We start from the raw sequence: 55,015 nt of genomic DNA on the forward strand, positions 1-55,015 counted from the left end.
AGTAAGTCCGGGTTAACCCGCGTGCCGCGCGCCCCCTGGCTCACCAGATACCCTTCGCCCGTCAGAATGGCATACGCCGTTTCGACGGTTTTACGCGCCACCTTCAGCTCTTCGGCTAGCACGCGGATGGCAGGCACCTTATCGCCCGGCTTCAGCACGCCGCGCATGATGTTATCGCGATAGCGGGAATAAATCTCGTGATAGCCTGGCTTCATGTCCTACCTCATTTCACGCTTTTTGTATCTTTTTACTATGTCATGAACGGCGTAGATTTGCCTCATCGCATGACACATGCCGCACAAAAAGAGGAAAGACAATGAGCAATCGCGTTAACCACCATAAAGTTACACCTGCCCTCGCCAACGCGCTGTCTGCCCTGAGCATGGAGGTGGCAAAAACCTCCATCGACCCGGCGCTGAAGCACCTGATTGACATTCGCGTGTCGCAGCTGAACGGCTGTACGTTCTGTCTGGATATGCATTCAAAAGAGGCCAAAATCGCCGGCGAGCGCGAGCTGCGCCTGTACCATCTGGCGGCCTGGCGCGAGTCCCCGCTGTTCAGCGCCCGCGAGAAAGCGGCGCTGGCGTTCACCGAAGCGCTGACCCAGATTAGCGTTCACGGCGTAAGCGATGCGCTGTACCGCAGCGTGGCGGAGCACTTCTCGGATGTCGAGATTTCAGAGCTGAACTTCGCCATCGTGGCGATCAACGCCTGGAACCGTCTGGGGATCACCTCCCGCATGGCGCCCGGCGCGCTGGACGCGGCGTACGGGCTGAACAAGGCTAACCTGGAATAATTCCGCGCTCGCGGATCATCGCCACCAGCGCCCGCAGTCCCGGCGGGACGTGGCGATGGCCGGGGTAGTACAGGCGCAGCCCGGCAAACGGCTGCGCCCAGTCGTTTAAGACGCTCACCAGTTCCCCGCTTTTCAGCTCGTCCCGAATATAGAGTTCCGGCAAAAATCCCACCCCTAATCCTGCTTTCACGGCGCGGATCGAGGCAAAAAGATCGGACGTCGCAAAGCGCGGCGGCACGGCAAGGGCGTACGTTTCCCCCCGACGCGCCAGCTCCCAGCGGTAGATCCCGCCGTGGGCCATGCGCATGCCGATCCCCTGATGTGAAAGCAGATCGTCCGGCGTTTCGGGTATGCCGTGACGGGCGAAATAGGCCGGCGTGGCGGTGACGAGCTGGCGGATCTCACCGGTCAGCGGTACGGCGATCATGTCCTGCGGGATGGACTCTTCGAGGCGGATCCCCGCATCATAGCCTTCCGCGACGATGTCGATCATTCGCGCTTCGCTGACGGTCTCTACGCGCATCTTCGGGTAGCGGATCATGAAGTCGATCAGCAGCTGGTCCAGAAAAAGCGTGCCGATATGGTTCGGCACGTTCAGCCGTAGCGTTCCGGCGGGTTCTCCTGTTTCGCTGTGGATCTCCTCCCCGGCGAGACGGATCTCCTGCAGGGCAGGGCCGATACGCGCCACGTACCGTTGCCCGGCGTCGGTGAGGGCCACGCTGCGGGTGGTGCGGTTGAAAAGTCGCGTCTCAAGGCGGCTCTCCAGCCCGGCGACGGCATTACTTACCGCCGTGGCGGACATCCCCAGCTCCTGCGCCGCACCGCGAAAACTGCCGCGCCGCACCACCGCCATCACTACTTCCAGCTCTGTCAGACCTGAACGATGCATAGATTATCCTGAAAATCGAAACAACCCTTGCAGCATAGCGTGGATTATCGCAACGGAGAAGGCGTGACAGACTGGACTCACACAGCCTGAGGAGGTTTATATGCACACCATCGAACAGATCTTTATTAACGGCGAGTTTGTTACCCCGCACGGTACCGAACGTTTTAACTTGTACAACCCGGCGACGGCGCAGGTTATGGGGCAGGTTCGTCTGGCGGATGAGATTGACGCTGAGCGCGCCATTGCGGCGGCAAAAGCGGCGTTTCCGGCGTGGTCGCAAACCACAAAGCAGGAACGCATCGCAGCCCTAAAACGTATGCACACCGCCGTGGCCGCTCGCCACGACGATCTGCTGGAAGCGGTCATTGAAGAGTACGGCGCGCCCGCCTCGCGATCGGCGTGGATGGCCAGCTATCCGGCGGAGGTGATTGCTCAGGCCATCGAGGCGCTGGAGGCGTTTGAGTTTGTCACCCCCGCAGGTGCAGCGACGGTGCAGATGACGCCGCTTGGGGTGGCCGGGCTTATCACGCCGTGGAACAGCGACGCGGGCTTTATCTGCGGCAAGCTGGCGGCCGCGCTGGCTGCGGGCTGCACGGCGGTGATCAAGCCGAGCGAAATGAGCGCCCTGCAAACGCAGATTGTCACTGAAGCGCTGCGCGATGCTGAATTACCGCCAGGGGTATTTAATATCGTCACCGGACGCGGCGAGACGGTGGGCGAAACCCTCAGCCGCCATCCGGACGTCGCGAAAATCTCGTTTACCGGCTCCACGAATACCGGCAAGGCGATCCTGCGTAACGCGGCGGAAAGCTTTAAGCGCGTGACGCTGGAGTTAGGCGGTAAATCGCCGACGATCCTGCTGGATGATGTGGATCTCGCGCAGGCGATCCCGCTGGTGATCCAGGCCGGGTTTATGAACAGCGGGCAGGCGTGCGTGGCCGGAACGCGCATTCTGGTGCCGCAGGCGCGTAAGGCGGAGATTGAAACCGCGCTGGCGCAGGCCGTGGCGGCGGTGAAATCCGGCGACCCGCGCGACAGCGCGACGGACGTTGGCCCCATGGTCAGCGAAAAGCAGTGGCTGCGGGTGCAGGGCTATATCCGGAAAGGTATCGAAGAGGGGGCACGCCTGCTGGCGGGCGGTGAAGGGCGACCGGAAGGCAAGCGGGACGGCTGGTTCGTGCGTCCGACGCTGTTTGCCGACGTGAACAACCGGATGACGATTGCCCGTGACGAGATTTTCGGTCCGGTGCTGTGCGTGATCCCCTATCGTGACGAGGCGGAGGCGATCGCCATTGCCAACGACACCGACTACGGCCTGAGCGCGATGGTGCTGGGTGGTGATGTAAACCGCGCGCGACGCGTGGCGCAGCAGATTGTTTCCGGTCGCGTGCTGGTGAACACCCTGGCTCATGAACCGAAAGCACCATTCGGTGGCTTCAAGCACTCCGGTTTGGGGCGCGAGATGGGCGAGTGGGGAATTCGGGCGTTTATGGAGCCGAGGTCGATTGTGGGCTAAAACTTCGCTCTTTACCGAAGCATTGTGCTTTTCCATCCCGCATGCTCTCCTCAACATCACCACGGAGAGACCCTCATGATCGCAGTCATTTTTGAAGCTAAAGCCGCGCCTGCCCATCAGGCGCGCTATCTTCAGCTTGCCGCAGAGCTTAAGCCGCTGCTGGCGGACATCGACGGCTTTATTGATATCGAACGTTTTCAGAGCCTGACCACCGACGGCAAAATTCTGTCCCTTTCCTGGTGGCGGGATGAAGAGGCCGTCCGCCGCTGGAAGCAGAACGTCTTTCATCAGGCGGCGCAGGCCGAAGGGCGGGAGTCGATTTTTGCGTACTACCGCATCCGGGTGGCGCAGCTGGTGCGGGAATACAGTTCCGAAACCGGAGGGCATGCCGATGTATGACGTTCATGTCATTTTTCGCGATACCCCCGGTGAACTGGCGCGGTTTGGACAGCTGCTGGGCCGCAACGGCGTGGGGCTGGAGGGCGGTGGCGTATTTGGTACACATGCCCATTTCTTGGTGGAAGACGGGGAAAAAGCGCGACGCGTGTTGCTCGACGCCGGGTTTACCGTACAGGCGGTGCGACAGCCGGTGATCAGAAAGCTTAAGCAGGAACGCCCTGGTGAGCTGGGCGAGATCGCAGCGGCGCTGGCGGCACGCGGCGTGTCTATCCTGACTCAGTACAGCGACCATGCGAATCACCTTATTCTGCTGACGGATGATGATAAGCTGGCCGCAGAGATCACCGAACCCTGGGCGGCCCATGCTTAAGACGAGTTTACTCCCTGATAACAGCGCGATGCTGGAAAAGGCGATTGCCGCTGTAGCGGCTGCAATGGCCGATCCGTCGCGCGTGAAGATGCTCTGTGCGCTAATGGACGGACGGGCGTGGACCGCTACCGAACTGAGCGCCGCGGCAGACGTCGCCCCGTCGACCGCCAGCGGGCATCTTGCCCGGCTGGTTGAAGGGCAGCTAATAATCTGCCTGTCGCAAGGGCGGCATCGCTATTATCGTCTTGCCGGGCACGACGTGGCGGCGCTGGTGGAGCAGATGATGGGGCTTTCGTGGAGCCGCATTACCCCGCCGGAAACCAGCGCGCCGAAAGCCATGCGTGAAGCCCGGACCTGCTACGACCATCTCGCAGGCGCCGTGGCGGTGCAGATTTATGATTTCATGCAGGCGGAAGGCTGGCTGGAGGCTGACGGTTCCGCATTGACCCTCTATGGCCGGGAGCAGTTCCTGGCGCTCGGTATTCCGTTAAGCGCGCATCCCCGCCGGAAGGCCTGCTGCGCCTGCCTGGACTGGAGCGAGCGGCGGTTTCACCTGGGCGGTGAGGCGGGCGCTGCGCTGCTCATCCACATGGAAAGCAAAGGCTGGATCCAGCGGGTGGCGGGGTATCGGGAGGTGGTGGTGACGGCGTCGGGGAAGGCCGCTGTAAAAAGACTTTTTAGCCGCTAAAAATGCCCGGTGGCGCTGCGCTTACCGGGCCTACGTGTACATTGCCTCCAGTAATACCTTTCGCAATTCCTGCGCTTTAACTTCTCGTTTCTTGATGCTTATCCTGATAACTATTATCTTGACCGCGTGTGACGAGAGGTTTCCCCATGAGTGAAGAAGAACTGTTCTGCCGCAGGCCGATGGGCATGCGGATGGCGATGATCGTGCGCCAGTGGCGTGCCGTCATCGACGACGCCATTCTCGATACCGGGTTAACCCAGTCGAGCTGGACGGTGATGATGCAGCTTCATCAGCTCGGGGATAACGTCTCAATGAGTGAGCTTGCGGAGGTGCAGGGCATTGAACTGCCGCCGCTGATGCGCACCCTGACACAGCTGGAAAAACAGGGTTACCTGCTGCGCACCACATCGCCTTATGACAAGCGCATCCGGCTTCTGACGCTGACGCCTGAGGGAAAAGCCATATTAAAAAGGCTCACTCAGGTGATTGAGACGTATCAGGCGCGCGTATCGCAAAACATCGCGCCGGAACATCTCGACATTTTCAGCGCCACGTTGAATCAAATCGCCTGCAATTTGCGGACAATCCGCGAAGAAGATAACAAGACCGAAAAATAATGACCCCTGAACAAAAGTTTGCCCGCTGGGTAAGGGTGAGTATTGCCTCTTTCCTGCTGATGTTTGTCTACTTTATCGTCGCGGATATCTGGATCCCGCTGACGCCGGACTCCACCGTAATGCGCGTGGTGACGCCGGTGTCTCCGCGCGTCTCCGGCTACGTGGCGGCGGTACATGTCCACAACAACAGCCAGGTGAAGAAAGGCGATCTGCTGTTTGAGCTCGACGACACGCCGTTTCGCAATAAGGTGGAAGCGGCGCAAATCGCGCTCGAGCAGGCACGCCTGTCCAATGAACAGCTGGACGCGCAGATCGCCGCCGCGCAGGCCAGCCTGAAAACCGCCGTGCTGACCGCGCGTAACGACAAAGTGACCTTCGACCGCTACCAGAAGCTGAGCACGCTGCAGAACGTCTCGCAGGCGGATCTGGATAAGGTTCGCACGACCTGGCAGAGCAGCGAGCAGTCCGTCAGCACGATTCAGGCCAACATCCGGAACCTGCGCATCCAGCGTGGTGAGCGCGAAGAACACCGCAACGTGACGCTGCAAAAATACCGCAACGCGCTGGATGAAGCTGAGCTGAACCTCGGCTGGACGAAGGTCTATGCCCTGGCGGACGGCACGGTCAGTAATTTGCAGCTGAGCCCCGGCTTCTACGCTTCATCCGGTTCCGCCGCGCTGGCGCTGGTGAACAACCAGACCGATATCGTGGCCGATTTCCGTGAAAAAAGCCTGCGCCATACCCATCAGGGCACCGATGCGGCCGTGGTGTTTGACGCCTTCCCGGGACACGTTTTCCGCGCCCACGTCACCAGCAGCGACGCGGGGATCCTGGCGGGGCAGGAGGCCGTTAACGGCCAGCTTTCCGAGCCGGAAACCTCCAACCGCTGGGTGCGCGACGCCCAGCGCATGCGCATTCACGTGACGCTGGACGAGCCGCTGCCGAAGCATCTGCCGACCGGCGCCCGAGCGACCGTGCAGCTCTACAATAGCGAAGGGCCGTTTGCGCGCTTTTTCTCCGGGATGCAGATCCACCTGGTGAGCCTGCTTCACTATGTCTATTAGTACCCTGGCGCGGGTATTTACCCCGCACGGCAATATCGTTTATACGGCAAACGATTTCCGGCAGACACTGCGCATCGTTTTTGCCGGGATGATTGCGCTCAGCATCTCCAGCTTTTACAACACCAGCTACGGCGTGTTTTTCGTGGTCTATCCGATCATGCTGCTGTCGCTGGTACCGGTGTTTAATCGCCACGTGGCAAAGCAGTTTATCTTCAGCGCATCGCTCAACTGCGTCGAAATGATCTTCATCATCGGCTATCTGTCGCAATGGCCGGTCATCATGACGCTGGTGGTCTTTGCCCTGTACGTGATGCGTTTTCGCTTTATGAGCAAGGGGCCGCTGTTCCTGTTTGGCTCAATGGGCGTGGTGTGCCAGAGCGTGATGCTCAACTTTATGAGCTACCCCACCACCAACTGGCACACGCTTTTGTTCTCCAACATCGAAGCCAGCGTGATGGCGGTGTGCCTGAGCGCGCTGATGAACTATCTGCTGCCGGACGTGGAGCCCCGCAAGCCGCCGCCGCTGATTGAGAAAGACGACGCCCGCGTGCGCCACGAGTCGCTGCTCTCCGGTACCGTCGCGACGCTGATTTTTGTGGTTTTTCAGATTAGCGACTTAAGCGATTCGCTTTCGGCGCTGATGGCGGGGATTTTGATCCTGTTCCCGATGCACTACCGAGGTTCGGTAATGAGCTCGATCTGGCGCGTGGTCGGCGTGGTGCTGGGCTGTCTCTACATTCTGGTGGTGCAGCTAATACTCTACGATCACAGCAGCCATATGCTGCTGATGATGCCGCTGATTGGCCTCGGCCTGGCGTTTGGCGCGCGACTCCACGTGATGGAAAAGGTGGGGGCGGGCGTGGGCTTTTCCAGCATCACCACCATCGGCATTATGTTCGGGCAGAACATGCACCCCGACACTGACCTGGTGTTCAGCGATCTGTACCGCATCACCTCTGTCACCTTTTCGCTGGTGGCGACGCTGACGATGGTCTTTCTGGTGCACCTGATCCTGAACCGCTTCGAGGCGACCCGCTACGTCATCGCGCCGCCAAAAACGGATTAATGCCCCAGCACGGCAGGCAGCTGCGAGAGTAAAAACAGGATCAGGCCAATCGTCCCGCCCACCAGGGTTCCGTTGACGCGGATAAACTGCAGATCCTTGCCAATGTTCAGCTCAATCTGGCGTGACATGTCTTTGGCGTCCCAGCTTTTCACCGTGTCGCTGATGTGGCGGGTCAGAAACGCCGCGAAGTCCGGCGCGAGGCGGTGCGCGGCCTGCTCCAGATGCTCGTTCAGCGATGCCCGCAGGCTCGCGTCGTTAGACAGCGTTTCGCCAAACCACAGCCCGGCGTTGGCGATGCGCTGCTTCACGCGCGAATCTTCACTCTGCATATCTGCCTTCAGCCACTGGCGCAGATCGGCCCACATCTCGCCCAGATAGCGGTTAAACGCCTCGTCGTTTTTCAGGTAGTGCTTGATGTTGTCGGCTTTTGCCGCCATCTCCGGATCGTTTTTCAGGTTGTCGATAAGCTTCAGCGTGGCGCGGTCGAACGCCTGACGGATCTGGTGCGTGCGGTCGTGGCTGATATCGTCCAGCAGCGTGTTCACCGCGTTCGACACCATCTCCGCGCTCTGATCGCCCAGCCACTCGGTGGGTAGCACCATCGCCTTTCGCGGGTGCTCGGTCTTCAGCCAGTGGACTATCTGGTCAGAGATAAACTCCCGCGTGCTCTCCCGCTGAATCAGGGTAATCAGGCGATTGATGATGGCGTCGAGCAGCACCTGATGGCGGTTGTTTTTGGTCATGCTCTCCAGCATCACGGCGCTGGTTTCAGTGAAATCGACCTTATCAATGGCCTTATGCACAGCGCGTTTGAGCAGGCGCTGAATGCGCCCGTCGTCGGTCAGTTCGAGAAAACCGCTCATCACCTGCATCAAGTGCAGCCCGACGCGCTGAGCGTTGTCGGGCTTGCTGAACCAGGCGCCGATCATCTGCGCAGGTTCATAGCGACGGATCAACGCCACCAACGACTGGGTATCCAGAAACTTCTCCTGCACAAACTGGCCGAGATTGTCGCCGATCCGGTCTTTATTGCGCGGGATAATCGCCGTATGGCGCGAGATAAACGGAATGGGCACCCGGCGGAACAGCGCAACCACCGCAAACCAGTCAGCCAGCGCGCCGACCATTGCCGCCTCGGCAATGGCCTTGACGCCGCGCACCCAGAAGGTCTGCGGTAGGAACAGGGTGGTGATAAAGGCCGCGGCGGCAACCAGCAGCAGCGACAGCGCCAGCAGCTTGGCGCGTTTGAGTTCAGCTATTTTTTCCATGGGTTAAGGATAGAGGTAAGCGGGGGGAAAGTGCAAAAACCGCCACAGCACCCACCCGCCAAACCCCATCAGCACTGCCCCCGCCGTGCGCTCAATCCACCACAGAGAACGGCTAAGCTTCTGCTGAATCGCCGATAGCCCCATCAGCGACACCAGCGCCAGATCCCACGCCAGCACCACCATTACCATCCAGATGCCGCAGGTCGCCTGCTGAAGCAGCGTGACGTCCGGCCCCAGTAGCGCCGTCATCAGGGCCAGATAGAACAGCGCGTTCTTCGGATTAAGCAGCGCCGAGCCGAGCCCCAGCAGGATCTGCTTGCGCAGCGAGGGGCGATGCTGACGGGTTTCATTCAATGCAAGCGCCTGCGGTTGGCTGCGCACCAGATGCCAACCTATCCACAGCAGGTACAGCGCCCCGCAAAGCTCGATAAGCGTAAACAGCCAGGCAAACTGGCGCAGCGCGCTCCAGCCGATAATCACCAGTAAGATATACAGCCCGTTGCCCGCGGCGATGCCGACGCACACTCCGGCGCTGCCGCGAAGCCGGTAGCGCGCGGCGTAGCCCACCAGCAGGAAGAAATCCGGGCCCGGGCTTAGCAGGGCGACAAAGTGCGCCAGCGCCAGGGCGAGAAAAGCGGAAGGGAAGAACAGTTCCATAGCAACCTCAGTTTAAAAATCTGCGGTCAGACTACGGCGCTGCAAACGCTATTTATTGTCGGATATTGATCGGCCCGTAGCGTACTGGCGCGGCGTGGCGGCGGTATAGCTGACGAAGATCTTATGAAAATGGCTCTGATCGGCAAAGCCGCTCTGGTAGCCAACGTCGGCGATGTCGTCCCCGGCACGTAGCCGCGCTTTGGCGAACTCCACGCGGGAGATGTTGAGGAAGCTGCCCGGCGTCAGGCCGGTATCCTGCCGGAAGGTGCGGATCAGCGTCTCCTTGCGCAGCGAGAATCGCTGGGCAAGTTCATCGAGGGAAGGCGGTGCGGCCAGGTCGGCAAGAAACGCCAGCCGCACGTGCTGGCTGGTTGAGCGAAGCGCATCTGCGTTTTCCTCGCATCGGGGAAGGGCTGAAAGCAGCGTATCCACGGATGCAGGCGACATCGTCTCAACAATATCAAGGTAGCGCTTAATGAGCGTAGGGTCGCGAATCACCTGGAGCGCCAGAGGAAGATCGGTGTCGATATAGAGCATATGGTAGCTGCGCGGTTGCCCGGCGACGGGGTTGCAGCTGTGCGGCGCAGAGGCCGGGATCACAATGAGGTCCCCGGGGTTAAGGATGTATTCTCTGTCATGGCACACGCAGCAGGTCTGGCCTTCCATAATCGCGCCGATAGAGAGCTGAGGGTGACTATGGCGTTTATACGCCTGCGTGCTCCGCCACGTGCTGCGCAGCTCAAGGCCTGAGGCGCGGTGAAAAGTCTGCCGGATGTGTCGGGTATCGGTCATAAGTACTCCTTCTGGACATTTTTTATACCACGTCAGCGAACCGTCTGGCAGCGCTTCATTAAGAACCTTCCGGATATACCCAACTTTACGCCCACGGCCAGTCATGTTGACTACCCTTAATACCCTAAGCGGTAAAACAAGGAGATTCGACATGGCTTATCAGACAGTAAACCCTGCCACTAACCAGCTCATCAAAGAATACCCCTCGCATACCGACGCGGATATCGAAGCGGCGCTGAAGGCGGCCGATGCGCTTTATCATTCGGACTGGGCGAAAGGCGACATCAGCCAGCGCCTGCCGGTGCTGCATAAGCTTGCCGACCTGATCGACGAGCGTACCGAGGAACTGGCGAAAATCGCCAGCCAGGAGATGGGTAAGCTCATCGAACAGAGCCGCGGCGAGGTGAAGCTGTGCGCGCAGATCGCCCGCTACTACGCCGACAACGCGAAGCAGTTTCTGGCCCCGGTGAAGTATCAATCCGAACTCGGGGAAGCATGGGTGGAGCATCATCCCATCGGCGTGCTGATGGCCGTTGAGCCGTGGAACTTCCCGTATTACCAGCTGATGCGCGTTCTGGCGCCAAACCTGGCGGCGGGTAACCCCGTCATCGCCAAACATGCCAGCATTGTGCCGCACTGCGCCGAAGCCTTTGCCCATCTGGTTCGCGAGGCGGGCGCGCCGGAAGGCGCATGGACTAACCTGTTTATTTCGTCCGAGCAGGTGGCGAACATCATTGCCGACGATCGCGTGCAGGGCGCCGCATTAACCGGCTCTGAAAAAGCCGGCAGTGTGGTGGCCGCGCAGGCGGCGAAGCACATCAAGAAATCCACGCTTGAGCTGGGCGGTAACGACGTATTCGTGGTGCTGGACGATGCGGACCTGGACAAAGCCGTCAAGACTGGCGTGAATGCGCGGCTCAACAACGCCGGGCAGGTCTGTACCGCGGCGAAGCGCTTTATCCTGCATGAAAAGATCGCCGACGCCTTCCTGAGCAAATTCACCGAGGCGTTTAAGCAGGTGAAGATTGGCGATCCGCTGGACGAAAGCACCACGCTGGGGCCGCTGTCGTCGAAAGATGCTCTGGAAACGTTGACCAAACAGGTTAACGAGGCGGTGAAAAACGGCGCGACGCTGCACTATGGCGGCAAGCCGGTGCAGCGCGACGGGAGCTTCTTCGAGCCGACTATCCTGACGAATATCTCGCGCGACAACCCGGCGTATTTCGAAGAGTTCTTCGGCCCGGTAGCGCAGATGTACGTGGTGAAAAACGACGACGAGGCGGTCGCGCTGGCGAACGACTCCCACTACGGCCTGGGCGGGGCGGTATTCAGCCAGGATATCGAGCGCGCGAAGAAGATGGCGTCGCGGATCGAGACCGGGATGGTGTACATCAACTGGCTTACCGATACCGCGCCAGAGCTGCCATTCGGCGGCGTGAAGCGCTCCGGCTACGGACGCGAGCTGTCGGATCTGGGGATCAAAGAGTTTGTGAACCAGAAGCTGGTGGTGGTGCGTCAGTAAGAGGTAATAAAAAACCTGCCAGCCGGCAGGTTTTTTTAAGGGGATTATTGCACTTCGATCTTGTCCCAGCCGCTTTTAAACATGCAGCTGTCAACCAGCGTATCCCGGCGATATTCATTCGCGTCTTCAACCGTGTAGCTCGTGGAAATATCCTTTTTCTTGTTCTTTTTGTCCGTTTTTTCCGAGCTCGAACCGGTCACGACGTTATCCGGGGGCAGATCGATCAGCGCCTGCGCTTCGCATTCCGTGAGCTTTTTATTCATTTCCGTATCGCTGACGCCCGGTTTCACCCATTTGTACTGGACGCAACCGGTGAGCATCAGCGTTAGGCTCAGAACGCAAAGCGCGGTCATGCGGTGTTTCATCAGAAGGTGACTCCACCGCCTACATATGCGCCGTCAATCAGCGTGTGGTTCGGACGACCGTCTTTGCCGTCCACGCTCACGTGGCGATAGCCCACTTTCAGCGTCACTGGCGCGATCGGCGTCCAGCTTACGCCGCCGTTGGCTTCGACGTAGTTTTTCACGCTGTTGTTCAGCCCTTCAGGCGCCACATAGCCTTCACCGTACACGTGGATGCTGTCGGTCAGGGCAACGTTTACGCCGCCGCCAATCGGGAACGCCACGCCGTTATCGCCTTTTTTCGGGCCGAGGTAGATGGCTTTTGCGCCCGCGTTCAGCATGACCGGGCCAAGATCCAGGTTGTAGCCTGCGCCCACGCCGCCGGTCTGGGTACCGTCATCGGTGTTTTTCAGCCAGTTACTTTCCAGATAAACACCGGATGAGGATTTCCCCATTTCCAGATTGAGGTTGGTAAAGTTTTTACCCTGCTCAACGGTGCCGCCCATCGCCAGTGCGGAACCCGATACGGCAGCCAGAGCAGAAAGAAGAAGGATATTCAGTTTTTTCATGTTTTATGCCTCGTCATTAAATTCATCTGGGCGCACCTTAACAAGCGATGTTAATGACTGCAAATGTGATATAAATCGCGGTTTTATACTGATATTGTTAACTTTTTTATTGAAGTTGTTGCAATGATGTTTGATTGTCGGGGTGTCAACAGGGGATGTTTTTAGCGTTTAGGAACCGTTTAGTTTTTTGACTAAACATAAACTGAACGAGGCGGGGATAGTGATTTGAGATGAATTAATTGGGTTTCTAATAATTTCCAAAAATGTTTCGCCTGTCACACAAAACAACAAAGCCTTACATTTCGAGCGATGAATATACGTTCAATCGCGCAGGCCGGTTTCCCTTCCATGTCATTTTTCTGACACGTTTATTCTTTACGTTGTTGGCTTCACTAACTGGATGCTAACAATATGAAAAGAAAAATTATTCCTGTGCTAATCGGCTGTGCGCTCTCTTTCTCTGGCCTGGCGGCGCAGCCCACTGCTGAGCGCTATGTCGTCAGCTTCCCTGACGGCTCACATGTGAAGTACAGCGGCGCGTTTGCCGATGCGTTTCCGAACGGGCTCCCGGTGGGCATTGGCTCCGGCCTGCTGTTTACGGGCAAGCAGGGCGATGCCCTGACCTTTGCGACCGTGACCGATCGCGGTCCCAACGCCGATGCGCCAAAAATGGGTAAAAACGAAGCCAAAATATTTGTCACGCCTGATTTCGCGCCGCTGCTGATGACCATCCGCGTCCAGAACGGCAAAGCGGAGGCGGTTGATGCCCGCCCGCTGCATGATGATAAAGGCGAGATTAACGGTCTGCCGCTGCAAAGCGGCGTGATTGGCTCCACCAATGAAGTGGCGTTCAGCGACACCTTAAAGACGCTCAGGGGTGACAACCGCGGACTGGATACGGAAGGCATCACGCCGGACGGCAAAGGCGGCTACTGGCTGTGCGACGAATATGGTCCGTTCCTGATTAACGTCGACAGCAAAGGCAAGATCCTCGCGATCCACGGGCCGCAGGCCGCGGAAGGGGAGAAATCCATCGCGGGCGGTCTGCCAAACATCATCAAATGGCGCCAGCCCAACCGGGGCTTTGAAGGCCTGACCCGGATGCCGGACGGACGCATTATCGCCGCGGTGCAGAGCACGCTGGATATCGACGGTAAGAGCAAAAAGCAGGCGCTGTTTACGCGTCTGGTGAGCTTCGATCCGGCAACCGGCAAAACCGCAATGTACGGTTACCCCATCGACAGCGCGGCCTACGACAAAAACAGCGACGCCAAAATCGGCGATATCGTGGCGCTTGATGACCAGCACATCCTGCTGATTGAGCAGGGAAGCGATAAAAACGACGGAATGCGTAACCTGATTTACAAGGTGGATCTCAGCAAGGCGAGCGACCTTTCCGCCTTCGACAAGCCGGGCGAGTACCCTGAGTTTGATGATGAGAAAACCCTGGCGCAGCGCGGCATTACCCTTGCGGCTAAAACGCAGGTCGTCGATTTGCGCGCGTTGGGCTGGCAGCAGGAGAAGGCCGAAGGGCTGGCGCTGATCGACAGCAAAACGCTTGCGGTGGCGAACGATAACGACTTTGGCGTAAAGGTAGCGATGCAAAACCCGGTCGAGGGCAAGAAGCTCAAGGATTATAGGGTGAACGCGGAAGGCAAGCTGACGCTGGATGATAAACCGGTGGAAACCACGCTCAGCGTGAAGCCGCTGAAGAAGCCGGAGTCGGACAGCGAGCTGTGGATTGTGACGCTGCCGGAGGCGGTGAAATAATACCAGGGCTTACCCCTCTCCCCATAGGGGAGAGGGGATGTTCGGTGCGGTTATTTCTTCAGCCCCGCAAACGCCGCCCGAATTTCTTCCTCCGGCAGCTGGATGCCAATAAACACCATCACGCTGTGCGGCGCTTCATCGCCCCACGGTCGGTCCCAGTCGGCGCTGTACAGGCGCTGCACGCCCTGGAACAGCAGGCGGTTGGGTTCGCCGTCAATCCACAGCATTCCTTTGTAGCGCAGCAGCCTGTCGGCAAACGACAGCAGCAGGTTCTCCATCACGCGGGAGACCTCGCTGATATCCACCGGATAATCCAGCTCCACCACAATCGACGCCACGTCGTTTTGCTTGTCTCCCATAAAGTGGAAGCGCGGTTTCGCGGTGACGTTCTCCTCCAGCATAAAGCCGTTGGTGTTGAACAGCTGGGACAGGTCGATATCGCCGTGCGTCACCGTGAAAATCGGCGCGCGGGAGTTAATGCGGGTCAGGCGCTCGCGAAGCTTTTCGCTTTCGCCCGCCACGTCGGTTTTGGTCAGCAGGATGCGGTCGGCGTAGCCCACCTGAGACTGGGCGATGGTGAACTGGTTCATCTGTTCGTCGGCGTGGACCGCATCAACCAGGGCAATCACGCCGTCCAGCAGATAGCGCTGGCAGAGGATCTCGTGGGAAAAAAAGGTCTGAATAATCGGGCCGGGATCGGCCATGCCGGTGCACTCGATCACCAGGCGGTCAAAGTCGATTTCCCCGCGATCGCGGCTGTCGAGCAGGTCCAGCAGGGCATCTTCTAATTCGTTAGAGCGGGTGCAGCAGATGCAGCCGTTGGTCAGGGTTTTGATCTGCGTGGCGCGATCGCCAATCAGCTGGTCGTCTACGGAGACTTCGCCAAATTCGTTTTCGATGACGGCGATTTTGAAGCCGTGCTGCTCGTTCAGTATGTGGCGCAGCAGGGTGGTTTTACCGGCGCCGAGGAAACCGGTCAGCAGGGTAACGGCAATCGGGGTCATGGTCTCTCCTTTAGCAGCAGCGGACGCCGCCTTCTCCACTTCCGCCGTAGCGCGCTTCCTGACGCTCGCGGAAGAATTCAGTGTAGGTCATGTACGGCTTATCCGGGTGGTTGGTCTTCATATGCTCAACGTAGTTGTCATAGTCCGGAATGCCAATCAGCATTTTCGCCGCCTGACCGAGGTATTTTTTTGCTTCGCCTAAGTTACCAAACATTGTGGGTTCCAGACAGAAAAAGCCCGGCGATGTGAGTCCGCTGGGCTTGTGTTTCCCTCACCCCAGCCCTCTCCCAAGGGAGAGGGTGAGGATTGCGGATTAATGGTGTGAAGAGGTCTTCACGCCGCCTTCAGGCACCGGCACGTAAGGGGTTTCTTTGTCCGTACGGCCGTCGGCGTTACGCACTTTCAGCCAGGTTTTGATGCCGTAGAAGATGATGCTGTACACCACCACCAGGAACAGAATGCTCAGACCCGCGTTGGTGTAGTTGTTCACCACGATATGGTTCATGTTGGCAATCTGCTGGGCGGTCAGATCTGCGCCGCCAGCGGCAATCTTCTCTTTGTACTGGTTAGCCATGAAGAAGAAGCCTTCCAGCTGCGGGTTGGCGCTGAACAGCTTCAGGCCAAGCGCCCAGGTGGTGCAGAGCAGCAGCCACAGCGCAGGGACTACGGTGACCCAGATGTATTTGGTGCGTTTCATCTTCACGAGGACAACGGTACCGAGCACCAGAGCTACAGCCGCCAGCATCTGGTTAGAGATACCGAACAGCGGCCACAGGCTCTTCACGCCGCCGAGCGGGTCGACAACGCCCTGATACAGCAGGTAGCCCCACAGGCCGACGCAGCCCGCCGTACCCAGAATGCCCGCTACCAGAGAGTCGGTTTTCTTCAGGAACGGCACGAAGTTACCCAGCAGATCCTGCAGCATGAAGCGGCCCGCACGGGTACCGGCGTCCAGCGCGGTGAGGATGAACAGCGCTTCGAACAGAATACCGAAGTGGTACCAGAAGCCCATGTCCGCCCACGGCAGCACTTTGTGGAACACGTGTGCGATACCGACAGCCAGCGTCGGTGCGCCACCGGCGCGGTTCAGCACGGACGGTTCGCCGATGTCTTTCGCCGTCTGCATGATCTGCTCAGGCGATATCACGAAGCCCCAGGAGCTGACGGTCGCCGCCGCGTGTGCGCTGGCGTCTTTCAGCTGCGCCATAATCAGCGCCGCGTTGTCGCCGCCCATCTCGTGCAGGTTCGGCATGGTAATACCGAGACCCGCCGGAGGGGTGTTCATCGCGAAGTACAGACCCGGTTCGATGATAGACGCGGCAACCAGCGCCATGATCGCCACGAAGGACTCCATCAGCATGGCGCCGTAGCCGATGAGGCGTGCGTCTTTCTCGTTTGCCAGCAGCTTAGGCGTGGTACCGGAGGAGATCAGGGCGTGGAAGCCGGAGACCGCACCGCAGGCGATGGTGATGAACAGGAACGGGAACAGGGCGCCTTTCCACAGCGGACCGGTACCGTCGATGTACTGGGTCACCGCCGGCATTTTCAGTTCAGGGTTGATGATCACAATCCCGATTGCCAGCCCGACGATCACGCCGATTTTCAGGAAGGTCGCCAGGTAGTCGCGCGGGGCCAGAATCAGCCAGACCGGCAGCAGTGCGGAGATAAACGCATAGCCAATCAGCGCGAAGGTGATGGTGGTGTCCTTGAAGGTCAGCGCCGGGCCCCAGTAAGGGTCGTGCGCAATCACGCCGCCGAAGTAGATGGAGGCCACCAGCAGCACGATACCAATCACCGACACCTCACCCACGCGGCCCGGACGCAGGAATCGCATGTAGATCCCCATGAACAGCGCAATCGGTACGGTAGAGCAGACGGTGAAGACGCCCCACGGGCTTTCGGCCAGCGCTTTCACCACGATCAGGGCCAGCACCGCGAGGATGATGATCATAATCAGGAAGCAGCCAAAGAGGGCGATAGTCCCCGGCACGCGGCCCATCTCTTCTTTGACCATCTCACCCAGAGAGGCGCCGTTACGGCGAGAAGAGATAAACAGCACCATAAAGTCCTGCACCGCACCCGCCAGCACCACGCCAGCGAGCAGCCAGAGCGTACCCGGCAGGTAGCCCATCTGCGCGGCCAGTACCGGGCCGACCAGCGGGCCTGCCCCGGCGATAGCGGCAAAGTGGTGACCAAACAGCACGTAGCGGTTGGTTGGCACGTAGTTCAGGCCGTCATTGTTAATGACCGCCGGCGTGGCGCGCGTCGGGTCGAGCTTCATGACCTTCTGCGCGATGTATAAGCTGTAGTAGCGATAAGCCACAAGATAGACGGAAACGGACGCGACCACGATCCACAGGGCGCTTACGTGTTCGCCCCGGCGTAATGCGACAACCGCCAGACAAAAAGCGCCGAGGATCCCGAGTAAGGCCCAGGGCACGTGCTTCAGTAGTTTTTTAGTATCCATAGTAAGACCTGGTTTTTTATGTAAAGAAAAAAGGGTCAGGGTTCGTTGTGAGGAGGTATTGATTAATGCTGGAGCGATCGTGCCAGATCAACGCGCGCGTAAAGGACGGTAAGTGAATGAGTGGTTGAAAGTGCCGGGTGAGCGGTCAAAGGAGGCGACGAGCGGTTTCGGCTCGCCGCCAGTGGGCGAAATTATGTGATTGAGATCACTTGATTATTCGGGGTACGCTCCACGGCCAGATAGCTTTCCAGCGTCCTGATGAGCTTCTCCTTCAGCCAGCTCGGTTCCAGTATCTGAATATGGGGGAGCCAGTAGAACAGCAGCGGCAGGATCTGGTTCTCGTGGGCCGCCTGGCAGCGCAGCGTGACGCCGCCCTGTTGCTCCTCCAGCAGCTCCTGTTCCGGCAGAAGATCGCGGCGCAGGAAGTAATGTGAAATATTATCTTTAATAAATATTTTCACTGCGAAAGTATCTTCAGATACCCAGGGGTCGAGGCTTTTCTCCAGCAGCTCAAGGACATTTTCTTCAGGAGTGAAGGTCGTTTTCTGAATATCAAACCAGCTAATCTGGCTCAAAGAGAAGGATTTCAGGCGGCTATTTTCGGTGGCTTGTAAATACCATATATTTTTTTTGTTAATGAGTTTATAGGGATTAATCAGACGGGTTTTACCCTTATAAACGATCTGACAAACATTATGGTTTTTAATCGATTTCTCGATTTTCGTTAAATGACGGCGAATATCACGCTCTACCGTGTGTTCTGCTTCATTGCCAAGAATAAGAATATGGTTTTCGTCAACGCGCGTTTCAAGCTTCTGCCAGAATTCCGTATTTCTTTCAGGGAAAAAGCTGTCAGCATTCAGGAAGTTAGCAAGGGTGTGATGTAAGCCTTGTCCGCCGGGCGATTGTGCAGAATGGATCAGCCGATATAGCCCGTTACCGAAATGTTCAACAATGGGAGAGAGGGCATTTAAATCCCGGTAGACGGTACGCTCGGTAATTTTAAATTTCTCCATTAGCGCACTGCGGTTTACCACACCGTTTAAATGTAGCTCAACCAGAATATCGACCAGACGTTCAGCCGAGCGGCTACGCGTCGTTTTAGCCATAAGGTCATCCTGTATATTTAGGTATGCGCTGAATGATGCGGATGCACTGACAGGTAGTGTCAGTATTCAGTCACAGAAAATTTCTCTTATGGCTATATAACGGCGTGTTTTAGGGGAAACCTTAGGAGTTTTTGTAGAAAGCGGCGCTGGCCGGAAAAAAAGGCCAGCGCGAGGGGGCATCACAAGGCGGCTTCTGCCTCCAGCATGACCGGGTGGAAACGGCGCCTGAAGTAGATCAGGCCGTGTCCCGCGTCACTCAGGATAATGTTTTTAACTTCAACAAGGTAGACAAGATGCGTGCCGATGGTTTGCACCTGGCTAATCTCACCTTCAAGGCTGGCGAGCGCACCCTTGAGCACAGGCTGCGCCAGCGGCCCTTTCTGCCAGCAGGAGAGTGCAAAGCGCTCTTCCATCGTCATACCGGTCATCCCGGCGAAATGGCGAGCCATGATCTCCTGCTCGTGGTTCAGCACGTTAACGCACAGCCTGCCGTTGCCCTGGAATACCGGGTTCATGGCGCTGTTGGCGTTGATGCACACCATCACTGACGGCGGGGTGTCTGTGACCGAACAGACGGCGGTGGCGGTAATGCCGCAGCGGCCCGCCTCACCCTCGGTGGTGACCACGTTTACCGCCGCCGACAGGCTACTCATTGCGTCGCGAAAACGCAGGCGTTGTTCATCTGAATGCATTGCAACCTCCCGCTGCGCTATTTCAGCAGCTTGTCGAGCATGTTGATATCGCTGTTGTTGTGCAGGTGCGGTACGGTCCAGCCGTGCTGGTCGTATTCGGACATGCAGCGGTCGACCATCGCCATCATCTTGTCCATGTTGCCGGAGCTCTGCGCCTGGCGCAGACACTGCAGGCGAATTTCATCCTGGCTGCCGGAGTAGTTAATTTCGTACAGCTCGTGACGACCGCCGAACTCGCTGCCGATGGCGTCCCACATCAGTTTCAAAATCTTGATACGTTCAACGTGATCCATGCCGTTGGAGCCGCGCACGTATTTCGCCAGATACTGGTCGATCTGCGGATTGTTCAGATCCCGGGCGCTGGACGGCAGGTAAATCAGGCCGGACGTCACGTTACGCTCGATGATGTTCTTGATTTTGGCGTAGGCCATCGGCGCCATCACGCGGTAGGTTTGCAGCGCGGCGTGATCCGGCAGATACGCGCCGTTGACCCACGGGGTGGCTTCGGAACACATGGAGTCGCTCAGCGCCCAGAACATGTTGCGCCAGGCCACCACTTCGCCGAGATCTGCCTGCACGCCGCGGAACTCCAGGGTACCGGTGCACTCCAGGGATTTCTTCAGCAGGGCGGTGATGAAGTCGAGTTTTACCGCCAGACGCACGCAGGCCTGCAGCGGGTACATGCGGGCGAAACCGCCTTCCATCGTCCAGCGACGGCAGCGGTCGAAATCGCGGTAGATCAGTACGTTTTCCCACGGGATAAGCACGTGATCCATCACCAGGATCGCGTCGTTCTCGTCAAAGCGGCTGGAGAGCGGGTAGTCGTAAGGGGAGCCGGTCGCGCCTGCCACCATCTCGTAAGAGGCGCGGGAGATCAGCTTCACGCCCTCGGCATCCATCGGCGCGACGAACATCAGCGCGAAGTCAGGGTTTTCGCCCATCACCTGCGCGGAGCCGAAGCCGATCATGTTGTAGTGGGTCAGCGCCGAGTTGGTGGCTACCACTTTCGCGCCGCTGACGATAATCCCGGCGTCGGTCTCTTTCTCCAGCTTGATGTAGACGTCTTTCACCTCGTCCGCCGGCTTGTGGCGGTCGATCGGCGGGTTAACGATGGCGTGGTTGAAGTACAGGCCGGTTTCCTGAATGCGGGTGTACCAGCTGCGGGCGTTCTGCTCGAACTGGCCGTAGAAGGCCGGGTTGGCGCCGAGCGCGCAGCCGAACGCGGCCTTGTAGTCCGGCGTGCGGCCCATCCAGCCGTAGCTAAGGCGCGACCACTCGGCGATGGCGTCGCGCTGCTGGCGCAGGTCGTCGGCGCTTTTCGCCACGCGGAAGAACTTGTGGGTATAGCCGCCGCTGCCGGTGTCGGTGCCCCAGCACAGCGTGTCCTGCATGTCCGGCTTGTGCAGCGCGTCGTACATCTGCGCGATGGAGGCCGCCGCATTGCGAAACGCCGGATGGGTGGTGACGTCTTTGACGCGCTCGCCGTAGATATAAATCTCACGACCGTCCTGCAGGCTTTTTAAATACTCTTCACCGGTTAACGGGCGTTTGGCGTCTGCGCGGAACTCTTCAGGCTTCATAGGGAACCTCGTATCGGAATTGTGTTGTTAAATTTATGTTTTGTTTTTGTTGTTTAATTGAAGCCTGAGAGGGGCGTAACGTGAAGGGACGATTGGGACAACGACGGGTACTTTTCGGGTGGGATGTGGTTTTGTGATCTGTGCGGCTTTTCGGCGGGTGGCGCTACGTTTACCCGCCCTACGAACCGTGATGCGTTCAGGAAACCGGTACTTTCTGCGCCCGATACGCGCTGGGCGAGCATCCCACTAAGCGGTTAAAAAAGCGGGCGAAATAGGCCGGATCTTTGAACCCCAGCTGCCAGGCAATCTCGCTGACGGTGCTGTCGGAGAAGAGCAGCAGGCGCCTGGCCTCCCGCAGCTGGCGGTCGAAGATCAGCCGTTTTGGCGGGCGGTTGGCGAAGCGGCGGCAGATATCGGTCAGGCGCGATTCGGTCAGGTGCAGCTCGCTGGCGTATTCCGGCACCGTCCAGTGCTGGTGGTAGTGGGTGTCGATCAGCTGGGTAAAGCGCTGGAACAGCTTCAGCTCGCCGCGCATGCCGCCCGAGGCGTGGTCGTCGAGCTTCGCGTTGCGCAGCAGCAGGGTAAATACCGCCTGCGCCAGCAGGACCAGGGTATGCTCGCGCCCGGGCAGCTGCTCCGTGGATTCCCGGGCAATCAGCTGCCAGTAGTGCTTCAGCGCCGCCAGCTCGTCCGGCTTATCCGCCAGCGAGAGGCAGATCCCCGGGAGGCCAAACGCCTCCCGCGTGCCGGGGTAGAGCACCTCCAGCAGCGGCCAGATCAGATCCTCGCGCACCGTCAGCACGTGACCGTCGCTGTCGGATTCGGTGATAAACGCGTGCGGTACCGACGGCGGCGTGAGGACGAACAGCGGGGCCTGCACCGAGTAGCGATGATCGTCGAGCTGGAGCTCAATCTGTCCGGTATCGAGAAAGTGCATCTGAAAGTACTGGTCGTGACGGTGCGCCTGCATGTCGCGGCCAAAAAAGGCCGCCATGCGGGCGAACGACTGGTAGTGCACATCGTCGGTGCCCAGACTTTCGTCGTACTCCTTGCTGATATCGATGTTGGTAATGGGGCTCTGGCACATAGCGGCTTCCTAGTGGATCTTCTGCGCCGCGATGCCCGGCTCGCGTTCAAGGCTTTCGCGCTGCGTCATCGGGATGCGCGTCAGCACCAGCGCGCCGACCACCAGCAGCCCGGCCACAAACCACAGCCCCGAGCTAAAGCTGCCGGTCGCGTCGCGCAGGATCCCAATCAGCAGCGGGCTGACGGCGGAGCCGACGTTGCCGATGGCGTTGATCACCGCGAGCGCCACCGCGCGGGACTGCAGGCTAATAACCCGATCCGGCGTGGTCCAGAATATCGCCATGGCGGTAAACGATCCGGTTGAGGCCATGATGATGCCAAGCAGCTGGATCAGGCTGTGATCCGTCGCGGAGGCTAGCATCCATCCCGCCGCGGCGAACAGGTACGGCAGGATGGTGTGCTTTTTTCGCTCTTTCAGCCTGTCGGAGCGGCGGCTCCACCAGATCATCCCGAGGATGGTGCAGAACTGCGGGATCGCCGCCAGCAGACCGATGACGATGTTGCTGCTTCCCGTGTTAAAGCTTTGCAGGATCTGCGGCGTCCAGATGTTGATCGCACTCAGCGTATTGGTCAGGCAGAAGTAGGCCAGCGTGTAGAGCAGCACGGCGGGCGTGAGCACCTCGCGCAGCGTGGAACGCGGCGTGACGGATTGGGCAATCGCGACCTCCTGCTCGCGGGCGATCATCGTTTTCAGCGCCTGCTTTTCGTCCTCATCCAGCCAGGTGGCCTGGTCCGGCGTGTCGTTGAGGTAAAACCAGGTCACCACGCCGAGCACCACTGATGGGAGCCCCTCCAGCAGGAACAGCCACTGCCAGCCCTTGAGGTTCCACAGCCCGTCCATCGCCAGAATGTAACCGGAGAGGATCGAGCCGAGCATCATGGTTACCGGCATGGCGATCATAAACAGCGCGTTGGCGCGGGCGCGGTGATAGGCCGGAAACCACCAGGTGAGATAGACCAGAATCCCCGGCAGGAAACCCGCTTCGGCAATGCCCACCAGCATGCGCAGGACGTAGAGGGTTTCGGGGCTGGTGGCGAACATGGTGCAGGTGGAGGCAATACCCCACACCACCATGATCCCGGCGATCCAGCGGCGTGCGCCGATCTTCGCCAGCATGATGTTGCTCGGAATGCCGCACAGCACGTAGGTGACGTAAAACAGCGTCGCGGCCAGGCCAAACATGGTTGACGTGAGGCCAAGATCTTTACCCATCGTTAGCCCGGCGAAGCCGATGTTGATGCGATCGAGAAACGAGAAGACAAACAGGATAAAAAGAAAAACGATCAGGCGACGGAACAGCTTGTGAATGACGCGATGTTCAACAGCTTTATTATCATGGGTTTGCAGGGTAGAGGTCGTCATGGTGCGCTCCAGATCTTACGTTTAGTAGACGGATTTATTGTTATTAACTGACGTAACCGGTTTTTCGATAAAACGTGCCGCCAGCGCTTCCGCGCCGCGGGCGAGCAGAGTGGTGTCGACGCCGACGGCAACAAACAGCGCGCCGAGTTCAAGATAGCGTTTTGCCAGCTGCTCGTTCGCCATCAGGATGCCGGGGGCTTTACCGGCAGCGCGTATCTGTGCGATCGCCTGCTCGATGGCGGCCTGCACTTCCGGGTGCTGCGGATTGCCGGCAAAGCCCATGTCTGCGCTAAGATCCGCCGGGCCGATAAACACGCCGTCGACGCCTTCCACGTCCAGGATTTGCGGCAGGTTTTTCAGCGCCTCGCGGGTTTCAATCTGCACCAGCACGCATATGGCGTCGTTGGCCTGCTGCAGATAATCCGGGATTCGGTTCCAGCGCGAGGCGCGCGCCAGTGCGCTGCCCACCCCGCGAATGCCTGCAGGCGGGTAGCGGGTGGCACGTACCGCCAGCCGCGCTTCGTCGGCGTTTTGCACCATCGGCACCAGCAGGGTTTGCGCGCCCACGTCAAGCAGCTGTTTGATCTGCACCGGGTCGTTCCACGACGGGCGCACCACCGGCTGGCTGGGATAGGGCGCGATGGCCTGCAGCTGGGTTAAGACAGTCTGCACGCTGTTCGGCGCGTGCTCGCCGTCGATCAGCAGCCAGTCGAAGCCTGCCCCCGCCAGCAGCTCGGCGCTGTAGCTGCTGGTCAGCCCCAGCCATAGCCCGATTTGCGGACGGCCTGCTTTCAGCGCCGCTTTGAATGCGTTTTGCATGGCTATCTCCTAGACAAAACGGCAGCTGATGGAGCCCATGCTGCCATAGTCGACGTGGAAGGTGTCGCCTCTGCTGGCGGGCACCGGGCGGGTAAACGAGCCGCCGAGGATGATTTGCCCCGGCTCAAGCTGCACGTCGTACGGCGCCAGCTTGTTCGCCAGCCACGCCACGCCGTTGGCCGGGTGGTTAAGGACGCCTGCTGCCACGCCGGTCTCTTCGATCACGCCGTTGCGGTAGAGCAGGGCGGAGATCCAGCGCAGGTCCAGCTCGTCGGGCTTAATCGGACGGCCGCCGAGGATGACGCCCGCGTTGGCGGCGTTATCCGAGATGGTGTCGAACACCTTGCGCGGGCGCTGGGTCTCCGGGTCGACGTTGTGGCAGCGGGCGTCGATCAGCTCCAGCGCGGGGATGACGTAATCCGTGGCGTTGTAGACGTCGAAGATAGTGCAGTTCGGGCCGCGCAGCGGTTTTGCCAGCACGAAGGCCAGCTCCACTTCAATGCGCGGGACGATGAAGCGGTCGACCGGGATGTCGCTGCCGTCGTGGAAGAACATGTCGTCCAGCAGCGCGCCGTAGTCCGGCTCGCTAATCTGCGAGCTGGCCTGCATCGCTTTGGAGGTCAGGCCGATCTTATGGCCCTTCAGCACGCGGCCTTCGGCGATTTTCAGGCTGACCCATTCGCGCTGGACGGCGTAGGCGTCTTCAATGGTAATCTCCGGGTAGTCCAGCGAGATCGCGCGGATCTGCTCCCGGGACTGTTCCGCCTGATGCAGACGATGGGCGATCAGAGTATGGGTATGTTTGTCGAGCATGGCGATATCCTGTTTTATCTTTGTTTTCACCCTCTCCCTGTGGGAGAGGGGACTGACCGTGCCGGTATTACTTAAACAGCGCGTGCACGTTGTTCTGTTTGTAATTAAGGGTCGGGTGCAGCTCGTCAAGCTCGAACGACAGCGCCAGGTAGCGGCTCGCCATCAGCTCCGCGAAGTGCGCTTTGATAAGGCCAAACAGCATCTCCCCCACGGCTTCCCGGCTCTCCAGGCTGCGCCCGGCGCCGATTTTCAGCGTCATATGCACAAAGGCGTAATCGTGCCTGCCGTCGGCCATCTGCCAGGTGTCCAGCCAGTGGGTGCGGCTGCGGATACCGCCGATGGGGAAGATGCCCGTGGCGGCGAGCGCCTCGTTCACTTTGGCGAACAGCCCCGGCAGGTCGGCCTGCTCGCGGATGTTGTCGGTACATTCAGCAATAAAGTGCGGCATGGTGGCTCCTTAGGCGGGCAGCGGGAAAACGGCGTTGACCTGGCCGGTTCCGGAGCTGGCGAACAGCTCGGTGAGAAACTCCACCTTGCCGTCGTATTTGTCCCAGCCGAGCATGCCCAGCAGCATCACCGTGTCGTGCATGTTGCCCTCGCCGTAGCAGTAGTCGGCGTACTCCGGCAGCATGCTGCAGAATTCTTTGAACTGACCCTCGCGCCACAGCTTCACCACGCGTTCGTCCATCTGGCGGTCGAACTCGCGGGTGTAGCTGTTTATCCCTTCCTCGGCGCGCTGGTCGTCGATAAAGCGGTGCGACAGCGAGCCGCTGGCGAGCACCGCCACGGTGCCGTCATATTTTTCGATGGCGCTGACGATGGCCTCGCCCAGCCTGCGGCTGTCGGCGAAGTCGTGAACCGTGCAAAACGCCGAGATGGAGATCACTTTGAAGTGCTTATCCGCGTTCATGTAGCGCATCGGCACCAGCGTGCCGTACTCCAGCTTCAGGCTTGGAATGTTGTGCGCTTTGGCGCGCACTCCAAGCTTCACCGCCTCGTCGGCGATGAGCTGGCCGAGTTCCGGATTGCCGTCGTAGTCGTAGGTCATGTCGCGGATAAAGTGCGGCAGCTCGTTGCTGGTGTAGACGCCCGAAAAATGGTCCGCACAGTTGATGTGGTAGGCGCTGTTCACCAGCCAGTGGGTGTCGAAGACGATAATGGTATCGACGCCCAGCTCCCGGCAGCGCTTGCTAATTTCTTTATGCCCATCGATAGCGCCCTGGCGGCAGCCGTGGTTTTTGCCCGGCAGCTCGGAGAGATACATCGACGGCACGTGGGTGATTTTTGCCGCTAACGCTAGTTTACCCATGCTCAGATCCCCCACTTTGGAATCGGATGGTCGCCCATGGAGATGCAGACGTTCTTCATCTCCGCGAATACCTCGAAGCTGTACTCGCCGCCCTCGCGGCCGGTGCCGGAGGCCTTCACGCCGCCAAACGGCTGGCGCAGGTCGCGCACGTTCTGGGTGTTGACGAACACCATGCCCGCTTCGATATTGCGCGCCAGGCGCAGTACCTTGCTGACGTCCTGGGTCCAGATGTATGACGCCAGGCCGTACTCCACGTCGTTGGCCAGGCGCAGCCCTTCCGCTTCGTCCTTGAACGGCAGCAGGCAGGCCACCGGCCCGAAGATCTCCTCCTGCGCCACGCGCATGCGATTATCAACATCTGCCAGCACGGTCGGGCGCAGGAAGTTGCCGCCTTTCAGGTGTGCAGGCAGATCGACCGGTTTGTCCGGGCCGCCCGCCAGCAGGGTTGCGCCTTCCTCGATGCCGAGGCGGATATAGCCGGAGACTTTTTCCCAGTGCTGCTTGCTGATGAGCGCGCCAATCTGGGTGTTCGGATCGGTCGGGTCGCCCACGCGCAGGCGGTTGGCGCGCTCGGCGAAGCGCTTGACGAATTCCGGGTAGATGCTCTGCTGGATAAAGATGCGCGAGCCCGCGGTGCAGCGCTCGCCGTTGATGGAGAAGATGGTGAACAGGGCGGCGTCCAGCGCGCGCTCGATGTCGGCGTCTTCAAAAATCAGCACCGGTGATTTGCCGCCCAGCTCCATGGAGTACTTCTTCAGCCCGGCGTTTTTCATGATGTTACGCCCGGTGGCTGTGCCGCCGGTGAAGGAGACCGCGCGCACGTCGTGATGACGCACCAGCGCGTCGCCTGCCGTCGCGCCGTAACCCTGCACCACGTTCAGAACGCCCGCCGGAATACCTGCTTCGAGGGCCAGCTCGCCCAGGCGGTCGGCGGTCAGCGGGGAGAGTTCAGACATCTTCAGCACTGCGGTATTGCCTAAGGCGAGGCACGGCGCGACCTTCCAGGTGGCGGTCATGAACGGCACGTTCCACGGCGACACCAGCGCGCAGACGCCCACCGGCTGCACCAGGGTGTAGTTGAGCATCTTGTCGTCGACCGGGTAGGTTTTACCGTTCATCTGCTGGCACACCTCGGCGAAGAACTCGAAGTTGTGCGAGGCGCGCGGAATGAGCACGTTTTTGGTCTGGTGGATCGGCAGCCCGGTATCGGCGGTTTCCATGGCGGCGATCTCCGGTACGTTCTGGTCGATCAGATCGCCCAGACGACGCATCAGGCGCGCGCGCTCCTTCATCGGCAGGTTGGCCCACTTCGGGAACGCCTCCTTGGCGGCGGCAACGGCCTGATGGATTTCGGCTTCGCCGCCGGAGGCCACTTCTGCCAGGACCTCGCCGGAGGCCGGGTTAGTGGTGTGGAAGTAGTCGCTGCCCGCGACGTTTTTACCGTTGATCCAGTGGTTTATCTTTTTCATTTTGCCGTCTCCTCACTCACAATTCGGTTCACCAGGCGTCCCACGCCTTCCACTTCCACCACCACCTCATCGCCCGGCACCACGTCGGACAGCCCCTTCGGCGTGCCGGTGGCGATCATGTCGCCAGGCTGCAGGGTCATAAAATCGCTCAGGTACGCAATCAGGTACGGGATGCTGAAGATCAGATCCGCCGTGGTGCCTTCCTGGCGCAGCTCGCCGTTGACGAAGGTGCGCAGGGCGAGATTGTGCGGGTCGGGAATCGCTGCTTTCGGCACGATGTGGGGGGAAATGGGCGTTAGCCCGTCGCGGCTTTTTACCCGCAGGTTCGGGCGGTAGTAGTTTTCCAGGTAGTCGCGGATGGCGTAGTCGTTGCAGACCGTATAGCCCGCAACATAGTCCATCGCCTCGGCTTCGTTGACCTTACGCGCGGTTTTACCGATGACCACCACCAGCTCCGCTTCGTAATGCATGTATTCGATATTGTTCGGGCGCACCGACGTCTGGCCGTCGCCGTTGAAGGTGTTTGGCGCTTTGATAAATACCAGCGGCTCGGTTGGCGGCTTAAAGTCCAGCTCGCTGGCGTGATCGGCATAGTTCAGACCGAGGGCAAACAGCGTGGCGTGCGGCGGCGTGCTGTGCGCAATAGTGACGCTACGCTCATCCACCACCGGGTTTTCCAGCGGGGGAAAACCTTCCGCCAGAATACGCACGCGATCGCCCGGGCGGATCTCAACGCGGCTTTGCGGGGTGCCGAGCAGGATCGCATCGCCGGGATTGAGGGTGGCGAACTCGCTCAGGGCGCTCAGCAGTTCGGCTGCGTTACGCTGAAGGTCGGCCGTGTTCCAGTGGTCCGCTTCGCGGCCGTTGATCTCGGTGATGATGGTCAGGTTATCCACGTTACCAACGGCGACCATTTCACCGAGCGGGCAAAATCCGTCACGGCATTTCGCCTTGATGGCAGGGCGGTAGAAGCTCTCTTCCGGCAGGCTCACCTCGTTGGCGAGCGCATATCCGGCGATGTACTCCGCGGCGTCCTCCACGCGCACCTTGCTGGCGGTTTTGCCCACGACCAGAGCCACCGTGGCGCCGCTCAGCACCGTTTCACCCTGCGGGAAGGGGATCGGCTCGCCCGCGCGGATCACCGTGTTATGCGGTTTGATAAACCACACCGCTGTTTTCGGCGGCGTGTTGTAGGGGGCTTTTTCAAAGGCCTCACGCCAGGCTTCACGCTGGCTTTGATGGTTGAGGGCGACGGCAAAAACGGTACCTTTCATTCACATACTCCTCAGGCCGGATGTCCGGTTTGGATTTCATTAATATGTTAATGATATGGTTTTATGCTTTTGCTGTTTATTTCGCAATCAGAAGTGAAAAATTTGTGATATGAATAACAATAAATTTACATGTTGGACTTTATTAATATTTAAATCATAGAGTTAATAAAATTGACGGGTTTCTGTTAGACTTTTTGACGGAAAACGCGTTGTTTATAAAAACATCTTTTAGTGATTGTTTACTTGTTAATGATGTGAAGGGGAGACGCTATGCATGATTCATTAACCATCGCGCTGCTGCAGGCGCGGGAAGCGGCGATGTCCTATTTCCGCCCCATCGTGAAGCGCCATAACCTGACCGAGCAGCAGTGGCGCATTGTGCGCGTGCTGGCTGAACATCCGTCGATGGATTTTCACGATCTGGCGTTTCGCACCTGCATCCTGCGTCCCAGCCTGACCGGCATCCTGACGCGGATGGAGCGCGACGGCCTGGTGCTGCGCTTAAAGCCGGTGAACGACCAGCGCAAGCTGTACGTATCGCTGACCAAAGAGGGAAATGCGCTGTATGAACACGCCCAGGCGCAGGTCGAAGAGGCGTATCAGCAGATCGAGGCGGAATACACGCCGGAGAAGATGAAACAGCTGACGGCGCTGCTGGAAGAGTTTATTGAACTCGGAAACCGGCATAACGCAGCGCGGGAAGAAGAGTAAAAACCACAAATTCCAGGATGATTTTCGTAAAGTTTTCCCTTTCCAGGCCGAAAATTCTGTATCTGTCTGAGGAAAGAGAAAACATGTTAAACCGTATCAAGATTGTCACCAGCTTAATGCTGGTTTTAGCGATATTTGGCCTTTTACAACTCACGTCCGGTGGTCTTTTCTTTAATGCCCTTAAGAATGACAAAGAGAATTTCACCGTCCTGCAAACCATTCGCCAGCAACAATCCACGCTGAACGCCAGCTGGGTAGCATTGCTGCAAACCCGTAATACCCTGAACCGTGCGGGTATCCGCTACATGATGGATCAGAGCAATATCGGCAGCGGCGCGACCGTTAACGATTTGATGCAAATCGCGTCTACGTCTCTGAAACAGGCGGAAAAAAACTGGGCTGCCTATGAAGCCCTGCCGCGCGATCCGCGTCAAGGCGATGCGGATGCTATGGAGATCAAGCGTAACTATGATATTTACCACGGCGCGCTGGCGGAGCTGATTCAGCTGCTGGGCGCGGGCAAAATCAACGCCTTCTTCGACCAGCCGACCCAGAGCTATCAGGACGGTTTTGAGAAGCAGTACGTGAGCTACCTGCAGCAGAACGACAAGCTGTATCAGGCGGCGGTCGAAGACAGCAACAGCTCCTACAGCCAGGCTATCTGGGTGCTGATTAGCGTCCTGATTGCCGTGCTGGTGGTGATCGTGGCCGTCTGGCTGAACATCAAGCAGACGCTGATCTCCCCGCTGAATCGTCTGATCGACAACATTCGCCATATCGCCAGCGGCGACCTGGTGAAGCGCATTGAGGTTCAGGGCACCAACGAGATGGGTGAACTGGCCGACTCGCTGCGTCATATGCAGGGCGAGCTGGTGCGTACCGTTGGCGACGTGCGTAACGGCGCGAATGCGATTTACAGCGGCGCGAGTGAAATCGCGATGGGCAACAACGACCTCTCCTCCCGTACTGAACAGCAGGCCGCTTCCCTGGAAGAGACCGCTGCCAGCATGGAGCAGCTGACGGCGACCGTTAAGCAGAACGCCGAGAACGCTCGTCAGGCAAGCCATCTTGCGCTGAGCGCCTCCGAAACCGCGCAGAAAGGCGGTAAAGTGGTGGATAACGTGGTGCAGACCATGCGCGATATCGCGGGCAGTTCGCAGAAAATTGCCGACATTATCAGCGTGATCGACGGCATTGCCTTCCAGACCAACATTCTGGCACTGAACGCGGCGGTAGAAGCGGCGCGTGCGGGCGAGCAGGGCCGTGGTTTTGCGGTGGTGGCAGGTGAAGTACGTAACCTGGCCCAGCGCAGCGCCCAGGCGGCACGCGAGATCAAGAGCCTGATTGAAGACTCCGTGGGCCGCGTGGAAGTGGGCTCAACGCTTGTCGAAAGCGCCGGTGAAACCATGGGTGAGATCGTGAATGCGGTAACACGCGTCACGGACATCATGGGTGAAATCGCCTCTGCGTCTGACGAGCAGAGCCGCGGTATCGACCAGGTGGGCCTGGCGGTAGCAGAGATGGATCGCGTGACCCAGCAGAACGCCTCGCTGGTTGAGGAATCTGCCGCAGCGGCGGCCGCACTGGAAGAGCAGGCGAGCCGTCTGACTCAGGCCGTAGCGGTATTCCGCATTCAGCAGGAGCAGATGAAAGCGCGCGAATTCGCTTCTGCGAAAACCGTTGCAGCACCGGCGATGGCGCGTAAAGCGGTTACCGCTGATGCAGGTGATAACTGGGAAACCTTCTAACGCCGTTTGTTGTGCCGGGTGGCGGCTGCGCCTTACCCGGCCTACGGTTCAGGGTTTTGTAGGCCCGGTAAGCGCAGCGCTACCGGGCGATATTACAGAGGCAGGCGCATGGCGCAGCGCGTTTCATACGCGAAGCCGTGCGCTGTCTCTTCTTCCCTTTTCCGACGCAGTTCAGGCGTCAGCGTCGTCATTTTTTCAAACCCCAGCCGAGCATAGAACGGCGCATTCCACGGTACGTTCCTGAACGTCGTCAACGTCAGCGCTGTCAGCCCCCTTTTACGTGCATAGTCTGCCACGCAGGCGATGAGCTGCCTGCCGATCCCTTCTCCCTGCCAGTGCAGATCGACCGAGAGTTCGACAATAAACAGTGATGACGGATGGGCTTCGGCGAGGATAAACCCGACGGGCTGGTCGTTTGCCAGCGCCAGCCAGCTTAGCCCGCGTTCGACATAGCCGAGGTGTTGGTCAGTGGAAATGACCTCGCCATCGGCAAGCCAGGCGAGTTCCGGGTCTTCACGAAAGCGCTCCCCCGCCGCGCGTTCAATGGCGGACAGGGCGGCAGCGTCGTTGCGGGTGGTAGGGCGAATGCGAATAGTCATGGCGGCAAGTATAGCCTGACCCGTCGACATTATTCCGAGCAGATCAGCACCGGCGAATAGAAATTGCTGATCACCAGCGCGTCTTCCGGCGTGCGCTCTATTGTCAGGAGCCTTTTATTGCCCAGCGTCAGGCCGGCAACGTATTTTTCAAAGACCCCGGGCGGCATGGCGTCATGGCTAAAACGCTCCACTTTTTGAATAGCAATCTCATACAGTTCGCCCTCCACGTGACGCCATTTAAACATCTCCTGGCGGGAAACCTCCCAGCTGCGCGGGGCATTCACTACGCTGCCGTTAACCGTGATGTACCCCGTTTTGTCGGGATGAAAACGCATAATGATCTCACCGTCAAAGGTGAAATCGTGGCTGTCGCGCCGGTCGGAGAAGGTCAGGTTTCCATCGCAGGCCACCGACAGCGGGGGCGTGTGAAAGTACCACGCCGTCACGGCGCCCAGCAGCAGCAGGTTGAGGAACAGGATTAGCCAAACTTTTTTGTGTCTCATATCACCACTCGTAATAGTAAAGCGTACGACAGGCGCTGGCTTTACCCCGCGTGAGGGAACATTGGGAGAGCACCAGCCGCCCTTCGTGGCCGTAGAAAAGCGTTCTCTGAATGTGCATGTAGAAAATTGAATTTTTCAGGCACGGAAGATGGCCGTCCTTCTGAAGCGTTTGCGCCAGCGTTATTGCCTTCCCGTGAAATACATCCGCCAGCGGCGTAAAGGTGTAGACCGGGCAGGTGCCGATATGCGTCAGCAGATGGAGCTCCTTTTGTGAATTTTCTGGCTTGATCAGCGCGATCCAGAGGCATAGCGCAACGACGACCAGCGTGAGCGCGCCGCAGAACAGCCATTCCGGGCGAACGCGCCATGCAGGTTTTGCCGTTTCGGCGGTCGGCGGGGCCTCCTCCAGCGGGGTGACCGTGACGTCTGCGCTGAGCATAAAGCCCGTTTTCGGTACGGTAACGATAAGCAGCGCGTCGGGAAGCAGGGTCGCCAGCATCTTGCGCAGAATGCTGATGTACTGGTTTAAGGAGTTGTTAGATCCCTGGAGCCCTCGCCGATCCCAGACTTCCTGGAGAAAGGTTTCCCGTTCAACCACGTTCCCATGATGCTGAACCAGCAGCTTCATGATGGTATTGGCCGTACAGGTGAGGAGCTGCGCATCCTCATCCGGCGCATTGATAAGAGAAACAGAACCGTCCTCGTCGTTATAGACGATGGCGTCAGCAAGCAGGTATTTCATAAGTTGTTGTAATAAAAACAGAGATAAAAAATAAAAAGAGAAGGTCTACGCCTTCCGGGCTGCATTGCTGGCTATTTTAACGCCACTGTTACCGATAACATTGATCCAGACAGGATTTTGGGTGGTTTAATAAGTCAGCGTGATAATCACGTCATCAATAAATTCCCCGGTACCGGTTAGCGGCTGTGCCGGGACCTCGCCATAAACGGTGTAGTTCTGGGTGCCGCCAGCGGGATTAGTGACCTGCAGCGCATCGCCGCTGCTTCGATCTCCCCAGCGTTGCGTGGCCGCCTCATCCTGCCAGAGCCCGTAGCGCAGGCACTGGCCCTCGCTGTTGCAGAGCTGCCGCTGGTTACCGCTGGCATGGTTGCCTTTGCCCATGGCAAGGGTGAACGCGGTTCCGGCCGGACAGCGCGTGGTGAGGGTGGCGGTGGAACGCGTCGGACGCAGGGTCGCGGTGCTGGTCAGGGTGCCGAAGTTAAGGGGCGTCACGCGCTCGATGTAGCATCCCTGGCTGATCTCGGCCTGAGCGCTGGTGCCGCCCTGCACCTGCTCCCGCTCTGCGGAACCGTCCGAGCAGTTTTGCAGGGCATCCTGACGCAGGGCGCTGTGCCAGGCGATACGCAGATTCATGTTGTAGTTGTAATAGTGGTAGGCCGGAAGCTGGCTTTGCCCTGCCGGAATGGTAGCGATAAGGGGAAAGGTACCGCTGACGTTGGCATTGCTTTGCGCGGCCAGAGTCTGCTGAATCAGGTTCCCGCTGCTGGCAGGCCCCAGCTCCTGAGAGTGCGCTGCGCCGTTCAGCAGGCGGAAGAGGAGGGTGTACTGTTTCCCCTCCTGATCCCCCGGCGAGATCATCTCAAAGGGCGGGGCGTCTACGCTGCTCAGGCAGACGTTGAGATATTCTGTCCTGCCCTCATTGTCGGCCTGGCAGCTAAATTTGACCTCGGTGTTGACGGAGGTGGTATTGCCCGCCACGACGTTGCCAAAGTTAATGGCGGGCATGGAGGTTATCCAGCAGGCCGCCGCCATCGCCTTCACGGACAGGACGAGCAGCAATAATAACGGTGCTCTTAATGACACAGTTGTTCTCCGATATTCTGTATAGATGACGCGGTACGGGGCGCCGGAAGCGTGACCCGGCACGCTCCCTCACCGGTTTTCACCACCAGTTCACCCGGCAGGGGCGGATCTTCAAGCCAGATAAAGCCATCGCGTCCCACGATGGTGGCACCCTGCGGCATTGACACGACGCTGCCCAGCGGGAGCGGCCTGCGGCGGCTGTCGACCAGCCGGGCCTGAACCGTGACGGCGTGATGGACGTTAAAATCGACTTTGACCGCGCTGCTGTTGCCCGGCCTGGCATGCATGTCGGTGACGGGGGCGATCACATCGGCGGGCAGATCGAGCGGGTTAATGCTGACTTTGCTGTTGTGGTAGCGCGGCAGGTCGGTCAGCAGGAGATAACCGTCCTCATCCGTTTCACCGGCCGGGCGGTTTTCCAGCATCACCGGTACGTGCCCAATACCGTGCGTGGAGACCAGCGCCATGCCCTGCTGGATGTAGCGCAGCGCGTGCAGGCTGCCGTCCAGCAGCGTCAGGCTACCTTCGGCGGAGGCGTACTGGTTGCCCTGGCTGGCACCCTGCTGCAGCCCAACGTGCCATTCGCCCGCTCGGCCCAGATAGCCTACGTCCGCATATCTTTCACGTCGTTCGCCAAAACCCTGGCCCAGCTCCCATGACCAGCCGCCGGCCTCATCGTCCGGCTGGTGGCGGTAATCCATGCGCGGCGTATCCCGGCTGGCCTGAGCGGAGAGCGTGTCCTCGCGACCCAATGGGACGGAAAGCAGCAGCTGAACGTGGCTCGACGCGTCCGTAAACGAGCGGGTATAGCTCAGCGTGGTGGAGATGTGTGCCGGCAGCGACACCGACCAGGAGGCGTTGAGGTAGCGCTCTGTGCTGCCCTGAATGTTCTGCTGTACCCAGCCCGCGCCCACGGTGCCGAAGTGGGGAACGGACTGGCTTACCCACACGCTGTCGCTGCGCCTGACGGGCGCGGCACCGCTCATGCGGGCGTTGTCGGCGAAATCCGCCCCGGTACGGACGGTGCTGGCAGAAATGCCCGTTCCTCTGCCGTTCCACTGCCAGCCGAGGCCCCACTGAACGCCCTGCCCGTAAGGGCTGTCGCTCACGGCAACGTGCTGGCTGACCACCCCTACGGCGGGGGAGACCAGCCAGTCAGCGCCCGTACCCACGTTGCGCAGCCTGCGCTGCTGCTCCGTATGCAGCGCCAGCGTCAGGTGATTATTCACTCCATAGCGCCAGCCCGCGTCCAGCAGCGGCGAGGCGGCATAGTCGTCGGAGTGCAGGGCGTAGTTTTCCCGCATCCAGCCGATGTCCAGCGAACCGCTGCTGAGCCCTTCCGCCAGCATGCCCGGGGCGCCGTAGAGATCGAGCTGTACGGCGCGACGCTGACCGTTGATATCGGTAATCACCACCTCCGCCTGCCCGCTGCCGGTGAAGGACGGCAGGGTATCCAGCAGAAAGTCTCCCGGCGTGACGCGCTGGCTGCTCTGCTTAAGTCCGTCGATATATAGATCGACCGTGGAAGGCAGCACGGCCGTGTCGCTGTAGCGGCTGCGCGGTTCGGTATTGAGCTGGGGATTAAGCTCAAAGTTACGTGCCCAGTGCAGCCCGCCAAAGCGTACCTGCCGGCTCCAGCGGGTGCCGGTGGTGATGCTGTCGCCCAGCGCCAGCGTTGTCAGCGAGTCGGTGTTGTCCCACTGCCAGCGGGTTTCGAGACGGGTGTGGGTAGGCCGACCGGCGCTGTTTTCCTCCCCGGCATGGCTTGAAAAACTGCTGCTGAACGTTCCGGGCAGCCCTCCGGAGGCGGTCAGCATGGTCTGGGCGTTAAGCTGGCGCTTCCCCTGCGCGTCGCTGGCGTAGAGCGCGTATCCGAGCGTATAGGCGCTGACGGGCTGCGCATCAGGATAGCGGTACATCGGCGTGGGCCTTGAGACGGTCAGATGCTGCTGGCCCTCGAGCGCCTCTGCCTCTGCGGTAATCGACACCTGCTGGGACAGCGCGTCGAGATTGACCTTCAGGCCCGGCAGGGAGGTCAGCTCAACCCACTCTGCGCGATCGTCCGGGGCGTGAAGCCCCAGCTTTTTCATGTCGCTGCGGCTTATCCATAGCGCATTATCCACCACCCGGCAGGCCCACAGCTCGCCTCGCGGAGCGTGGTTCACGGTAATGGCCAGCCATTGTACGGTGTCGGCGGGTTCAGTCCGGGCTGACAGCATGAGCGGTAGCCAAAACAGGAGCGCGAGAAGCGAGCGGGCGCAGGGGTATCTGGCTGGCATGATGGTCATCATTGAGATAGACGCGCAGCGAGCTGAGCGCGTGTCGTGAGGGCTGCTTGAGCGATAAAAGGGCGATTTGTCCCGGGAGCACATAGCCCGCCAGGCCTTTAATCGACCCTACAACCTGCCCATCGGCCGTCAGGGCCTCAAGGTGGCTCAGGCGGATATGGCGGTTTCCGGCGTTAAAGCAGCGGAGAGTGGCCGGTATGTCTGCCTGCTCACAGCTCAGGGCATCGTGGCTGGCTGGCGCGCTCTGGTTCCCGGCAATAAACACCGGAATCGAGTAGCGCAGCAGGAAGTGCACCGCGGTGGGATTGGCGGCGCGGGACGTGGCGTCCGGCAGTTCGTCGATGACCAGCCGGTAACTTTGCTCCTTTGCACGGTTGCCTGGCTTCATGACGATAATGCGCACCAGCTGCTGCTGGCCCGGCGCCAGTGATGTCATCGCCGGGCTGGTGACCACCTCCCCGGTGTTCACCAGAACATCTTTACCGTTTTTTTGCGTCCATTCGTACACCCGAATCTGCGCATGGATGGCCGCTTTCCCACTGTTAGTGAGATAGACCGCCGCTGCCCGCTGGTCGCTCTGCAGATCGAGCGTTACCGGGGCCACCTGAAGCGTGGCGGCCAGCGCGTAGCGTGACAGCAGCGCCAGCATCATGAGCCACAGAATGAAGCAGGGAAGGTAGCGACGCACGATCAGTACTCCAGTTTTAACGTGATATCGTCGCTGTAGGTACCTGCCTGGGCGGTTGTCAGCGCCCCGGCTTCAATGACGCCATACAGGGTTTCCTCCTGTTCCGCACCGTTGCCGGTATCGTCCAGGCCATTCGTGCCGGTGATTTGCGTCTGTTTGCCTTCGTCGGCAAAGAGTTTCCACGCAATCTTCTGTGCGCCCGTTTCGCCGTTTTCCGGCTTCAGCCAGAAGGTTCCATTTTCCCCGTCGTTGCTGGTGGCGGTGAGGGTGAAAGGCGTACCGTTGGTACAGACGATATCGACCTGCGTTTTGGCCTGGATTTCGCTCGACTCATCGGAGCCGTGACGTGAGAAGTTGAGGTCGTTGGCTTTTAGGGTGCATGACTTTACGACCTCAAGTGATACGTGCATCGTCGCGCTTGCGCTACTGTCTGCGGCGATCGCAGCAGCAGGAAGCAGGAGAACGGAACAACATGCAACGGTGGGAATAATTTTCATGATTTTATTTCCTGACGTGAGTAACAGTGGAATTACAAAGCGAATGACTGAGCGTCCAGCAGGCAGAGTTTTCGATGGAATTCCGCCAGGCTGTGGCAGCAAAATTTGTTCATCGCGTTACGCTTGTGGGTGTAGATCGTTTTAGGGGACTTATTCATGATTTTTGCGATGCGAACCGGACTGAATCCTTTATGGAGCAACATGCAAACCCGTCTCTCCTGATACGAGAGCATGGCGGCGTTTTCGAAGGCGAATGTCGTGTCGCTAAAACAGTGGCTTAGCTGCGCAAAAGAGAGGTTGTCCGCGACCACTCGGACCCGCTCGTTGCGCAGGAAGGCGTGAACGTCGCAGACCCGCGCTGCATCCGTAAATACCAGCCAGTTCTCTCCAGCGTGTGTATTGAGTAGCCGTTCCTGCAGGCGCAAAAGCCCTTCCGGATTAACGTCATGGATCCAATACATCTCCGGGCGAGGGGTAACGGCCGTCGAGATCAGCGAAGTGAGGCCAAGCCATAAAAACGTATTCCCGCTCAGAACGATAACCTGATAACCAGCATTCAGAATGAAAGGGGTCATTTTCTACCCCACAGATAGCCCTGGCCGTAATCGGCCGCGCTGGCGCGGGCCAGCGCGAAATCACCCGCGGTTTCGATGCCTTCGATCAGTACCTTGCTGGCGACGCGCTTGCACTGGCGGGTGAGATGCAGAAACTTTGCCTGCTCGGTCCGTCCGTTCCAGAAGGTATGTTTGTCAATTTTGATGCCGCAGAAGCGGATCTGGCTGGTCAAAAGTTCGGGAAGAAGGTCTTCGCAAACATCGTCTGCCCACACTTCTATTCCCCACTGATGGAGCGTTGCGATGCATTTCCTCAGCGCCCGGCTTTGCGTATCGTCGAGTTGTACCATCGTATGGAGATCGGTGACCTCGATAGCAAGTCTCTCCGGGCAGGGTGTTTCTTCTTTGAGCCTGTCGAGGAAGTCCGTTTCCAGCAGTAAATCCGATGTCGCATTGAGGTAATACTTGTCGCCCTCTTCGCAAAACATGGCATGACGAAGCTGCGCAAAGAAGTGCGCCTTACGCTGCGTCGAGGACATCGCGGCAAAGTAGTCTTCAAGATCGACGTGGGGCTTTGCCGTGGACAATACCTCCCAGGCAATCACATTTTCGCTGCGCAGTGCCCGGATGGATTCGAACTTATAGCCGGTTAGCATGATAAAAGTGCGTAACGCTCCGTGGTGATTTCAGGAGCTGCACATTTTATTGATTTGGTTTTTGGCGGGATATTTATAGATAAAAATGGTTTATATAAAGTGTTTTTATCTAATTTATAACACTTATAAAGGATTATTTATTTTCATAAGCGCCCGACAGAATGCCGGGCGCAACGCGCATTAACCCGCTTTGCTGATGATTTTGATTTCGACCATGCCAATTCCGATCTCGCGCGGTGAATGCCCAAGGATATTTCCCTCATTCGTGGACTGAGGGTCCGGTGGCACGATCACCAGGGTATTGCTGCGCGAAGGGTTCTCAAAATGTAGCGTGTGCGTGCTCACGTCGTATCCAAGCGTTAACGTCTGTTCCCGATCCCCCACGCGCACGGGTACGGGCTTGTTAGCATTGGGGCCATACGCTCTGGCGGTGATCACCAGGTCGAACTGTTCCGGCAGTGGATGGGCGTATTCAATTTTCACCTCATTGCCCAGCTGCGCGTTGGACCAGCGCCCCCAGGACTCCGGACGCGAGATGCCGCTAAACTGCTTCACTTCTTCCGGTGCGCCGGCCACGTTAAAGATAAAGCTATCCGCTTTGTAGCGAATATCGTTATCGCTGATTTTCAGCATGTCGATGTTGTGCTGATAGCGCGCGGTATCAATCATCGTATCGTTGAACGCGGTTTTGCCCTTCCACTGCGCCTTATCCACGTGCTGCACGGTTTGCTCCCCGCCGAGCTGACCCTGAGAGACGCACCAGTCGGTAGAAAGCGCCAGCGGCTGCGACCAGAGCTGGCCCATTTTGTAGCATCGGTCGACCCAGACAAAATTATCGCGTGGCGCGAAATCGGCCAACTGATAGCGCAGCGGCGCGGAATATTCGCTTTCCGGCAGCGGCTCAACGCGCCCTTCCGACACGCGCACCAGCAGCGGCAGACGGAAGCTGCTGCCCGAGAAGGCAATCGTGTTTTTATCCCGATCGACGGTGAAGTCCTTCATCTCTTTCGGGAAATTCCACAGGCGGATAATGTCTGGCTTCCAGGCGAGGATTTTATCCTTCATGTTGAGGAACACTTCCGACAGGGACTGCCCCGACAGCGTGCTGCGGCCAAGGCCAATAAAGTTGTCGCCGCCCAGAATGTCCAGCACGGTTGCGCCGTTATCCATGGAATTGCGTTTGGTGGCGATCACCTCCTGCTGCGGCTGGTCACCGCGCAGCACGAAGAACAGGTTGCTGCGATCCTGCTTATTGAGCTGATCCCACGCGCTGTTTTTCATCGCCAGATGGTCAGACGAAACGACGATGACGGTGTTTTTAAACCAGGGCGAGGCTTTGATTTTCTCGACCAGCGCGGCAATGTGTTCCTGACTGCAGGTGACGGCGCTGAAAGATTTGTTGTTTTTGCCGTCCACGTCATAGCTTTTGCGTTTGCAGCTGCGCGAGACAAATCCGTCCGGATGATGTGTGTCCACCGTCAGCGCAAAGAGAGAGAAACGCTTGCCCGCGCGGGACAGCTCCTCGAATTTCTTCCAGGTTTCGTCGAGTACCGTATCGTCATAGAAGCCCCAGTCGTTGCGGTAGCTCGGATCGGCAACCGTCGTTTTTAACTCTTCTGAGCCATACAGGTGGTCAAAACCGTGGGATTTCAGGAACACATCTTTTCCGGCAAAGCGCAGGTTTGCCCCCTGCACAAAATAGTTTTCGTAGCCGGAATTTTTCAGGATATCGCCGAGGCAAATATTCTGCGGGAAGAAGGTCGACATGGAGGCTGAGGCGTTACCTTCAAAAGGCGCGAACAGCGGAATACCGCACTGGGAGGCAACCATCCCGGCAATCGTATAATCCGTACCGGGCAACTGCATGGTGTGGCTGAAATCGAGCCCTTCATTTTTCAGCGCACCCAGGTCCGGCGTCAGCTCCGGGAATGCATCGTTATCAAAGTACGTGCGTTCCAGGCTTTCACCGTAGATATAGACCAGGTTGAGCTTCGGGTTGGCGATCGTTTTCGACGGTTCTTTGTAGTAAGCCACGAAATCCGGATCGCCGTCGCGCGACTGCGATTTCACCAGCTCGGTGATCTGATGGAATGCCGGGCTGGCGTCGACGGAGGCCAGCGCCAGGAATAACGCCAGCAGGCTGTAGCCATGATGGTGCGGATGATGGCGACGTCGACGCAGCACCCAGGCCAGTGCGCCAAATATCGTCACCAGCGCGACGATAAGGCCCAGCCCCGGCAGAATGTACTTGCCCACACCCGCGCCCGTCAGGCTGTTCGTCAGCGTGTAGAGTACCGCATCGTTAATACCGTCACCGGTAAAGTAATCGCTGGCGTATAAGGTAATGTTTAAAATAATAAAAATGCCGAGCACCACCAGCGTGGCGATAAACCACCAGGTGTTACGGCCGGCTTTCCACGCGTAAACGCCGACAGAAGCCAGAAAAAGGATAAGAGACATGAATTCAGACAACAGCATATCCTCGTGACGCCAGATAATTCGCTGGCTAACTATTTATTTTTTGGGTCATACAATGTAATTGCGATGTCGTTAAGCTGCAATTTTAGTGTCACGAAAGTGTGCTGTTGTTAGGATTTGGTTTAGAAAATCGTTTTTATGAAGACGTGCACATCCTGACAAACGGACGCTGAGGCGGTGGCAGGTGGGGAAAACGCTCATTTAGCGCCGCGCTGCAAGACTATCGCATTAAACGCGGCGTGTTGTGGCAGAAAATGGGATGGATCAGGAGATGAAATTAACGCCTTGTTTCAGCACCAGATCGCAGGCTTTGGTTTTCACCTGTTTTGCCAGAGAAGAGTTGCCGAGGGTGCTCAGATTCAGCTGCTGCCCGTTTTGTGCGTTAAGCAGGCCCTGAATGCCGTCCATATAGTTGGTGTCCGCTTTTTGCTCCTGGGTATCCAGACCCAGTTTACCCAACACCTGGTTTTTCACGTTTTGCGCGTCGGTCACGGAGGCCAGCTTTTGCTTCGCGCAATATTCCAGAATCCCCGCCGCGTTGTTCATCGTGCCCGCACTCAGACTCTGGGAGCTGTTGCCCAGCAGGCTGGTAAGAGAAGAGGCGGAGAGTCCACCCTGAGAGCTGCTGCTCTCTTTGGTCAGCTCATTTGCTGCGCTTGACAGGGACTCCTGCCAGGACGCCGCTTGCACTGCGCCGGTCACCAGCAGCGCGCCTAAAAAGGTGCTGATTAGAATCTGTTTTTTCATTATGGCTCTCTCAAAAAGGTCCGTTTTGGGCCGAGGGGTTCCAGTATATACCTATGCCCTGTCGGCGATTCCTGGAACTGTCTTAATACTCTTTGCCGGTGACGCGGCTGCGGTAGCTTTCCCAGTCGAAAATGACATACAGGCTGTTACCCAGCTTCATGCGGTCCATGACGCGTTCACCTAATAAGCGGGTCATTTCGTCGATGTTATGGTTCGTCAGCATGCCGGTGGGGCGTTTGGACGAGGAGCGGCGATCGACAATCTGGTTGATGATCACTTTTTCATAGCGGGATTCCGTCTGAACGCCAATCTCGTCGATGACCAGTAAATCGACATTGCTTAAATCATTAAGCAATTGCTCTTCACTGGTTTCGCGGTTGCTGAAGGTGTCTTTCATCGCGGACATGATATCGGCCACGGTGATGATAAGGACCGATTTACCGCGCAGAAGCAGCTCGTTGCAGATGGCGGCAGCAAGGTGATTTTTGCCGGTGCCCGGCTTGCCGCTAAAAATGAAGCTGGCGATATTGCCGTCGAATTCATCCACGTACTGACGGGCGGCGGCAAGGGCGTTCATCTGCCCGTTGGTCTCAATTTTATAGTTATCGAACGAGCAGTTCTGGTGCAGGGGACGGATACCGGAACGGTTAAAGGTGCGCTGCATTTTCATTGCCCGATTTTCGCGGGCAAGCGCGGCGGCGCGGATCTTACCTTGCTCTTTTTGCCACGCCAGCAGCTCTTCTCCGGTGGTGAAAGCAGGCTTCACGTTGGCAGGCATCATTTTTTGCAGACGTTTCATCAGGTCGCCGACGTTCTTCATTTCGCACCTCGGAATCCGCTGGGGATCTGTTTATCCGGTTCTGAAAACGCGTTGATGTCGCGTTTTGGCTGGCCATTGTTGCCGGCGCGGGTAATTTGCAGATGACGCGCGAGCTTTTGCTGCCACTGAATATGGGTGAAGATTTTCCCTTCCGCCTGCCACCAGGCAGTAAACGCGGCAAGCTCTTCCGCGGTGACCGGTTGGGTTAACGCAATCCCCCACAGCGCGGCCTGCCGCTGAAAATCCGCATCCGGCTGCCAGCCCGCGTACAGGGCAAATTTTCCCATTGGAACGGTCACGGGAACGTTGACCGGTTCATCAAAGAACTGGTTGTCCAGCGTGACATCGCTCGCCGGGCGTGACAGTTGCGCTTCAATCTCCAGAAGCTGTGCCAGGCGTTCCGGCGTGATTGCGTAGAACGCCGGCGCGTTGTCGGCAAAAACGGCTACCGTGCCGCCTTCGGCGTGGGTCAACACACCGCGTGGGTCGCGCATAAAGGCATCAATGCCAGCAATGCTGGTGGTCAGAATTCTGGAGGACATAACGCTTACTCTACTGATTACTACGGGCGTGATATGGGCTTATGGTAGCACAGAGAGGGGAAAGGGAAGGAGGGGATTTCCCCGGTGGCACTGCGCTTACCGGGGCTACAGTTGTAGGCCGAATAAGCGCAGCGCCATCAGGCAGTTATCACGCAATGATGTTCAGCGTGACGTCGATGTTGCCGCGGGTCGCGTTAGAGTACGGGCAAACAATGTGTGCCGCATCGACCAGCTTTTTAGCTTCCGCCGGATCCATACCTTCAACATGGATGTTCAGCTTTGCTTCGATACCAAAACCGGTTGGCAGCGGGCCAATCCCCACTTCGCCTTCAATATAGGCATCTTTTGGCAGGGTGAATTTGTCGCGTGCGGCCACGAACTTCATCGCGCCCAGGAAGCAGGCAGAGTAGCCCGCAGCAAACAGCTGCTCAGGGTTAGTCACTTCTCCGCCCATGCCGCCCATCTCTTTTGGCACACCCAGTTTGACGTCCAGTACGCCATCGGAGGAGGTGGCACGGCCGTCACGGCCACCGGTGGCTTTTGCTTTGGCGGTATAAACAACTTTTTCTAAAGACATGGCAGGTTCCTCATCTTGTTTTGATATGTGCTATTAAATAGCGTGCGATATATGTGGGTAAATAATAACGCGTAAAGTATAGCGTTACGCGCGGTGTAGCTGTTGTCGCAAAAGTTCGAGCTGCTGTTTGAGCGCCAGCAGGGTGTCAGTATCACACTGCGCTGCGCAACCCACCGCATCGGGAATACCCAATGCCTGCTGCTGGAGCTCACGTCCCGCTTCACTCAGGGTGACGGCGACCTGACGTTCGTCTTTACGCGAACGGTGACGGTTGATTAGGCCGGCACTTTCCAGCCGCTTCAACAGCGGCGTCAGCGTCGCAGAGTCCAGAAACAGCCGTTCGCCGATGTCCGACACCGTTATGTCATCCTGCTCCCACAGCACCAGCATCACCAGATATTGCGGGTAAGTCAGGTTCAGCGGTGCCAGCAGCTGCCGGTACAGCTTATTAAGCGCCAGATTTGCCGAATAGAGAGCAAAGCAGAGCTGGTTATCCAGCTTGAGCGCAGCGGTTGCGTCGTTCGTTTTCGCGTTCATGAGATGAATATAGATAGTGTGCGATTTAATTGCAAGCAATTTTATGGGCAGGTGTAACGGAGCGCTACCTGAACGGCCATTTTGCGGTAGTGCTCGCGCTGAGCCTGTTCGTCTGCGCCATCTTCAAACAACAGCGTAAAGGTGTAGCTGTTGGCAACGTAGTGAAAGCTGAAGCTGCTTATCAGGCGGTGAAGATCGCGGGCGTCAACGGTCTGGCTGAATAGCTGTTTTTCTTTGCCCCGGTGCAGGATGCCCTCCAGCAGGTCGAGCGCGCTACGGTTGACCTGACGAAGATAGTTCGACTGCTGCATAAAGCGGCCGCGCTGCATGTTTTCCATGCAGATAATACGGATGTAATCCGGATGGTCGGCATGATAGTCAAAGGTAGCTTCAACCAGATTGACCAGCGCTTCGACGGGAGGCATTCCCGCCAGGCTTAGCGCTTTTTCACTGGCGCGAATCTGAGTGTAAACATGTTCCAGGACCAGGAGATAGAGGTTCTCTTTATTCTTAAAATGGTAAACCACCATGCGTTTGGTCGTACCCGCTTTCTCCGCGATCTGCTCCATGCGGGCACCGTTCAATCCATACTCGGCAAAAAGCGCGATGGCGCTCTGAAAGATTTTCTCTTTCAGGCTAGATTCTTCGCTGTGCTCGGGGTGTTCGCTGCCAGGGTTAGCCACATCCTTTCCTTATTTTCACCAAACGGACCAGAAGGATTATCTCCACGGCAGCGAAATAACACAAATATCAAACGCGTGGGCGTTTGCGGTACAGCCACAGCCCGGGGATCGACAGCCCGATAGAGAGCGCGCCAACGATGGACGACGCCTTAAGAAAGTTGCTCAGGAGGAGGATCATCTGAGGTTCGGTGTAGCCAAAATGGCTGATTTTCACCGCGGAAATCATCGCTGTGTACGCAGATATGCCCGGGAACATCGGGATAACGGCGGCGACGGTGAACACTTTGGGATGCGCCAGATACCAGCGCGACCACTGGATGCCGATACTGCCAACCAGCATGGAAGCCATAAATGTTGACCATTCGATGTTAAAACCCGCCGTCATCATCACCATTCGCGAGCCATGCCCAATCGCGCCCAGCAGTGCACACCATGGCAACGCGCGTTGCGGAACGTTAAATACCATCGCAAATCCGACGGCAGGAATGGCGGCCAGAAGCATGTCCTGTGCCAGCGCCAGCAGAAAATCTATCACGCCCATCCGCGTAACCCCCAGAGTGTCATGGCCATGACCACGCCGATGCAGGTCGCCAGCGTCAGCAGGCTGGCAATAGCCCAGCGTGCCAGACCTGTATTGATGTGCCCTTTAAACATGTCGGCGACGGCGCTTATCAACGGAAAGCCCGGGACCAACAGAAGCACGCTGGCGGCCATAGCAATCGTCGGGGTGCTGGCAAACTGCGGCAGGCGCAGCAGCAGACCGGAAACCGTGGTGGCGACAAACGCGGTAATACAGAAGTTAATTTGCGGATGCAGCTGTCGGTGCGTCAGCAGCTGGCGAACATACATGGCGATGCTGCTGGCGAAAAAGGTGACGATCGCACCGTCCCAGCCGCCTTTATTGAGCTTACAAAAGCAGGCGCACGACAGCCCTACCATCAACACGACAAGCCAGCGCGGATAACGTAATGGCTTAATTTGGCTGAACCTTTTTTCAATCTCCCGAAGTTCGAGAAGCTTATGTTCAGCAAGGATGACGATGTGCTGCACTTCGGTCACGACGTGCATGTTAATGCCACGGTCATGGTTTTTGCGGGTGGAGGTCAGGCACTGACCGTCTTTGATCGTGGTCAGCACAATGGCGTTGGATGAAATAGCGCTTTCAACGCTATCCATACCCAGCGCCAGTCCCAGTCGGGTGGAAAGCTCCTCAACCAGCGCGCTTTCCGCGCCGTGCTGGAGCAGAAAAAGACCGCACTGGATACATAGCCGCGTGATAGCACGCTGCGTTGACCGATCTGCCTGCATGTATTGTCCTGAAAAAGGGTGAAAGTTGCCGGTTGGCCCATAGCGATTACTTTTAACACAAAGTGCAGTGTCTCTTGCTGTGGGTCAGATCAAGGTTTATGCAAACAGTTGCCGCCCCTTAGTGCGGAGGAGGTTGGGATTAATTTATCATTTTCATGAATAATTAATATTGAAAGATAAGTTATTTATATTTAGTTATTCTAATTTTATATTGTAGTTATTTTAATGGCACTGCAATTAAATTTAGTTTCGCTTTGTGAGATATTACTGCTGTTTAGGCATTTCTTATACTAAGAATACATCTCATCTTCTGCTTGTATTAACCTGCATTTCAATCAGGGACAAAAATACTCATACGTTGATGCGTTTTAATGTCACTCATCAAACGAAGAATGGACACGGAGGGTCTATGTTGTCATTGCACGGTAAGCATAGCGTTATCATTAGCCGGATACCTGTGATGCAAAACGGGTTAGGGGGCGTGATGACTCGCAATTTCCCCGATTTTGAATTGACCTATTGCAGCTCATTGCAGGAGTTAACTCTGCTCCAGTTACGCCGCGCTGACGTCATCATTGCAGACATTTCAGGCGAATACTGGAATCCTCGGGGCGCGCTCGAAGAGTATTTCAGTTTAATGAATCAATACCGGGATATTCACTGGATCTTTTTAGTTTCGCGACCACTTAACCCTATTGCCGTTGAGTTACTTGTGCGCCCTGAAAGTACGTTGCTTTCTGATATGGAACCTATTGAAGGCTTAGTTAACGCTGTACGGGCAGGACGAGAACGCGCAGAGCGGGTAAGCCAGATGTTGTTAACCCCGGAACCTCTAAGTTCAGAGGAGGAAAACGAACATCTTATCGCTCTCACGCACTCCGAACGCAAGGTACTGAGACTTTTAGGTAAAGGATGGGGGATCAACCAAATCGCTACATTGCTCAAGAAGAGCAATAAAACCATCAGTGCGCAGAAAAACAGTGCGATGCGACGACTTTCATTACGTAGTAATGCAGATATGTACGCCTGGATAAACAGTTCACAGGGAATGCGAGAGCTGAGTTTGATGTCAGCCTATGGAGAGTTCGAAGAATGGAAAAAACCGATTCAACAAGCCATATTGCCATCGTCGAAAATTGCACGATGAGTGCTGTTGGGCTACAGCATCTTTTTGCGATGCCCGGCCTGAATCATTATCAACTGCATCTGTTTAGTGAATTTGACAGCTTTAAGAAAGCACTTCAGCACGTCAATTTTTTCTCGCTGATCTATTCCTATTCCGATGCTCGGGAAAAGCGTCGTAGCTGCCTGGCGCACCTGCGGGATTTTGCGTTTACGCATGGTCATATCCAGCGCATCATCCTGGTTGCAGACGAGATGGAAGCAAGATTAATTAGCCATCTTTCCCCGTCACGCCTTCACGGTGTGGTTAGTAAATCGCTGACGCTTGAGCACCTGCAGAAGGAACTCATGGTGTTGTTGAGTGAAACCTTGCGCATCAATGACAATATGATGAATCACTGGTACCGGAGTCAAAGCAGAATGTTAAGCCCAACGGAAAGGGCAATATTGCGTTATATGTCTTGCGGGTATTCCATTCCTCAAATCGCGGCACGGCTTGAACGCAATATTAAGACCATCCGGGCGCATAAGTTTAATGCGATGGTGAAGCTGGGGGTGAACTCTGACGTAGGGTTGCTCGATGCGGCAGATATTATTACCCACCTTTCGGCAAGAGAACCGCGAAGTCCGACGCTTAGCAAGCCGACCTTTTTATAACCTGCCTGTTGCGCGCCAGACAGTCTCTGGCGCATCAATCAGATGCAAACATCCACCCATTTTGCGGAAGTCAGCTCTGCCATTCTGTCAGGTGAGATACGCACAGCGCTGTGAATTGCGCCTGCGGCGGGCAGCACTTCGGCGTACTGCTTTAACGAGACATCGCAGTAAACCGCGAGCGGGTTTTCCAGGCCAAACGGGCACACGCCCCCAACGGGGTGACCAGTTATGGTCACCACTTCATCACTGCTGAGCATGCGCGCTTTTGCACCAAAGGTGTCTTTCAGCTTTTTGTTATCCAGACGCGCATCGCCTTTCGCTACCACCAGAATCACCTCATTTTTCACCTTTAGTGACAAGGTCTTGGCGATTTGTCCCGGTTGCACACGGTGGGCGGCAGCAGCCAACGCAACGGTAGCGGTACTCTGGTTAAGTTCAATGACGTCTATATCCGGCGCGTTGTCGGCAAAAAACTGCTGTACAGACTGCAAACTCATTGTTTCCTCCTGACAAATATCCTGCGTAATCTGTCATAAGAATTTATGCTCTGTAAATATCTCTTCAGTAACAAATATACCGAACGGCTGATTTCTGGATCCTCTTCACAATCACGGAAACCGGTTACAGTAACCGGTTGCAGAGCGTGATGCGTCGATTAATACTGAGTACGTAACGTCCCCTGTATCTAATAATAAGAGCAAATTATGAAACCATTCCGTCTTAGCAGTACTACTGGTACACAAGCCAGCAAGGTTGTGAAGGTGATTTATGGAACAACGTGCGGCGCAAATGTGCCCGTAACAAACGTCTGACAGGAGATCTGCCATGTCTGCCAACCATGCTGCGTTTAACCTGATATTCCGTTTTGTTGAAAATTACGTCAGCCCGATTGCCGGGCGGATTTCTTCCCAGCGTCATGTGATGGCCATTCGTGATGGGTTCATCTCCGCGATGCCATTCATGATTGTGGGTTCATTTTTGTTAGTGTTCGCATACCCGCCGTTTTCGCCTGATACCACCTGGAGTTTCGCCCGCGCCTGGCTGGATATGGCGAAGCAGTTTGAAGGTCAGATCCTGACGCCGTTTGATATGACGATGGGCATTATGTCCATTTATATCTGTGCGGCCATTGCCTATAACCTTGGCAAACACTATGTCAAATCGCACCAGTTAGACCCGTTTATGTGCGCCATGCTGTCGCTGATGGCATTTCTGCTGGTCGCGGCACCGAAAACCAAAGGCACGCTGCCTGTCGACAGCCTTGGTGGAACGGGGATTTTTACCGCGATTCTGGTGGCGATCTACTGCGTTGAGATGATGCGTTTCCTCAAGGTGCACAACATCGGTATTCGCCTGCCAGACCAGGTACCTCCGATGATCAAAAACTCTTTTGATCTGCTCATCCCTGTGCTGGTGGTGGTCTTGACGCTTTACCCTCTGAGCCTGGTCATTCAGTCTCAGTTCGGCATGCTGATCCCGCAGGCCATTATGTCGATCTTTAAACCTCTTGTTTCCGCAGCGGATTCCCTGCCTGCGATCCTGCTGGCCGTGTTGATTGGTCATCTGTTGTGGTTCGCCGGGATCCACGGAGCCGCCATCGTCTCCGGGATGCTTCAGATGTTCTGGCTCACGAACCTCGGCGCGAACCAGACCGCTCTGGCCGCCAGCCAGCCTCTTCCGCATATTTTTATGGAGGCGTTCTGGACGTTCTTTATCGTGATTGGCGGGTCGGGCGCCACGATGGGGCTGGTGATTTGCTATCTGCGTAGCCGTTCAGCGCATTTACGCTCTATCGGGCGTTTGAGCGTGGTACCCAGCTTCTTTAACATCAATGAACCTGTCATTTTCGGTACGCCGATTGTGATGAACCCGGTGTTCTTTATTCCGTTCCTGCTGGCACCGATGGTAAATGCCGTGCTGGCCTGGGCGGCGATGACGTTTGATCTGATTGGCCGCGTCATCTCAGTAGTCCCCTGGACAGCACCGGCGCCAATAGGTGCAGCGTGGGCTTTGGGCTGGGATTTCCGCGCGGCTATTCTGGTTGTTGTTCTTGCCTGCGTATCGGCAATCATCTACTTCCCGTTCTTCAAAGTATACGAGAAACAGCTGCTGGAGCAGGAAGCGGAAGAAGCGCAGCGTAACGCGGAAGAGGACAATCAGCAGGTGGCATAGGTAAAAGCAAAACGGCAACGCACGTTGCCGTTTTTAGTGTTTGTTCCTTCTTCCCGTGGGAGAGGGTCAGGGTGAGGGCATCAGGCCGGGCCCGTTTTTAGGTCCGGTAAGCGAACCGCCACCGGGCAATTCACTGCTCTACTTCAGCGTACAGTCCCCACACTGCTTAACGTCCGGCAGGCGATAGCGCTGGCAGCAGGTGCGGCGAACCAGAAGCCCATCACGGAGCACGACGGTGCGGAATAGCGGGTTGTCACGGCCATCGGAAAGCCGTTTTGCAAAGAAACAGGACTGACGCAGGGCATCAACGTTCTCATCACCAAGCAGAGGCTTCATTTCCGTTAAATACCAGTGGATTAAATAGCCCGTATTGCTCCAGATAAGCTTTGCGTTAATCTCTCCCGTCGCTTCAAGCACTTCCACCACCGGAATCAGGGCCTGGATGATAAGCTGCTCCATACGCTCCTGAGCCGTCAGGCGTTCAGCGTTCTGGTCTTCGTGGAGATCAATCCAGAAACAGGCCGCACGTCCGGTTTCGTGGAACTCGACGTGGAAATTATCCGGCGAGAGTTCCAGCATGCTCTTCTGTGTTAACAGCGCCAGCATCAGCGGTGGCACCATCAGCCCGATATACCACTGCGCCCAGAGAGAGAGCAGGGGTTTATTTTCCCGCGTAAGGGTGGGCTGATTGCGATAGATATGGTCGGAATAGGTAGCCAGCAGAGACTGCAGTTTTGTCGGGTGACGCCACTCTGAGAGCGTCATGGCGTGATTCGGGTGCGCTTCATCAAGCCTGATGAAGTCCAGCAGGTGGGCGCGCGTCTCCGCAATCTTATCCCGTATGGCATCCGCAAGCGAAACATTCCCGCTGGTGAGGGGCGCTCGCCAGAGGAGTGGTTCGATGATGTGTGCGGTATGCGTAGCCATAGTATAGATAGAAATCTAAATGATAATGATTGCCAATCCTAACTATTGCTTATACCAATGGCAAGACTTTTGTCCGGGTGACATCGTCGTGATGTTTAAGCCGTCTGCAGCTCTTCACTCAGCAGAATGTTATTGCGCCCCATATGCTTGGCTTCATAGAGGGCTTTGTCCGCTTTTTCCAGCGCGCCTTCTACGTCTTCATCCTCGAAAATGGCAATACCAATGCTGATGGTGACGTTTGTCGCGACGCTCTCGTTAAACAGATGCGGGATTTTCAAATCGTAGACTTTCTGACGGATCCGCTCGGCCGTCTGGCGAGCATGTTCGAGAGAAATATTAGTCAACAGCACCATAAACTCTTCCCCGCCAAAACGCGCCACAATATCGCGGGAACGCACGGCATCGCGGATTGCCGCAGAGACACGCTTCAGCGCCTGGTCGCCCATCATATGGCCATAATGGTCGTTATAGGCTTTGAAGTGATCGATATCCATCAGCAGGACAAAATGCTCGCCATTTTCAACCGTCGGCAGATTCTCCAGACGGCTTTGCAGACCGCGACGATTATAAAGCCCGGTAAGCGGGTCCATCATGCTGAGATCGGTAAGGGTTTCTCGCTCTTCCAGAAGACGTGAGAGCAGCTCCTGAGCAAAACGGTCGTTACGTGTTTGCAAAATGTTATGAATAGCAATTGCCACCACAGGAAGTGCGAAAGAATAGGTCATTCTCAGCCATATATCATGATCGCTTAACCACAGGCAGACAATAAACGTAGGCAGTGAATGCAGCGTAAAGGCTTTGATATTACTGGCGAATGCCAGCGTTCCGATAAAAAGCACCGTTAATAGGGCGATTAACAAATACGTCGCGTGATCGTGGGTAATTAAGGTGAATTTAGACACAATTTGCCAGGCCCACAAAATACCGAATATCCCTGAAACAACAGGAATATTTATCTTCCGCGCGCGCTTTCTCCAGTGCCAGACGAACAGACCGGTGCTGATGGAGAAAATAGCAATAAGTGGGGCTGATAACAGGCGTACAGAATTGAGCGGATTTGTTACCGAGAACACTGCCGAGGTTGCGTTCAGAAATAAAAATAAACGTAACGACAATTGATATTTTCTGTGAACCAAAGACCGCCAGGATTGTGATGTCATAGTCGTGCGTTTTTATTAAAATTTAATTAAAACAAATAAGTAGGTGCTGTATCGCAATAAAATATGAAAAAAACTCAAAGAGTAATTATCAGAAAATCTTTAGATGTTGTTAACAGGTGTGCAATTTATCACCTTAGGCAATTCCTGTCATTACGGGAAAGGTAAAGGACGATGGATTTTGATTCATTCAGCTGACAAATGATAATCCGTGTCATATGATATTGGTTATCATTATCGGTTTTAGAGGGCAGAGCATGTTGAACAGGGCGCTTGGCAGTGGTTGGGGGGTATTGCTACCGGGAGCCATTCTCTGCGGGTTGATGTTTGCCGATCTCTCCCTTGATACATGGAAAGCGATCATTGTGTCAGGACTGTTAGTCACGTCAGGCATGATCTGGCATAAGCAACTGCGGCACTTTGTTTTACTACCATCATGTGTAGCACTGGTCAGTGGAATTCTGGTGATACTGATGAGCTTGAAATAACAGGGAAAAGAAGAGGAACTACAGAAGGGATGTAAGATAATTGGTGCGAGGGGGGGGACTCGAACCCCCACATCCTAAGGACACTAACACCTGAAGCTAGCGCGTCTACCAATTCCGCCACCTTCGCACAGTCATCTTACTATTGTTGATATCGCCTCGTTGGTGCGAGGGGGGGGACTCGAACCCCCACATCCGTAAGGACACTAACACCTGAAGCTAGCGCGTCTACCAATTCCGCCACCTTCGCATACCATCGATACTGTAAAAGTATCGTAACCACGGAGGCGCATTCTAGATGTTTTCAGCTTTACGTCAACAGAAAAGTGCGCGCGACGCCTTGATTGCTGCAAAAATGGCCGATGCAGACGCCATGCGGAGCCGGATGGTGCTTGCACTTATCCGGCCTGCATGAGTGGAGATTACTTTTTGGCCTGACGCGTCATCACGGTACGGTAGACCTTAAAGCGGCCGGTCTGGGCGATCACTTCGTGGAAACCGAAGGTTTCGTCCAGCACTTTCGGGTACGCCAGGAAGGCGTTCGCGACAATACGCAGCTCACCGCCGCTGTTGAGGTGACGGACCGCGCCACGGATCAGCGTTTGCGCGGCTTCCAGGCTGGTCTCCATGCCGTCGTGGAACGGCGGGTTAGAGATGATCATGTCGAAGCGACCGGTGACGTCGGAGAAGACGTTGCTGGCAATCACCTCGCCTTCAATACCGTTTGCGGCAAGCGTTGCGCGGCTGGCTTCTACCGCCGGAGCGCTCACGTCACACAGGGTTAAGCGCACTTTTGGTGAATGGCTGGCGAGCACGGTAGAGAGCACGCCCGCGCCGCATCCCACGTCCAGCACTTTGCCTTTGGTGTGCGGCGTCAGGGTGGAGAGCAACAGCTTGCTGCCCGTATCCAGCGCGTCGCGGCTGAACACGCCCGGCAGGGTTTTGATGGTCAGGCCGTCAAGCTGGTACTCGTCCCAGTAAGCCTGGGGATCAAACGTTGTCTGTTTTTCCAGACGGCCATGGTACAGACCACAGCGGCGAGCGCTGTCGACTTTATTCAACGGCGCGTAGCCTTCCAGCATCTGTTCAGCGCTACGCACGCCGCTGCGGTTTTCACCGACCACGAAAATATCGCAGCCGACCGGCAGCAGGGAGAGCAGGTTCATCAGCTGGAACTGGGCCTCAGGTTTATTCTTCGGCCAGTAGTAGATCAGCGTATCGCAGTCGGCAATATCGCTCTGCTCTGCCACCAGGCTAAAGCGCGCGCGCTCGCCCATCTGGCGGCTCAGCACCTGCCAGTGGTGGTAGTATTGGGTATGGGCACGGCTTTCAGCACAGTCGAAACGCGCAGGCAGGTCATCCTGCATATCTCCGGCAAACAGAATACGGCTTTCTTCGAAATCATCACTGTGACGCAGCAAGACT

General features: G+C 57.2%; 59 protein-coding genes and 2 tRNA genes (2 of these 61 only partly in view). 16 read left to right on the plus strand and 45 right to left on the minus strand.

Translation table 11 applies throughout. The annotated features are described in order from the left end of the window. On the minus strand, positions 1–215 hold the start of the coding sequence (locus tag USH94_RS08805; protein WP_111964140.1) for a PLP-dependent aminotransferase family protein. The gene continues 1,174 nt to the left of window position 1, outside the view; the window shows 215 of its 1,389 coding nt (coding positions 1–215); the start codon lies at positions 213–215; the stop codon falls past the left edge of the window. A 101-nt stretch (positions 216–316) separates the two neighbouring features. Between USH94_RS08805 and USH94_RS08810 the strand changes: the two genes are divergently transcribed. Continuing rightward, positions 317–796, plus strand: coding sequence for a carboxymuconolactone decarboxylase family protein (locus USH94_RS08810; RefSeq protein ID WP_111964139.1), 480 nt, complete (start codon positions 317–319; stop codon positions 794–796). On the opposite strand, the gene USH94_RS08815 is transcribed toward USH94_RS08810, so the two are convergent. Then, a complete protein-coding gene (locus USH94_RS08815) occupies positions 783–1,685 on the minus strand; it encodes a LysR family transcriptional regulator (protein WP_111964138.1) in 903 nt (300 codons plus the stop codon). The two genes, USH94_RS08810 and USH94_RS08815, sit on opposite strands and share 14 nt — an antisense overlap. 100 nt (positions 1,686–1,785) lie before the next feature. Between USH94_RS08815 and USH94_RS08820 the strand changes: the two genes are divergently transcribed. The 7 genes from USH94_RS08820 to USH94_RS08850 all read left to right on the plus strand — a co-directional run bounded on the left by USH94_RS08820 (position 1,786) and on the right by USH94_RS08850 (position 7,405). After that, positions 1,786–3,201 carry an aldehyde dehydrogenase family protein gene (locus tag USH94_RS08820; protein ID WP_111964137.1) on the plus strand — a complete coding sequence of 472 codons (1,416 nt, stop codon included), beginning with the start codon at positions 1,786–1,788 and terminating at the stop codon, positions 3,199–3,201. 75 nt (positions 3,202–3,276) lie between these two features. Continuing rightward, entirely contained in the window at positions 3,277–3,600 is a 324-nt protein-coding gene (locus USH94_RS08825; protein WP_033144543.1) for an antibiotic biosynthesis monooxygenase family protein, read from the plus strand. Next, the gene (locus USH94_RS08830) at positions 3,593–3,970 is read left to right on the plus strand and encodes an amino acid-binding protein (protein ID WP_111964136.1); all 378 of its coding nucleotides are present in this window, start codon (positions 3,593–3,595) and stop codon (positions 3,968–3,970) included. Before USH94_RS08825 ends, USH94_RS08830 begins: the two co-directional genes overlap by 8 nt. Then, positions 3,963–4,658: an ArsR/SmtB family transcription factor gene (locus USH94_RS08835; RefSeq protein ID WP_111964135.1), complete on the plus strand. Its 696-nt coding sequence runs from the start codon at positions 3,963–3,965 to the stop codon at positions 4,656–4,658. The genes USH94_RS08830 and USH94_RS08835 overlap by 8 nt, the downstream gene beginning before the upstream one ends. Positions 4,659–4,804: 146 nt before the next feature. Beyond that, positions 4,805–5,275, plus strand: a complete 471-nt coding sequence (locus USH94_RS08840; protein WP_008501325.1) for a MarR family winged helix-turn-helix transcriptional regulator — start codon at positions 4,805–4,807, stop codon at positions 5,273–5,275. Continuing rightward, entirely contained in the window at positions 5,272–6,339 is a 1,068-nt protein-coding gene (locus tag USH94_RS08845; protein ID WP_111964134.1) for an HlyD family secretion protein, read from the plus strand. Before USH94_RS08840 ends, USH94_RS08845 begins: the two co-directional genes overlap by 4 nt. Then, a complete protein-coding gene (locus tag USH94_RS08850) occupies positions 6,329–7,405 on the plus strand; it encodes a DUF2955 domain-containing protein (RefSeq protein ID WP_111964133.1) in 1,077 nt (358 codons plus the stop codon). Before USH94_RS08845 ends, USH94_RS08850 begins: the two co-directional genes overlap by 11 nt. Here USH94_RS08850 and USH94_RS08855 read toward each other — a convergent pair. The 3 genes from USH94_RS08855 to USH94_RS08865 are packed head-to-tail and all read right to left on the minus strand — an operon-like array spanning position 7,402 to position 10,122. Continuing rightward, positions 7,402–8,673: a DUF445 domain-containing protein gene (locus USH94_RS08855; RefSeq protein WP_111964132.1), complete on the minus strand. Its 1,272-nt coding sequence runs from the start codon at positions 8,671–8,673 to the stop codon at positions 7,402–7,404. The genes USH94_RS08850 and USH94_RS08855 overlap by 4 nt on opposite strands. A 3-nt stretch (positions 8,674–8,676) precedes the next feature. Beyond that, entirely contained in the window at positions 8,677–9,330 is a 654-nt protein-coding gene (locus USH94_RS08860; RefSeq protein WP_111964131.1) for a LysE family translocator, read from the minus strand. A 48-nt stretch (positions 9,331–9,378) separates the two neighbouring features. Continuing rightward, positions 9,379–10,122 carry a helix-turn-helix transcriptional regulator gene (locus tag USH94_RS08865; protein WP_111964130.1) on the minus strand — a complete coding sequence of 248 codons (744 nt, stop codon included), beginning with the start codon at positions 10,120–10,122 and terminating at the stop codon, positions 9,379–9,381. A gap of 151 nt (positions 10,123–10,273) precedes the next feature. Here USH94_RS08865 and USH94_RS08870 point away from each other — a divergent pair, with 151 nt between their 5' ends. Next, positions 10,274–11,644: an NAD-dependent succinate-semialdehyde dehydrogenase gene (locus USH94_RS08870; protein ID WP_111964129.1), complete on the plus strand. Its 1,371-nt coding sequence runs from the start codon at positions 10,274–10,276 to the stop codon at positions 11,642–11,644. Between the two features lie 44 nt (positions 11,645–11,688). Here the strand turns inward: USH94_RS08870 and USH94_RS08875 are convergent, their stop codons facing one another. After that, entirely contained in the window at positions 11,689–12,009 is a 321-nt protein-coding gene (locus USH94_RS08875; RefSeq protein WP_111964128.1) for a hypothetical protein, read from the minus strand. Then, positions 12,009–12,554 carry a YfaZ family outer membrane protein gene (locus tag USH94_RS08880; protein WP_111964127.1) on the minus strand — a complete coding sequence of 182 codons (546 nt, stop codon included), beginning with the start codon at positions 12,552–12,554 and terminating at the stop codon, positions 12,009–12,011. The genes USH94_RS08875 and USH94_RS08880 overlap by 1 nt, the downstream gene beginning before the upstream one ends. A 411-nt stretch (positions 12,555–12,965) precedes the next feature. Between USH94_RS08880 and USH94_RS08885 the strand changes: the two genes are divergently transcribed. After that, a complete protein-coding gene (locus USH94_RS08885) occupies positions 12,966–14,324 on the plus strand; it encodes an esterase-like activity of phytase family protein (RefSeq protein ID WP_146749029.1) in 1,359 nt (452 codons plus the stop codon). A gap of 50 nt (positions 14,325–14,374) precedes the next feature. On the opposite strand, the gene yjiA is transcribed toward USH94_RS08885, so the two are convergent. From yjiA to hpaG, 14 genes are all read right to left on the minus strand, one after another. Then, on the minus strand, positions 14,375–15,328 hold the full coding sequence (gene yjiA, locus USH94_RS08890; RefSeq protein ID WP_111964125.1) for a GTPase: 954 nt from the start codon (positions 15,326–15,328) through the stop codon (positions 14,375–14,377). 10 nt (positions 15,329–15,338) lie between these two features. Continuing rightward, a complete protein-coding gene (locus USH94_RS08895; RefSeq protein ID WP_003856610.1) occupies positions 15,339–15,542 on the minus strand; it encodes a YbdD/YjiX family protein in 204 nt (67 codons plus the stop codon). A gap of 99 nt (positions 15,543–15,641) precedes the next feature. Continuing rightward, positions 15,642–17,795, minus strand: coding sequence for a carbon starvation CstA family protein (locus tag USH94_RS08900; protein ID WP_111964124.1), 2,154 nt, complete (start codon positions 17,793–17,795; stop codon positions 15,642–15,644). Positions 17,796–17,986: 191 nt separating this feature from the next. Then, complete coding sequence (locus USH94_RS08905) at positions 17,987–18,904, minus strand: helix-turn-helix transcriptional regulator (protein ID WP_111964123.1); 918 nt, start codon at positions 18,902–18,904, stop codon at positions 17,987–17,989. A gap of 179 nt (positions 18,905–19,083) precedes the next feature. Next, a complete protein-coding gene (locus USH94_RS08910; RefSeq protein WP_111964122.1) occupies positions 19,084–19,596 on the minus strand; it encodes a 4-hydroxyphenylacetate 3-monooxygenase reductase subunit in 513 nt (170 codons plus the stop codon). 17 nt (positions 19,597–19,613) lie between these two features. Further along, on the minus strand, positions 19,614–21,176 hold the full coding sequence (gene hpaB / locus USH94_RS08915; protein ID WP_045335599.1) for a 4-hydroxyphenylacetate 3-monooxygenase, oxygenase component: 1,563 nt from the start codon (positions 21,174–21,176) through the stop codon (positions 19,614–19,616). A gap of 196 nt (positions 21,177–21,372) precedes the next feature. After that, positions 21,373–22,263 carry a 4-hydroxyphenylacetate catabolism regulatory protein HpaA gene (hpaA, locus tag USH94_RS08920; RefSeq protein WP_111964121.1) on the minus strand — a complete coding sequence of 297 codons (891 nt, stop codon included), beginning with the start codon at positions 22,261–22,263 and terminating at the stop codon, positions 21,373–21,375. A 9-nt stretch (positions 22,264–22,272) separates the two neighbouring features. Next, positions 22,273–23,625 carry a 4-hydroxyphenylacetate permease gene (gene hpaX / locus USH94_RS08925; RefSeq protein ID WP_111964120.1) on the minus strand — a complete coding sequence of 451 codons (1,353 nt, stop codon included), beginning with the start codon at positions 23,623–23,625 and terminating at the stop codon, positions 22,273–22,275. A 21-nt stretch (positions 23,626–23,646) separates the two neighbouring features. Beyond that, a complete protein-coding gene (hpaI, locus tag USH94_RS08930; RefSeq protein WP_111964119.1) occupies positions 23,647–24,444 on the minus strand; it encodes a 4-hydroxy-2-oxoheptanedioate aldolase in 798 nt (265 codons plus the stop codon). 9 nt (positions 24,445–24,453) lie between these two features. Continuing rightward, positions 24,454–25,257: a 2-oxo-hept-4-ene-1,7-dioate hydratase gene (hpaH, locus tag USH94_RS08935; protein ID WP_032660883.1), complete on the minus strand. Its 804-nt coding sequence runs from the start codon at positions 25,255–25,257 to the stop codon at positions 24,454–24,456. A 67-nt stretch (positions 25,258–25,324) separates the two neighbouring features. Then, positions 25,325–25,705, minus strand: coding sequence for a 5-carboxymethyl-2-hydroxymuconate Delta-isomerase (locus tag USH94_RS08940; protein ID WP_111964118.1), 381 nt, complete (start codon positions 25,703–25,705; stop codon positions 25,325–25,327). 9 nt (positions 25,706–25,714) lie between these two features. Then, entirely contained in the window at positions 25,715–26,566 is an 852-nt protein-coding gene (gene hpaD, locus USH94_RS08945; RefSeq protein ID WP_111964117.1) for a 3,4-dihydroxyphenylacetate 2,3-dioxygenase, read from the minus strand. Positions 26,567–26,568: 2 nt separating this feature from the next. Next, a complete protein-coding gene (gene hpaE, locus USH94_RS08950) occupies positions 26,569–28,035 on the minus strand; it encodes a 5-carboxymethyl-2-hydroxymuconate semialdehyde dehydrogenase (RefSeq protein WP_111964116.1) in 1,467 nt (488 codons plus the stop codon). Then, positions 28,032–29,309: a 4-hydroxyphenylacetate degradation bifunctional isomerase/decarboxylase gene (gene hpaG / locus USH94_RS08955; RefSeq protein ID WP_111964115.1), complete on the minus strand. Its 1,278-nt coding sequence runs from the start codon at positions 29,307–29,309 to the stop codon at positions 28,032–28,034. The genes hpaE and hpaG overlap by 4 nt, the downstream gene beginning before the upstream one ends. A gap of 270 nt (positions 29,310–29,579) precedes the next feature. On the opposite strand from hpaG, the gene hpaR reads away from it, so the two are divergent. Together hpaR and tsr are read left to right on the plus strand one after the other, a co-directional pair. Beyond that, positions 29,580–30,020 carry a homoprotocatechuate degradation operon regulator HpaR gene (gene hpaR / locus USH94_RS08960; protein ID WP_023334396.1) on the plus strand — a complete coding sequence of 147 codons (441 nt, stop codon included), beginning with the start codon at positions 29,580–29,582 and terminating at the stop codon, positions 30,018–30,020. 83 nt (positions 30,021–30,103) lie between these two features. Then, the gene (tsr, locus tag USH94_RS08965; protein WP_111964166.1) at positions 30,104–31,768 is read left to right on the plus strand and encodes a methyl-accepting chemotaxis protein; all 1,665 of its coding nucleotides are present in this window, start codon (positions 30,104–30,106) and stop codon (positions 31,766–31,768) included. A 92-nt stretch (positions 31,769–31,860) separates the two neighbouring features. Here tsr and USH94_RS08970 read toward each other — a convergent pair whose 3' ends face one another. From USH94_RS08970 to USH94_RS09055, 18 genes are all read right to left on the minus strand, one after another. Next, positions 31,861–32,367 (minus strand): GNAT family N-acetyltransferase, encoded by a 507-nt coding sequence (locus tag USH94_RS08970; protein ID WP_111964114.1) that lies wholly within the window; start codon positions 32,365–32,367, stop codon positions 31,861–31,863. A gap of 29 nt (positions 32,368–32,396) precedes the next feature. Beyond that, entirely contained in the window at positions 32,397–32,870 is a 474-nt protein-coding gene (locus USH94_RS08975; RefSeq protein ID WP_023615762.1) for a hypothetical protein, read from the minus strand. A gap of 1 nt (position 32,871) precedes the next feature. Beyond that, complete coding sequence (locus tag USH94_RS08980; RefSeq protein WP_111964113.1) at positions 32,872–33,612, minus strand: winged helix-turn-helix domain-containing protein; 741 nt, start codon at positions 33,610–33,612, stop codon at positions 32,872–32,874. 126 nt (positions 33,613–33,738) lie between these two features. Next, entirely contained in the window at positions 33,739–34,695 is a 957-nt protein-coding gene (locus tag USH94_RS08985; RefSeq protein ID WP_111964112.1) for a spore coat U domain-containing protein, read from the minus strand. Continuing rightward, on the minus strand, positions 34,686–36,974 hold the full coding sequence (locus USH94_RS08990) for a fimbria/pilus outer membrane usher protein (RefSeq protein WP_258525032.1): 2,289 nt from the start codon (positions 36,972–36,974) through the stop codon (positions 34,686–34,688). The genes USH94_RS08985 and USH94_RS08990 overlap by 10 nt, the downstream gene beginning before the upstream one ends. Further along, positions 36,895–37,671 (minus strand): molecular chaperone, encoded by a 777-nt coding sequence (locus USH94_RS08995; protein ID WP_111964110.1) that lies wholly within the window; start codon positions 37,669–37,671, stop codon positions 36,895–36,897. The genes USH94_RS08990 and USH94_RS08995 overlap by 80 nt, the downstream gene beginning before the upstream one ends. A 2-nt stretch (positions 37,672–37,673) precedes the next feature. Beyond that, on the minus strand, positions 37,674–38,168 hold the full coding sequence (locus USH94_RS09000) for a spore coat U domain-containing protein (protein WP_111964109.1): 495 nt from the start codon (positions 38,166–38,168) through the stop codon (positions 37,674–37,676). A 32-nt stretch (positions 38,169–38,200) separates the two neighbouring features. Continuing rightward, the gene (locus USH94_RS09005; RefSeq protein WP_111964108.1) at positions 38,201–38,743 is read right to left on the minus strand and encodes a helix-turn-helix transcriptional regulator; all 543 of its coding nucleotides are present in this window, start codon (positions 38,741–38,743) and stop codon (positions 38,201–38,203) included. Beyond that, on the minus strand, positions 38,740–39,378 hold the full coding sequence (locus tag USH94_RS09010) for an EAL domain-containing protein (protein ID WP_111964107.1): 639 nt from the start codon (positions 39,376–39,378) through the stop codon (positions 38,740–38,742). Before USH94_RS09010 ends, USH94_RS09005 begins: the two co-directional genes overlap by 4 nt. A gap of 180 nt (positions 39,379–39,558) precedes the next feature. Continuing rightward, positions 39,559–41,850, minus strand: coding sequence for a phosphatidylglycerol--membrane-oligosaccharide glycerophosphotransferase (gene opgB / locus USH94_RS09015; RefSeq protein WP_111964165.1), 2,292 nt, complete (start codon positions 41,848–41,850; stop codon positions 39,559–39,561). 270 nt (positions 41,851–42,120) lie between these two features. After that, the gene (locus USH94_RS09020; protein ID WP_111964106.1) at positions 42,121–42,603 is read right to left on the minus strand and encodes a DUF2501 domain-containing protein; all 483 of its coding nucleotides are present in this window, start codon (positions 42,601–42,603) and stop codon (positions 42,121–42,123) included. Positions 42,604–42,685: 82 nt separating this feature from the next. Continuing rightward, positions 42,686–43,423: a DNA replication protein DnaC gene (dnaC, locus tag USH94_RS09025; RefSeq protein WP_014168503.1), complete on the minus strand. Its 738-nt coding sequence runs from the start codon at positions 43,421–43,423 to the stop codon at positions 42,686–42,688. After that, positions 43,420–43,965 carry a primosomal protein DnaT gene (dnaT, locus tag USH94_RS09030; protein WP_111964105.1) on the minus strand — a complete coding sequence of 182 codons (546 nt, stop codon included), beginning with the start codon at positions 43,963–43,965 and terminating at the stop codon, positions 43,420–43,422. Before dnaT ends, dnaC begins: the two co-directional genes overlap by 4 nt. Before the next feature lie 148 nt (positions 43,966–44,113). Then, on the minus strand, positions 44,114–44,542 hold the full coding sequence (locus USH94_RS09035) for an organic hydroperoxide resistance protein (RefSeq protein WP_111964104.1): 429 nt from the start codon (positions 44,540–44,542) through the stop codon (positions 44,114–44,116). Between the two features lie 84 nt (positions 44,543–44,626). After that, a complete protein-coding gene (locus USH94_RS09040) occupies positions 44,627–45,079 on the minus strand; it encodes a MarR family winged helix-turn-helix transcriptional regulator (RefSeq protein WP_111964164.1) in 453 nt (150 codons plus the stop codon). A 41-nt stretch (positions 45,080–45,120) separates the two neighbouring features. Then, entirely contained in the window at positions 45,121–45,762 is a 642-nt protein-coding gene (locus tag USH94_RS09045; RefSeq protein WP_111964103.1) for a TetR family transcriptional regulator, read from the minus strand. A 67-nt stretch (positions 45,763–45,829) separates the two neighbouring features. Further along, positions 45,830–46,303, minus strand: coding sequence for a threonine/serine exporter (locus USH94_RS09050; RefSeq protein ID WP_020885295.1), 474 nt, complete (start codon positions 46,301–46,303; stop codon positions 45,830–45,832). Beyond that, positions 46,294–47,070 (minus strand): threonine/serine ThrE exporter family protein, encoded by a 777-nt coding sequence (locus USH94_RS09055; RefSeq protein WP_111964102.1) that lies wholly within the window; start codon positions 47,068–47,070, stop codon positions 46,294–46,296. Before USH94_RS09055 ends, USH94_RS09050 begins: the two co-directional genes overlap by 10 nt. 409 nt (positions 47,071–47,479) lie before the next feature. Between USH94_RS09055 and USH94_RS09060 the strand changes: the two genes are divergently transcribed. Both USH94_RS09060 and bglJ read left to right on the plus strand, forming a co-directional pair. Then, entirely contained in the window at positions 47,480–48,217 is a 738-nt protein-coding gene (locus tag USH94_RS09060; RefSeq protein ID WP_111964101.1) for a helix-turn-helix transcriptional regulator, read from the plus strand. Next, entirely contained in the window at positions 48,214–48,849 is a 636-nt protein-coding gene (gene bglJ / locus USH94_RS09065; RefSeq protein ID WP_111964100.1) for a DNA-binding transcriptional activator BglJ, read from the plus strand. The genes USH94_RS09060 and bglJ overlap by 4 nt, the downstream gene beginning before the upstream one ends. 38 nt (positions 48,850–48,887) lie before the next feature. Here bglJ and USH94_RS09070 read toward each other — a convergent pair whose 3' ends face one another. Then, positions 48,888–49,346 carry a YbaK/EbsC family protein gene (locus USH94_RS09070; protein ID WP_111964099.1) on the minus strand — a complete coding sequence of 153 codons (459 nt, stop codon included), beginning with the start codon at positions 49,344–49,346 and terminating at the stop codon, positions 48,888–48,890. Positions 49,347–49,674: 328 nt separating this feature from the next. Here USH94_RS09070 and USH94_RS09075 point away from each other — a divergent pair, with 328 nt between their 5' ends. Then, positions 49,675–51,021 carry a PTS sugar transporter subunit IIC gene (locus USH94_RS09075; protein WP_111964098.1) on the plus strand — a complete coding sequence of 449 codons (1,347 nt, stop codon included), beginning with the start codon at positions 49,675–49,677 and terminating at the stop codon, positions 51,019–51,021. Positions 51,022–51,159: 138 nt separating this feature from the next. Here the strand turns inward: USH94_RS09075 and fhuF are convergent, their stop codons facing one another. Both fhuF and USH94_RS09085 read right to left on the minus strand, forming a co-directional pair. Then, positions 51,160–51,948 carry a siderophore-iron reductase FhuF gene (gene fhuF, locus USH94_RS09080; RefSeq protein WP_111964097.1) on the minus strand — a complete coding sequence of 263 codons (789 nt, stop codon included), beginning with the start codon at positions 51,946–51,948 and terminating at the stop codon, positions 51,160–51,162. 95 nt (positions 51,949–52,043) lie between these two features. Beyond that, on the minus strand, positions 52,044–53,108 hold the full coding sequence (locus tag USH94_RS09085) for a GGDEF domain-containing protein (protein WP_111964096.1): 1,065 nt from the start codon (positions 53,106–53,108) through the stop codon (positions 52,044–52,046). Positions 53,109–53,323: 215 nt separating this feature from the next. Here USH94_RS09085 and USH94_RS09090 point away from each other — a divergent pair, with 215 nt between their 5' ends. Then, positions 53,324–53,593 carry a DUF1435 domain-containing protein gene (locus USH94_RS09090; RefSeq protein WP_181574019.1) on the plus strand — a complete coding sequence of 90 codons (270 nt, stop codon included), beginning with the start codon at positions 53,324–53,326 and terminating at the stop codon, positions 53,591–53,593. A gap of 41 nt (positions 53,594–53,634) precedes the next feature. Here the strand turns inward: USH94_RS09090 and USH94_RS09095 are convergent. From USH94_RS09095 to rsmC, 3 genes are all read right to left on the minus strand, one after another. Further along, positions 53,635–53,720: transfer RNA gene (locus USH94_RS09095), tRNA-Leu, on the minus strand. Positions 53,721–53,753: 33 nt separating this feature from the next. Next, positions 53,754–53,840 (minus strand) — tRNA-Leu (locus USH94_RS09100). 172 nt (positions 53,841–54,012) lie between these two features. Further along, a protein-coding gene (rsmC, locus tag USH94_RS09105; RefSeq protein WP_111964095.1) for a 16S rRNA (guanine(1207)-N(2))-methyltransferase RsmC crosses the window boundary here: on the minus strand, positions 54,013–55,015 show its 3' portion. The gene runs 26 nt beyond the window's last position; only the last 1,003 of its 1,029 coding nucleotides appear in the window; its start codon lies off the right edge, out of view; its stop codon occupies positions 54,013–54,015.

Source organism: Enterobacter sp. 148H3 (genome assembly GCF_034107425.1).
Lineage (GTDB): Bacteria > Pseudomonadota > Gammaproteobacteria > Enterobacterales > Enterobacteriaceae > Enterobacter > Enterobacter vonholyi.

What these genes read in the sequence shown, in the direction of transcription:
- USH94_RS08810 (WP_111964139.1), top strand. Translation starts at nt 317, where the DNA reads ATGAGCAATCGCGTTAACCACCATAAAGTTACACCTGCCCTCGCCAAC.
- USH94_RS08815 (WP_111964138.1), bottom strand. Translation starts at nt 1,685, where the DNA reads ATGCATCGTTCAGGTCTGACAGAGCTGGAAGTAGTGATGGCGGTGGTG.
- USH94_RS08820 (WP_111964137.1), top strand. Translation starts at nt 1,786, where the DNA reads ATGCACACCATCGAACAGATCTTTATTAACGGCGAGTTTGTTACCCCG.
- USH94_RS08825 (WP_033144543.1), top strand. Translation starts at nt 3,277, where the DNA reads ATGATCGCAGTCATTTTTGAAGCTAAAGCCGCGCCTGCCCATCAGGCG.
- USH94_RS08830 (WP_111964136.1), top strand. Translation starts at nt 3,593, where the DNA reads ATGTATGACGTTCATGTCATTTTTCGCGATACCCCCGGTGAACTGGCG.
- USH94_RS08835 (WP_111964135.1), top strand. Translation starts at nt 3,963, where the DNA reads ATGCTTAAGACGAGTTTACTCCCTGATAACAGCGCGATGCTGGAAAAG.
- USH94_RS08840 (WP_008501325.1), top strand. Translation starts at nt 4,805, where the DNA reads ATGAGTGAAGAAGAACTGTTCTGCCGCAGGCCGATGGGCATGCGGATG.
- USH94_RS08850 (WP_111964133.1), top strand. Translation starts at nt 6,329, where the DNA reads ATGTCTATTAGTACCCTGGCGCGGGTATTTACCCCGCACGGCAATATC.
- USH94_RS08855 (WP_111964132.1), bottom strand. Translation starts at nt 8,673, where the DNA reads ATGGAAAAAATAGCTGAACTCAAACGCGCCAAGCTGCTGGCGCTGTCG.
- USH94_RS08860 (WP_111964131.1), bottom strand. Translation starts at nt 9,330, where the DNA reads ATGGAACTGTTCTTCCCTTCCGCTTTTCTCGCCCTGGCGCTGGCGCAC.
- USH94_RS08865 (WP_111964130.1), bottom strand. Translation starts at nt 10,122, where the DNA reads ATGACCGATACCCGACACATCCGGCAGACTTTTCACCGCGCCTCAGGC.
- USH94_RS08870 (WP_111964129.1), top strand. Translation starts at nt 10,274, where the DNA reads ATGGCTTATCAGACAGTAAACCCTGCCACTAACCAGCTCATCAAAGAA.
- USH94_RS08875 (WP_111964128.1), bottom strand. Translation starts at nt 12,009, where the DNA reads ATGAAACACCGCATGACCGCGCTTTGCGTTCTGAGCCTAACGCTGATG.
- USH94_RS08880 (WP_111964127.1), bottom strand. Translation starts at nt 12,554, where the DNA reads ATGAAAAAACTGAATATCCTTCTTCTTTCTGCTCTGGCTGCCGTATCG.
- USH94_RS08885 (WP_146749029.1), top strand. Translation starts at nt 12,966, where the DNA reads ATGAAAAGAAAAATTATTCCTGTGCTAATCGGCTGTGCGCTCTCTTTC.
- yjiA (WP_111964125.1), bottom strand. Translation starts at nt 15,328, where the DNA reads ATGACCCCGATTGCCGTTACCCTGCTGACCGGTTTCCTCGGCGCCGGT.
- USH94_RS08895 (WP_003856610.1), bottom strand. Translation starts at nt 15,542, where the DNA reads ATGTTTGGTAACTTAGGCGAAGCAAAAAAATACCTCGGTCAGGCGGCG.
- USH94_RS08900 (WP_111964124.1), bottom strand. Translation starts at nt 17,795, where the DNA reads ATGGATACTAAAAAACTACTGAAGCACGTGCCCTGGGCCTTACTCGGG.
- USH94_RS08905 (WP_111964123.1), bottom strand. Translation starts at nt 18,904, where the DNA reads ATGGCTAAAACGACGCGTAGCCGCTCGGCTGAACGTCTGGTCGATATT.
- USH94_RS08910 (WP_111964122.1), bottom strand. Translation starts at nt 19,596, where the DNA reads ATGCATTCAGATGAACAACGCCTGCGTTTTCGCGACGCAATGAGTAGC.
- hpaB (WP_045335599.1), bottom strand. Translation starts at nt 21,176, where the DNA reads ATGAAGCCTGAAGAGTTCCGCGCAGACGCCAAACGCCCGTTAACCGGT.
- hpaA (WP_111964121.1), bottom strand. Translation starts at nt 22,263, where the DNA reads ATGTGCCAGAGCCCCATTACCAACATCGATATCAGCAAGGAGTACGAC.
- hpaX (WP_111964120.1), bottom strand. Translation starts at nt 23,625, where the DNA reads ATGACGACCTCTACCCTGCAAACCCATGATAATAAAGCTGTTGAACAT.
- hpaI (WP_111964119.1), bottom strand. Translation starts at nt 24,444, where the DNA reads ATGCAAAACGCATTCAAAGCGGCGCTGAAAGCAGGCCGTCCGCAAATC.
- hpaH (WP_032660883.1), bottom strand. Translation starts at nt 25,257, where the DNA reads ATGCTCGACAAACATACCCATACTCTGATCGCCCATCGTCTGCATCAG.
- USH94_RS08940 (WP_111964118.1), bottom strand. Translation starts at nt 25,705, where the DNA reads ATGCCGCACTTTATTGCTGAATGTACCGACAACATCCGCGAGCAGGCC.
- hpaD (WP_111964117.1), bottom strand. Translation starts at nt 26,566, where the DNA reads ATGGGTAAACTAGCGTTAGCGGCAAAAATCACCCACGTGCCGTCGATG.
- hpaE (WP_111964116.1), bottom strand. Translation starts at nt 28,035, where the DNA reads ATGAAAAAGATAAACCACTGGATCAACGGTAAAAACGTCGCGGGCAGC.
- hpaG (WP_111964115.1), bottom strand. Translation starts at nt 29,309, where the DNA reads ATGAAAGGTACCGTTTTTGCCGTCGCCCTCAACCATCAAAGCCAGCGT.
- hpaR (WP_023334396.1), top strand. Translation starts at nt 29,580, where the DNA reads ATGCATGATTCATTAACCATCGCGCTGCTGCAGGCGCGGGAAGCGGCG.
- tsr (WP_111964166.1), top strand. Translation starts at nt 30,104, where the DNA reads ATGTTAAACCGTATCAAGATTGTCACCAGCTTAATGCTGGTTTTAGCG.
- USH94_RS08970 (WP_111964114.1), bottom strand. Translation starts at nt 32,367, where the DNA reads ATGACTATTCGCATTCGCCCTACCACCCGCAACGACGCTGCCGCCCTG.
- USH94_RS08975 (WP_023615762.1), bottom strand. Translation starts at nt 32,870, where the DNA reads ATGAGACACAAAAAAGTTTGGCTAATCCTGTTCCTCAACCTGCTGCTG.
- USH94_RS08980 (WP_111964113.1), bottom strand. Translation starts at nt 33,612, where the DNA reads ATGAAATACCTGCTTGCTGACGCCATCGTCTATAACGACGAGGACGGT.
- USH94_RS08990 (WP_258525032.1), bottom strand. Translation starts at nt 36,974, where the DNA reads ATGCCAGCCAGATACCCCTGCGCCCGCTCGCTTCTCGCGCTCCTGTTT.
- USH94_RS09000 (WP_111964109.1), bottom strand. Translation starts at nt 38,168, where the DNA reads ATGAAAATTATTCCCACCGTTGCATGTTGTTCCGTTCTCCTGCTTCCT.
- USH94_RS09005 (WP_111964108.1), bottom strand. Translation starts at nt 38,743, where the DNA reads ATGACCCCTTTCATTCTGAATGCTGGTTATCAGGTTATCGTTCTGAGC.
- USH94_RS09010 (WP_111964107.1), bottom strand. Translation starts at nt 39,378, where the DNA reads ATGCTAACCGGCTATAAGTTCGAATCCATCCGGGCACTGCGCAGCGAA.
- USH94_RS09020 (WP_111964106.1), bottom strand. Translation starts at nt 42,603, where the DNA reads ATGAAAAAACAGATTCTAATCAGCACCTTTTTAGGCGCGCTGCTGGTG.
- dnaC (WP_014168503.1), bottom strand. Translation starts at nt 43,423, where the DNA reads ATGAAGAACGTCGGCGACCTGATGAAACGTCTGCAAAAAATGATGCCT.
- dnaT (WP_111964105.1), bottom strand. Translation starts at nt 43,965, where the DNA reads ATGTCCTCCAGAATTCTGACCACCAGCATTGCTGGCATTGATGCCTTT.
- USH94_RS09035 (WP_111964104.1), bottom strand. Translation starts at nt 44,542, where the DNA reads ATGTCTTTAGAAAAAGTTGTTTATACCGCCAAAGCAAAAGCCACCGGT.
- USH94_RS09040 (WP_111964164.1), bottom strand. Translation starts at nt 45,079, where the DNA reads ATGAACGCGAAAACGAACGACGCAACCGCTGCGCTCAAGCTGGATAAC.
- USH94_RS09050 (WP_020885295.1), bottom strand. Translation starts at nt 46,303, where the DNA reads ATGGGCGTGATAGATTTTCTGCTGGCGCTGGCACAGGACATGCTTCTG.
- USH94_RS09055 (WP_111964102.1), bottom strand. Translation starts at nt 47,070, where the DNA reads ATGCAGGCAGATCGGTCAACGCAGCGTGCTATCACGCGGCTATGTATC.
- USH94_RS09060 (WP_111964101.1), top strand. Translation starts at nt 47,480, where the DNA reads ATGTTGTCATTGCACGGTAAGCATAGCGTTATCATTAGCCGGATACCT.
- bglJ (WP_111964100.1), top strand. Translation starts at nt 48,214, where the DNA reads ATGAGTGCTGTTGGGCTACAGCATCTTTTTGCGATGCCCGGCCTGAAT.
- USH94_RS09070 (WP_111964099.1), bottom strand. Translation starts at nt 49,346, where the DNA reads ATGAGTTTGCAGTCTGTACAGCAGTTTTTTGCCGACAACGCGCCGGAT.
- USH94_RS09075 (WP_111964098.1), top strand. Translation starts at nt 49,675, where the DNA reads ATGTCTGCCAACCATGCTGCGTTTAACCTGATATTCCGTTTTGTTGAA.
- fhuF (WP_111964097.1), bottom strand. Translation starts at nt 51,948, where the DNA reads ATGGCTACGCATACCGCACACATCATCGAACCACTCCTCTGGCGAGCG.
- USH94_RS09085 (WP_111964096.1), bottom strand. Translation starts at nt 53,108, where the DNA reads ATGACATCACAATCCTGGCGGTCTTTGGTTCACAGAAAATATCAATTG.
- USH94_RS09090 (WP_181574019.1), top strand. Translation starts at nt 53,324, where the DNA reads ATGATATTGGTTATCATTATCGGTTTTAGAGGGCAGAGCATGTTGAAC.